This is a genomic window from Calidithermus chliarophilus DSM 9957 (assembly GCF_000430045.1).
Lineage (GTDB): Bacteria > Deinococcota > Deinococci > Deinococcales > Thermaceae > Calidithermus > Calidithermus chliarophilus.
The window spans coordinates 502,589-542,966 of the sequence record NZ_KE387027.1 but is presented as its reverse complement, the minus strand read 5'-3'; the positions used below and the strand labels follow the sequence as shown (position 1 = coordinate 542,966).

The 40,378-nt window shown below is 67.4% G+C and carries 43 protein-coding genes, 1 tRNA gene and 1 riboswitch; of the genes, 30 read left to right on the top strand and 14 right to left on the bottom strand.

Annotation, left to right across the window (positions count from 1 at the left end; translation table 11 throughout):
• Window positions 1–143: 143 nt before the first annotated feature.
• Both MEICH_RS0119635 and MEICH_RS0119630 read right to left on the bottom strand, forming a co-directional pair.
• A complete protein-coding gene (locus MEICH_RS0119635; RefSeq protein ID WP_027894007.1) occupies window positions 144–512 on the bottom strand; it encodes a prepilin-type N-terminal cleavage/methylation domain-containing protein in 369 nt (122 codons plus the stop codon).
• Between the two features lie 64 nt (window positions 513–576).
• On the bottom strand, window positions 577–930 hold the full coding sequence (locus MEICH_RS0119630) for a prepilin-type N-terminal cleavage/methylation domain-containing protein (protein WP_027894006.1): 354 nt from the start codon (window positions 928–930) through the stop codon (window positions 577–579).
• A gap of 413 nt (window positions 931–1,343) precedes the next feature.
• On the opposite strand from MEICH_RS0119630, the gene MEICH_RS28220 reads away from it, so the two are divergent.
• From MEICH_RS28220 to MEICH_RS26190, 13 genes are all read left to right on the top strand, one after another.
• Complete coding sequence (locus MEICH_RS28220; protein ID WP_084542439.1) at window positions 1,344–2,864, top strand: flippase; 1,521 nt, start codon at window positions 1,344–1,346, stop codon at window positions 2,862–2,864.
• 395 nt (window positions 2,865–3,259) lie between these two features.
• Window positions 3,260–3,931, top strand: coding sequence for a class I SAM-dependent methyltransferase (locus tag MEICH_RS30760; RefSeq protein WP_084542438.1), 672 nt, complete (start codon window positions 3,260–3,262; stop codon window positions 3,929–3,931).
• A 149-nt stretch (window positions 3,932–4,080) separates the two neighbouring features.
• Window positions 4,081–4,920: a glycosyltransferase family 2 protein gene (locus MEICH_RS28210; RefSeq protein ID WP_218916438.1), complete on the top strand. Its 840-nt coding sequence runs from the start codon at window positions 4,081–4,083 to the stop codon at window positions 4,918–4,920.
• Window positions 4,921–5,940 (top strand): glycosyltransferase, encoded by a 1,020-nt coding sequence (locus tag MEICH_RS30755; protein WP_084542436.1) that lies wholly within the window; start codon window positions 4,921–4,923, stop codon window positions 5,938–5,940.
• A gap of 9 nt (window positions 5,941–5,949) precedes the next feature.
• A complete protein-coding gene (locus MEICH_RS0119615; protein WP_027894004.1) occupies window positions 5,950–7,083 on the top strand; it encodes a glycosyltransferase family 4 protein in 1,134 nt (377 codons plus the stop codon).
• 2 nt (window positions 7,084–7,085) lie between these two features.
• The gene (gene wbaP / locus MEICH_RS0119610; protein ID WP_245587716.1) at window positions 7,086–8,525 is read left to right on the top strand and encodes an undecaprenyl-phosphate galactose phosphotransferase WbaP; all 1,440 of its coding nucleotides are present in this window, start codon (window positions 7,086–7,088) and stop codon (window positions 8,523–8,525) included.
• 226 nt (window positions 8,526–8,751) lie between these two features.
• Window positions 8,752–8,827, top strand: a tRNA-Ala gene (locus MEICH_RS0119605).
• A 373-nt stretch (window positions 8,828–9,200) separates the two neighbouring features.
• The gene (rplU, locus tag MEICH_RS0119600; protein WP_027894002.1) at window positions 9,201–9,506 is read left to right on the top strand and encodes a 50S ribosomal protein L21; all 306 of its coding nucleotides are present in this window, start codon (window positions 9,201–9,203) and stop codon (window positions 9,504–9,506) included.
• Window positions 9,507–9,587: 81 nt separating this feature from the next.
• On the top strand, window positions 9,588–9,866 hold the full coding sequence (rpmA, locus tag MEICH_RS0119595; protein WP_027894001.1) for a 50S ribosomal protein L27: 279 nt from the start codon (window positions 9,588–9,590) through the stop codon (window positions 9,864–9,866).
• Between the two features lie 70 nt (window positions 9,867–9,936).
• A complete protein-coding gene (gene obgE, locus MEICH_RS0119590; protein ID WP_027894000.1) occupies window positions 9,937–11,187 on the top strand; it encodes a GTPase ObgE in 1,251 nt (416 codons plus the stop codon).
• A 156-nt stretch (window positions 11,188–11,343) separates the two neighbouring features.
• Entirely contained in the window at window positions 11,344–11,919 is a 576-nt protein-coding gene (nadD, locus tag MEICH_RS0119585; protein WP_027893999.1) for a nicotinate-nucleotide adenylyltransferase, read from the top strand.
• A 4-nt stretch (window positions 11,920–11,923) separates the two neighbouring features.
• Window positions 11,924–12,460, top strand: coding sequence for a bis(5'-nucleosyl)-tetraphosphatase (symmetrical) YqeK (gene yqeK / locus MEICH_RS0119580; RefSeq protein ID WP_174422457.1), 537 nt, complete (start codon window positions 11,924–11,926; stop codon window positions 12,458–12,460).
• Between the two features lie 81 nt (window positions 12,461–12,541).
• Complete coding sequence (locus MEICH_RS26190; protein ID WP_051304372.1) at window positions 12,542–13,720, top strand: LCP family protein; 1,179 nt, start codon at window positions 12,542–12,544, stop codon at window positions 13,718–13,720.
• Between the two features lie 193 nt (window positions 13,721–13,913).
• Here MEICH_RS26190 and MEICH_RS0119570 read toward each other — a convergent pair whose 3' ends face one another.
• Complete coding sequence (locus MEICH_RS0119570; protein WP_027893997.1) at window positions 13,914–15,482, bottom strand: cation:proton antiporter family protein; 1,569 nt, start codon at window positions 15,480–15,482, stop codon at window positions 13,914–13,916.
• Between the two features lie 285 nt (window positions 15,483–15,767).
• Between MEICH_RS0119570 and rsfS the strand changes: the two genes are divergently transcribed.
• On the top strand, window positions 15,768–16,115 hold the full coding sequence (gene rsfS, locus MEICH_RS0119565; RefSeq protein ID WP_027893996.1) for a ribosome silencing factor: 348 nt from the start codon (window positions 15,768–15,770) through the stop codon (window positions 16,113–16,115).
• 66 nt (window positions 16,116–16,181) lie between these two features.
• Here rsfS and MEICH_RS0119560 read toward each other — a convergent pair whose 3' ends face one another.
• Both MEICH_RS0119560 and MEICH_RS0119555 read right to left on the bottom strand, forming a co-directional pair.
• On the bottom strand, window positions 16,182–16,922 hold the full coding sequence (locus MEICH_RS0119560) for a ZIP family metal transporter (RefSeq protein WP_027893995.1): 741 nt from the start codon (window positions 16,920–16,922) through the stop codon (window positions 16,182–16,184).
• Between the two features lie 90 nt (window positions 16,923–17,012).
• Window positions 17,013–17,717, bottom strand: coding sequence for an alpha/beta hydrolase (locus tag MEICH_RS0119555; protein ID WP_027893994.1), 705 nt, complete (start codon window positions 17,715–17,717; stop codon window positions 17,013–17,015).
• A 122-nt stretch (window positions 17,718–17,839) separates the two neighbouring features.
• On the opposite strand from MEICH_RS0119555, the gene MEICH_RS0119550 reads away from it, so the two are divergent.
• The 3 genes from MEICH_RS0119550 (at window position 17,840) to MEICH_RS0119540 (ending at window position 20,739) form a co-directional block, all read left to right on the top strand.
• Entirely contained in the window at window positions 17,840–18,631 is a 792-nt protein-coding gene (locus MEICH_RS0119550; protein ID WP_027893993.1) for a DUF4388 domain-containing protein, read from the top strand.
• Between the two features lie 115 nt (window positions 18,632–18,746).
• Window positions 18,747–20,126 (top strand): alanine/glycine:cation symporter family protein, encoded by a 1,380-nt coding sequence (locus tag MEICH_RS0119545; RefSeq protein ID WP_027893992.1) that lies wholly within the window; start codon window positions 18,747–18,749, stop codon window positions 20,124–20,126.
• Between the two features lie 40 nt (window positions 20,127–20,166).
• Window positions 20,167–20,739, top strand: coding sequence for a UbiX family flavin prenyltransferase (locus MEICH_RS0119540; protein ID WP_027893991.1), 573 nt, complete (start codon window positions 20,167–20,169; stop codon window positions 20,737–20,739).
• Between the two features lie 235 nt (window positions 20,740–20,974).
• Here MEICH_RS0119540 and MEICH_RS0119535 read toward each other — a convergent pair whose 3' ends face one another.
• Window positions 20,975–21,754 (bottom strand): undecaprenyl-diphosphate phosphatase, encoded by a 780-nt coding sequence (locus tag MEICH_RS0119535; protein WP_157202920.1) that lies wholly within the window; start codon window positions 21,752–21,754, stop codon window positions 20,975–20,977.
• Window positions 21,755–21,827: 73 nt separating this feature from the next.
• On the opposite strand from MEICH_RS0119535, the gene ispD reads away from it, so the two are divergent.
• The 4 genes from ispD (at window position 21,828) to MEICH_RS0119515 (ending at window position 26,083) form a co-directional block, all read left to right on the top strand.
• On the top strand, window positions 21,828–22,469 hold the full coding sequence (ispD, locus tag MEICH_RS0119530; RefSeq protein WP_027893989.1) for a 2-C-methyl-D-erythritol 4-phosphate cytidylyltransferase: 642 nt from the start codon (window positions 21,828–21,830) through the stop codon (window positions 22,467–22,469).
• Complete coding sequence (gene ispE / locus MEICH_RS0119525) at window positions 22,457–23,293, top strand: 4-(cytidine 5'-diphospho)-2-C-methyl-D-erythritol kinase (RefSeq protein WP_027893988.1); 837 nt, start codon at window positions 22,457–22,459, stop codon at window positions 23,291–23,293. Before ispD ends, ispE begins: the two co-directional genes overlap by 13 nt.
• Window positions 23,294–23,333: 40 nt before the next feature.
• Window positions 23,334–23,432: riboswitch (TPP riboswitch) on the top strand.
• A gap of 49 nt (window positions 23,433–23,481) precedes the next feature.
• Window positions 23,482–24,525, top strand: a complete 1,044-nt coding sequence (locus MEICH_RS0119520) for a thiamine ABC transporter substrate-binding protein (protein WP_027893987.1) — start codon at window positions 23,482–23,484, stop codon at window positions 24,523–24,525.
• A gap of 19 nt (window positions 24,526–24,544) precedes the next feature.
• Complete coding sequence (locus MEICH_RS0119515) at window positions 24,545–26,083, top strand: ABC transporter permease (protein WP_027893986.1); 1,539 nt, start codon at window positions 24,545–24,547, stop codon at window positions 26,081–26,083.
• Between the two features lie 120 nt (window positions 26,084–26,203).
• Here the strand turns inward: MEICH_RS0119515 and fba are convergent, their stop codons facing one another.
• From fba to MEICH_RS0119495, 4 genes are all read right to left on the bottom strand, one after another.
• Window positions 26,204–27,121, bottom strand: coding sequence for a class II fructose-1,6-bisphosphate aldolase (gene fba, locus MEICH_RS0119510; protein ID WP_027893985.1), 918 nt, complete (start codon window positions 27,119–27,121; stop codon window positions 26,204–26,206).
• A 286-nt stretch (window positions 27,122–27,407) separates the two neighbouring features.
• The gene (locus tag MEICH_RS0119505) at window positions 27,408–28,520 is read right to left on the bottom strand and encodes a type IV pilus twitching motility protein PilT (RefSeq protein ID WP_036219752.1); all 1,113 of its coding nucleotides are present in this window, start codon (window positions 28,518–28,520) and stop codon (window positions 27,408–27,410) included.
• Between the two features lie 88 nt (window positions 28,521–28,608).
• The gene (locus MEICH_RS27450; protein ID WP_051304371.1) at window positions 28,609–29,556 is read right to left on the bottom strand and encodes a GGDEF domain-containing protein; all 948 of its coding nucleotides are present in this window, start codon (window positions 29,554–29,556) and stop codon (window positions 28,609–28,611) included.
• A gap of 226 nt (window positions 29,557–29,782) precedes the next feature.
• Window positions 29,783–30,841, bottom strand: coding sequence for a M28 family peptidase (locus MEICH_RS0119495; protein WP_027893983.1), 1,059 nt, complete (start codon window positions 30,839–30,841; stop codon window positions 29,783–29,785).
• Between the two features lie 69 nt (window positions 30,842–30,910).
• Here MEICH_RS0119495 and MEICH_RS0119490 point away from each other — a divergent pair, with 69 nt between their 5' ends.
• Window positions 30,911–31,189: a hypothetical protein gene (locus MEICH_RS0119490; protein ID WP_027893982.1), complete on the top strand. Its 279-nt coding sequence runs from the start codon at window positions 30,911–30,913 to the stop codon at window positions 31,187–31,189.
• Between the two features lie 42 nt (window positions 31,190–31,231).
• Here MEICH_RS0119490 and MEICH_RS0119485 read toward each other — a convergent pair whose 3' ends face one another.
• The 4 genes from MEICH_RS0119485 to MEICH_RS0119470 all read right to left on the bottom strand — a co-directional run bounded on the left by MEICH_RS0119485 (window position 31,232) and on the right by MEICH_RS0119470 (window position 34,810).
• Entirely contained in the window at window positions 31,232–31,657 is a 426-nt protein-coding gene (locus tag MEICH_RS0119485) for a c-type cytochrome (protein WP_036219749.1), read from the bottom strand.
• A 37-nt stretch (window positions 31,658–31,694) separates the two neighbouring features.
• Entirely contained in the window at window positions 31,695–33,461 is a 1,767-nt protein-coding gene (locus tag MEICH_RS0119480) for a GMC family oxidoreductase (protein ID WP_027893980.1), read from the bottom strand.
• A 9-nt stretch (window positions 33,462–33,470) separates the two neighbouring features.
• Window positions 33,471–34,268: a gluconate 2-dehydrogenase subunit 3 family protein gene (locus MEICH_RS26180; RefSeq protein WP_084542433.1), complete on the bottom strand. Its 798-nt coding sequence runs from the start codon at window positions 34,266–34,268 to the stop codon at window positions 33,471–33,473.
• A 224-nt stretch (window positions 34,269–34,492) separates the two neighbouring features.
• Window positions 34,493–34,810 carry a hypothetical protein gene (locus tag MEICH_RS0119470; RefSeq protein ID WP_027893979.1) on the bottom strand — a complete coding sequence of 106 codons (318 nt, stop codon included), beginning with the start codon at window positions 34,808–34,810 and terminating at the stop codon, window positions 34,493–34,495.
• A gap of 192 nt (window positions 34,811–35,002) precedes the next feature.
• On the opposite strand from MEICH_RS0119470, the gene MEICH_RS0119465 reads away from it, so the two are divergent.
• The 8 genes from MEICH_RS0119465 to MEICH_RS29565 all read left to right on the top strand — a co-directional run.
• Window positions 35,003–35,674 carry an ArsR/SmtB family transcription factor gene (locus MEICH_RS0119465; protein ID WP_027893978.1) on the top strand — a complete coding sequence of 224 codons (672 nt, stop codon included), beginning with the start codon at window positions 35,003–35,005 and terminating at the stop codon, window positions 35,672–35,674.
• The gene (locus MEICH_RS0119460; protein WP_027893977.1) at window positions 35,671–36,399 is read left to right on the top strand and encodes an MBL fold metallo-hydrolase; all 729 of its coding nucleotides are present in this window, start codon (window positions 35,671–35,673) and stop codon (window positions 36,397–36,399) included. Before MEICH_RS0119465 ends, MEICH_RS0119460 begins: the two co-directional genes overlap by 4 nt.
• Window positions 36,399–37,631, top strand: coding sequence for an MFS transporter (locus MEICH_RS0119455; protein WP_027893976.1), 1,233 nt, complete (start codon window positions 36,399–36,401; stop codon window positions 37,629–37,631). The genes MEICH_RS0119460 and MEICH_RS0119455 overlap by 1 nt, the downstream gene beginning before the upstream one ends.
• Window positions 37,632–37,724: 93 nt before the next feature.
• Complete coding sequence (locus MEICH_RS0119450) at window positions 37,725–38,285, top strand: OsmC family protein (protein WP_027893975.1); 561 nt, start codon at window positions 37,725–37,727, stop codon at window positions 38,283–38,285.
• A gap of 148 nt (window positions 38,286–38,433) precedes the next feature.
• Window positions 38,434–38,691, top strand: coding sequence for a sulfurtransferase TusA family protein (locus MEICH_RS0119445; protein ID WP_027893974.1), 258 nt, complete (start codon window positions 38,434–38,436; stop codon window positions 38,689–38,691).
• A gap of 14 nt (window positions 38,692–38,705) precedes the next feature.
• Entirely contained in the window at window positions 38,706–39,068 is a 363-nt protein-coding gene (locus MEICH_RS0119440; protein WP_027893973.1) for a DsrE family protein, read from the top strand.
• 9 nt (window positions 39,069–39,077) lie between these two features.
• A complete protein-coding gene (locus MEICH_RS0119435; RefSeq protein WP_027893972.1) occupies window positions 39,078–39,845 on the top strand; it encodes a methyltransferase domain-containing protein in 768 nt (255 codons plus the stop codon).
• Between the two features lie 58 nt (window positions 39,846–39,903).
• Window positions 39,904–40,378 (top strand): AfsR/SARP family transcriptional regulator (locus MEICH_RS29565; protein ID WP_036219747.1); only part of this gene is annotated, 475 nt, incomplete at its 3' end.

Sequence of the window (40,378 nt, the reverse complement as noted above, 5' to 3'; positions counted from 1 at the left end):
AACGAAAAATGGGAAACTCCATATGAGTCCTAGAACAACGGCTAGCCAAATCTGGGGAAATTGATAGTCTCGTTTAAGCATCTTTCTCCAGAAACCTTAGGCGACCCCATTTTAGCTGGAGTCGCCCGAAAAGGTTCGATACCTTAGCGCAGCCAGTAAACCGCACTAAACACCCCGCTGGCTTGTGAGTTCACCGTGATGGTGTATTTATTATCTGCTGAGTCACGGGTGATCACACAGCTTCTCACAGCCCTGGGGTATTCCGCCGGAGCACCCTCATCTTGGAGGATAGTGCTTTTGCAGTTGTCCCCGTCCAGTGCACTAACATCGCTGCCTAGAGTGTCGGCCGAAGCAATCCACTGTACCACCTGCTTCAGGTACATCTGGCTAGCCATGTCTAATGCGCGCTTGCGGGCGGTCAACACGCTTGGGGTGAGCACGGCGGCCAGGATGGCGATGATCGCGATGACGATCAGGAGCTCGATGAGCGTGAAACCCCTTGCCCTGTGCATCCAGGCCCCCTTCTGGGAGCAAGGGCCGGGAATGACCCCGGCCCTGCGTCAGCTTAAGGGTGCCTCAGTACACCGCGGTTACGGTAACGTTGTTGACCGAGGTGACCGTGACGGTGCTCCGACCAGTGCTCGCGTTGTAGCTGATGGCGCAGTTGCTGACGGCCTTGGGGAAGGTGGCCGGGGCACCCTCGCTCTGCAGGACTCCGTCAGTACAGCTAGTAATGGTGCTGATCGGCGTGCCGGCGGTGTCGGCCGCGGCGAGCCAGGTGGCGACCTGGCGGGCGTAGGCGCCGGCGGCCTGGTCGTTGGCGCGCTTGCGGGCGTTGAGCACGTTGGGGATGAGCACGGCCGCCAGGATGGCGATGATCGCGATGACGATCAGGAGCTCGATCAGGGTGAAGCCTTTAGCGTTGCGCATGTTCTTCCTTCCTTCTCCCGGCCAAGCTGATGTATGGGTATTGGCGCGGGGCTTCCAGTAGTGCAGCTAGAGGGCCTATTGCCGATTTGCCGACGGTTGGTCTTGAGGTCGTGCCTCAATCCAAGCGTGATGCTAGCAAGGGGTGTAGAGGCAAGCAAGGGCAAATGAACAAGTTATAAGATCACACCATGCTAGCGCTATGTCTCACAGTCCTCATTTAACTCGTTTAATACGGCATAGACACAATTGGGCGTTACCTAAATATCATTAAGCTTTCGGGGTTGGACGCTTGCCGAGAGGCCCTTAAGGGGTATCTACCGGCTGAGGTGTGAAGCCTTCGGCCGAGGCTCTGTAGGGGATAAGCCCGGCTTAGCTGCTTGAGCTACCAAGTTGCATGGCCTATAAAGGAGCGGATGCCCAATAGTCCCAGGCCTGAGGGGCAACTCCTGGCGCGCAATACCTTGATCAACCTGCTGGGACAAGGGTTGCCTCTTGTCGTGGCATTTATCGCGATCCCGCCTACCGTACACGTATTAGGGATTGATCGCTTTGGCGTCCTCGGGCTGATCTGGGTAATCCTGGGCTACTTCGGTGTCTTTGACCTGGGTCTCGGCCGAGCAACTACCCGGTTCGTGGCAGAAGCTTTGGGGAGCCAAAAGCAGCACCGCATTCCCCTGATTCTCTGGAATGCGGTGTTCGCTCAAACCTTACTCGGCTTACTGGGTGGTTTAGCGTTACTGAGTCTAGCACCATTCCTTGTAGACCACACCCTCAACATCCCCGTAGAGTCCCAGAATGAGGTCCGTACGGCTTTTTATATTTTGGCCGCTGTACTTCCATTGGTACTGGTGGGTAGTTCATTTAGTGGTCTTCTCGAGGCCTCCCAGCGCTTCGACTTACTCAACGCAGTACGTGCCCCCTTTACAGCAGCCAACTACCTAATCCCACTCGTTGGCGGCTTAGCTGGGTTCGGCCTTCCTGGCATCGCTGGCTTTCTGCTGCTTTCCCGCCTGTTAATGCTGATTATTTTTTACAGAGTTTGCGTTAAGCTCTTTCCCTTCATCCGCTCGCCTGCCCGATTGTCACGCTCAGAGCTGCGCTTATTGCTCAGCTTTGGCGGGTGGATCAGTGTATCAGGTATTGTCGGGCCGGTACTGGTCTATTTTGACCGGTTCATCATCGGCACCCTGCTACCTATAAGTGCTGTAGCTTACTACACCATGCCCTATGAAATGGTTACTCGTTTATGGATTATCCCAGGTAGTTTTATCGCCACGTTATTTCCAGCCTTTAGCTACTTGACCACGACCGGAGGGAAGGCAGCCCTCGGACTTCTCACAGCCCGCTCGGTCAGGTATATCCTGGCTTCCCTAGGCGTAATCACGGTGTTCATCGTCATCTATGCCTCAGACCTCCTGAATCTCTGGGTTGGGGAGTCCATTGCCAGGGAAAGTACCTCGGTCCTGCAGATCCTGTGTTTAGGGGTTCTAGTCAATTCACTGGCCCAGATTGCCTACACCCTGATTCAGGCTCACGGTCGGCCCGACCTGACGGCTAAACTTCACTTGCTCGAGTTGCCGCTCTACCTGCTGCTCGTTTGGGAACTGGTTCGTCTTTGGGGAGTAGTGGGGGCAGCTCTGGCTTGGACCCTGCGGGTAACCGTTGACGCTTTAATATTATTTCTGCTTGCCCATCGGTTATCCCTGATTTCACCCCTAGCTCTGTGGAGAGAGAGCGTACCTCAGGTGGCTGGGGGAGTGCTCGCTTTTAGCGCTATAGCCTCCATAGTGGTTACTCGAGGAAACCTGCTTTGGGAGCAAGTGGCCCTCTTTTTCACTCTTCTTCTGATAGCGCTAGGAATGGTCTGGAAGGGGTTCCTGACTGAGAAGGAGCGCAGGCGGATTGTAGGCTGGTTGAAAAGGGAGACGCCGTGAAGGACCATTACGATAACGAGGGTATACGTGTTGTAGAAGCCCCAAACTGCTATCAGTGTGGCCGTCAGGGAAGTTCCCTGTACCGAGGCTTACGTGACCGGATATTCGCGGCTTCAGGGCTCTGGAATATCGCTTACTGCTCCCATTGCCAACTGGCCTGGCTCGATCCTCGCCCCGTACCGGAAGATATCGGGAAACTCTATGCAAACTACTATACCCACGTAGGATCGGAGAGGGCTACAAACAAACAATCCCTACTCCAGCGAATTAAGAACGGTATCCTGGCGGAAAGTTTTGGATATAGCTCTCTAGTTAATAAGAAAGGCAAAGATGCACTTTTAGGCCGTATTCTTTCGCGAGTACGGCTTCTATACGATTTTGCCGGATCCTCTGTCATGTGGCTCCCCTTACAAAAAGGGGGACGCTTGCTCGATGTGGGATGCGGAAGTGGTGATTTCATGGCGCGCATGCGCGACCTAGGGTGGCAGGTAGCGGGAATTGAGCCCGACCCTGTGGCAGCACAATTAGCTCAGCGACGGGGCCTTGAGGTACATCAGGGAACTTTGGAGGAGGCGGGCTGGGCGGAGGGGAGCTTCGATGTGGTAACCCTGAACCACGTAATTGAGCATCTGCCTGACCCAATCAGCGTTCTGCAGGCTTGTCGCAGACTCCTACGCGAGGGGGGGAAGGTAGTCATCGCAACGCCTAATAGCCGAAGCTTGGGAAGTCGATACTTCGGCCAGGCTTGGCTTGATTGGGATCCACCACGGCATCTTTACCTCTTCACTCAATACAGTTTGGGGGAGTGTGTTCGCAGGAGTGGGCTGTGCCCCATCGAGATACGTACAGTTGCCCACTCGGCATGGTGGCGCTTCGTAACCAGCAAGCTGATACGCCAGAATAGCGCGCTTCCTGGCGGGTCACCGATAGGCGAATTACTTCGAGCGAAGGGAGCCAACGCCGGTTCCAGGCTGCAAGGTCTGGTCTTTCAGTTGCTGGAGCAGAGTCTTTTACGAACTGGCGATCTTGGCGAGGAGTTGGTGTTGATCGCCGGAAAACAAAAGTGACTGGGCACCGTTAGTCCGTGTTCTGGGAGCACCATCTTGAAGTAGCGCTTGCCCTTACTCTCTGAGCAGATCTGTATGCACTCGGCGGCTCGAGTGTGGAGGTGGGACTGTGACCACGGTCGAGCGCTGCTGGGCTTATAGTGACATCAGTGTTCAACCCATCAGTTCATATCGTCATCTTGAATTGGAACGGCTGGCAGGACACCGTGGCCTGCATCTCTTCTCTCCAAGCGCTCGATTACCCCAACTACCGCATTCTTGTTGTAGATAATGGCTCGACGGACGGATCAGTGCATGAAATACGCAGAGCCGCACCGGACGTAACTGTTGTGTCAACGGGCGCAAACTTGGGTTTCGCCGGGGGCAACAACGTAGGGATTCGCTCCGCAGTGGAGCACGGAGCAGATTACGTCTGGTTGCTCAATAACGATACGGTGGTGGATAAAGGAGCGCTCTCTGCGCTGGTCGAGGTGGCAGAGAGCAACGGGGCGATTGGGGCGGTGGGGTCAGTGCTGTATTACATGGACCAGCCAGAGCGGATACAGGCGTACGGCGGGGGAAAGGTATCCTTGTGGATAGGGTATTCCCGCCACTACACCAATGTGGAGTCATCACGAATGGACTACCTGGTGGCCGCGAGTTTACTGGTGCGCCGGATAGCATTCGAGAAGGTAGGCCTTCTTGATGATGGGTACTTTATGTATTGGGAGGACACTGACTTCAGCTTTCGTTTGCGCAAGGCAGGCTGGAAATTAGCGGTGGCGACGAACTCCAAGGTTCTACACAAGGAGTCCGCAAGCATGGGCAAAAAAAGCCCAACGCTTGACCGGTACTTTAACAGGTCGGCACGACGCTTTTTCACGCGGCATGCGCCTTTGCCTCTCCTCCCAGTCGTTCTCGGGGTAGGGGGACGATTTATAAAGCGGGTACTGCAGAGGGATTGGGAGCGAGCGTTGGCTACTCTGCAGGGTGGCTTATCAAGGGGATAAATGCACGTAGCCTTTGTTAGTTCCGTCCCGCCCGCTGCTTGCGGTGTGGCCGACTATACCGCCCACCTAGTAGAGGCACTGGCTAGAAAGGGCATACTGACTTCTGTTATTCAGGGCGAGCATTGGGGCTTATGGAGTTTGGGCGAGCTATGGCGTCGGATAAACGACGTAAGGCCGGATATCCTACATATTCAGTACCCGACCGTGGCGTATGGGAGCGGCCTCGGCCCTCTTGCCCTGATCTGGAGAGCTGCGAGGACTGTTCCGGTTGCCGTGACCGTACACGAATTCAGCCAGGCTCACCCACTCCGGCGAATTGCGGTGATGGGACTGGCAAGCGGTGCCCACCACGTAGTGTTCACAAATCCCTTTGAACGAGGCGCGCTGACCAAGTGGCTCCCGCAGGTGTGGTCGCGATCTAGCGTCGTCCCTATAGGAAGCAACATTCCATTTACTGAGCCAACGCCCGGCCGCAACGTGTTTGAAGTCGCTTACTTCGGCCTTATTCGCCCAAACAAGGGCCTCGAGGCCTTTCTTGACCTGGCTCGAATGGCTGCTTCCAACCCACACCCCTTCCGATTTGTCATCATTGGCGCACTCCAGGCCGACCGCCACGCTTATCTTCAGTCGCTAAAAGAAAAATCTCAGGGACTCGACAATCTAGCCTGGGAATCGAGTCTGACTTCAGATCAAGTTGCTGCCCGGCTCGCCCGTTGCGGGTTTGCTTATCTCCCCTTTCCGGACGGGGCCTCTGAGCGGCGTGGCTCACTGTTGGCCGCACTCGGGAATGGCGCCGTAGTGGTAACTACCCGTGGCCCCCAAACTCCCGCTTCACTCGGCGAGGCGGTGGTGTATGCAGATAAGCCGGCCGAGGCCTTGAAGCACCTAGAGGAGTTGCTCGCTACGCCCGACCGTATGGAGCAACTCCGCGCCAGGGGAAGAGCCTGGGCTCAGATTTACTCCTGGGATGCGATTGCTGAGGCCCACCTTAGCTTGTACAAGGCGTTGTTGCACCACTAGTATGCCGCTATGCGTCTAGCGCTCGTGCATGATTGGCTCGTGACCCCAGGCGGGTCTGAGAAAGTCCTCGAAGCCATCATGCAGCTCTACCCCGAGGCCCCCCTCTATACGCTTGTACATGACCCCGAGCCTTTTCTTGCTCGTGAGGTGGCAAAACATCCGGTTTACACGTCCTTTCTACAGCGTCTACCTTGGGCTACACGCAAGTACCGGACGTACCTACCGCTAATGCCGCTGGCTATTGAGCAGTTCGACCTCTCCGCCTACGACGTGGTGATCTCGAGCTCCCACGCGGTGGCTAAAGGGGTGCTCACCGGGCCGGACCAGTTGCACCTGAGCTACGTTCACACCCCTATCCGCTACGCCTGGGACCTGCAGCCGCAGTACCTGCGCGAAGCCGGGTTGGAGCGGGGGGTAAAAGGCGCACTGGCTCGCGCTCTCCTACACTACATGCGGCTATGGGATCAACGCACGGCGGCCGGGGTTGACGTGTTCGTCGCCAATTCCCACTACATCGCCCGGCGCATCCGCAAGGCGTACCGCCGCGAGGCTGAAGTGATCTACCCCCCTGTGGACGTGGAATCTTTCACGCTGCACGAGCACAAGGAGGACTTTTACCTGGCGGCCTCGAGGATGGTGCCTTACAAGCGGATGGACCTCATCGTCGAGGCCTTCAGCCAGATGCCCGGGCGCAAGCTGGTAGTCATCGGGGATGGCCCCGACTTCGAGAAGGTCAAGGCGAAGGCGGCCCCCAACGTCCAAATGATGGGCTACCAGCCCTTCTCCTCCCTCAAGGAGCACATGCAGCGGGCGAAAGCGTTCGTGTTCGCGGCGGAGGAGGACTTCGGGATCATCCCGGTGGAGGCCCAGGCCTGCGGCACGCCCGTGATCGCCTACGGCAAAGGCGGAGCGCTCGAGACGGTACAGGAGGGGGTCGGCGGCGTTTTCTTCTCCGAACAGACGCCTCGAGCGATCATCGAGGCCGTCGAGCGCTTCGAGCAGCAGACCTGGACCCCCAGTGCCATACGCCAAACGGTCGAACGGTTCGGGGCGGAACGGTTCCGGCAGCAGTTCAGGAGCCTGGTGGAGAGGGAATGGTCAAAATTCGTAACTTCCAAAGCCGGCGGCCGTTACCCTGAGTAACGATGCTACGCCGCCCAGTGAGCACCTCGGTGCGCCTGCTGCACAACCCCTGCTTGCCCTGGCTCACCTCGGCGACCCTGCTCTTTTCCGACGTCCTGATGCTGGGGCTGGCCTCGGCCGTGACCATCTGGGTACGCTGGCTCCTGCCCGGCAGCCTCCCCTTGGAGCTCTACGCGGGGCTGTGGCCGGGTTTGGTGGTGTTCGCGGCGATCTATGGCCTGGTGGGGCTTTACCGGGTTGGGCTCACCCCGGTCGAGGAGTTGCGGCTGTTGTCGTACACCTCGAGCGGCCTTTTCCTGGTGTTCGGCGCCACCACCTTCTTGTTCAAGGGGGGCGAGCTCTACTCGCGCTCGGTGTTCCTGGTGGTCTGGCTGTTGAGCTTGCTGTTGGTGCCGCTGGGGCGGGCATTGGTGCGGCAGTTGTTCGCCGCCAAGCCCTGGTGGGGCGAGGCCGTGGTGATATTCGGGGCAGGGGCCACCCAGTGCCAGGTGGTTCGAACGCTCCAGGCTCAGCCCGGGCTGGGCTTTAAGCCCATCGCCATGCTCGACGACGACGCGAGCCGTCATGGCACGGCCTGCGCGGGGGTGCCGGTCGCGGGGGGCATGGACCTGGCCCCCGCGGTCGCCCGGCAGTTGGGGGTGCGCTACGCGGTGGTCGCCATGCCGGGGGTGCCTCGAGGGGAGTTGCTGAAGCTTCTGGAGCAGCAGGAGCGGGTCTTCCCGCACCTCCTGCTCATCCCCGACCTGCTGGGGTTCAGCAGCCTGTGGATCTCACCCCGCGACCTCGGCGGGATGCTCGCCCTCGAGCTGCGCCAACAACTCCTGCTGCCCGGGCCCCGCCTCCTCAAGCGGCTGATGGACCTCAGCCTGGTCGCGCTGGCCGCCCTGCCGCTGGCCTTGCTCACCGCGGTGATCGCGCTGCTGATCCGCCTCGAGACGAAAGGTCCCGTCTTCTACGGACACCCCCGCATCGGCCAGGGCGGCCGGATGTTCAGGGCCTGGAAATTCCGCTCGATGGTCCCGGACGCCGACCGGGTGCTCGAGCAGTACCTGGCGCAGCACCCGGAGCTGCGGGAGGAGTGGGAGCAGAACCAGAAGCTCAAAAACGACCCCCGGGTCACTCGAGTGGGCCGCTTCCTGCGGCGCACCAGCCTCGACGAGCTCCCCCAGCTTTGGAACGTGCTCAAGGGCGAGATGAGCCTCGTGGGGCCCCGCCCCATCGTGCAAGAGGAGGTCGGGCGCTACAGCCAAGAGCTGAGCCTGTACCTGAAGGTGCGGCCCGGGCTGTCGGGCATGTGGCAGGTCTCTGGGCGCAACGACACCTCCTACGCCCAGCGGGTGGCGCTGGATGCCTACTACGTGCGCAACTGGTCGGTATGGCTCGACCTGTACATCCTGGCCCGGACCACGATGGCCGTGCTGAGCAAAAACGGAGCCTACTGAGAGCGGTTCCCACGAATCCCCCTCGAGGCCCGGTTGACCTGCGGAATGAGACGCCTGCCGGCGGTCGTGAGGGCGTGCCGACAAGCCCCAGTCCCGGCAGCCTAGAGGGCAAACTCGAGGCGGCGCGCCTCGAGCTCCTCACCGATCTGGACGCGCTATGCAGGGGGACGGGCGGGCCCAGTATTGACAACCTCGAGGCACCCCGCTAACATAGCGGTTGCTGTTCGGGGCTGTGGCGCAGCTGGGAGCGCGTCTGAATGGCATTCAGAAGGTCAGGGGTTCGAATCCCCTCAGCTCCACCAAGACCGTGTAGGACAGGGAATTCCCTCTTTGACTCAGTACAAAGAGGGGATTCTTTTTTACCGTGTCAGGATAGCTCCCAGCTGCCTCGCGCCTGCGCGCTTCGCCCTCGGTCTTAACAGACCTTCGGGGCCACAGCCCGACGGGAAAAACCCCGGCTTTACTGGCGATCGGAAGGAAAAGTATGAGCGAAACGTTAGAACGGCTCAAACTGCGCTTTGTACGCCAGAAACAGAATGAGGTCACGTCTCGCTGGTACGAGTCGGGGTTTTCCTTTCGGGCTTGATATATCTGGCGCCAGCCGCTATAGTTGATCGTTGGCTGGGCCGAGAGCCCAAGGCTTGCCATTGTCAAGCCTGCGCGGAGGAACCCTAAATGTTCGCAATCATCGAGACCGGAGGAAAACAATACCGGGCCGAACCCGGCGCGAAACTGCGCGTGGAGAAGCTCGAGGCCGAAGCGGGTCAGACCGTCGAGTTCGACGCCCTGATGCTGGGCGGGGACAACCTGGTGGTGGGCAGCCCTACCGTGCCCGGCGCCAAGGTGGTGGCCGAGGTGGTGGGTCACGGCAAGGGCCGCAAGGTGCTGGTGATGAAGTTCAAGGCCAAGGTGCAGTACCGCCGCAAGCGGGGCCACCGCCAGCAGTACACCGAGATCGTGGTCAAGGAGATCCGCGCTTAAGTGCCCGTAGCCGGTAGCCCGTAGCCCGGAACCGCTGTCCGCTATCGGCTATCCGCTGTAGGCACTCCGAAGGAGCTTGTTATGGCACATAAGAAGGGTCTGGGTTCGACGAAGAACGGGCGCGACTCCCAAGCGAAGCGCCTGGGCGTGAAGAAATTCGGCGGCGAGGTGGTGCGGGCTGGCAACATCCTGGTGCGCCAGCGCGGCACCAAGTTCCAGCCCGGCGCCGGCGTGGGCATGGGCCGTGACTACACCCTCTTCGCCCTCGTGGACGGGGTGGTGGAGTTCGCCGACAAGGGCCGCAAGGGGCGCTTCATTTCCGTGAAGCCCGCCGCGGCCGGGGAAGTCAGCCAAGCGTAAGCTCAGTGAGGGCCGAAAGCTGAAGGCCACGAGCCTTTAGCCTTCGGCCTCGAGCTTTTAGTCTGGGACCATGTTCAGGGATACGCTCGAGATCACGGTGAGCGCCGGGCGCGGCGGCGACGGGGCCATCAGCTTCTGGCGGGAGAAGTACATCGCCAAGGGCGGGCCCGACGGCGGCGACGGCGGCGACGGCGGCTCGGTCATCCTGCGGGCGCTGGGCCAGGTGGACTCGCTGTCGACCCTCTCCAAGCGCGTCTACCGCGCCGAAGACGGCGAGCACGGGCTGGGCAAGGGCATGGACGGGCGCAGCGGCCGCGACCTGGTGGTGGAGGTGCCCCGGGGGACGCGGGTCTTCGACGCACAGACCGGCGAGCTGCTGGCCGACCTGGTCGAGGAAGGCCAGACGGTGGTGGCCGCGCAGGGCGGGCAGGGCGGGCGGGGCAACCGCCACTTCGTCACCCCCACCCGGCAGGCGCCGCGCTTCGCCGAGGGGGGGCTGCCCGGGGAGAAGCGGCGGCTGCGGCTCGAGCTGATGCTGCTGGCCGACGTGGGCCTGGTGGGCTACCCCAACGCCGGCAAGAGCAGCCTGCTCGACGACCTCACCGCCGCCTCCCCCAAGGTGGCGGCCTACCCCTTCACCACGCTGGCCCCCAACCTGGGCGTGATCGAGCGCGGCGAGGGCGAGCGCATCACCATGGCCGACATCCCTGGCATCATCGAGGGGGCGAGCCAGGGCAAGGGCCTGGGGCTCGACTTCCTGCGCCACATCGGGCGCACGCGGGTGCTGCTGTACGTGCTCGACGGCAGCGACCAGCCCGTGGAGACCCTGCGCACGCTGCAGGCCGAGCTGCGGGCCTACGACCCCGAGCTGCTCAAGCGCCCCTCGCTGGTCGCGCTCAACAAGATCGACCTGCTCTCGCCTGAGGAGGCCTCGAGGCTCGAGGGCGAACTCGCCGCCTTTGGCCTGCCCGTGCTGGGCATCTCGGCGCTGAGCGGGGAGAACCTCGAGCACCTCGTCGCCACCCTCTTCGCGCTGGTGCAGGCCGCGCCCAAGCCGGCCCTGGAGACGCCCCAGCCGCGCCCCCCGGCCGATAACCGCATCCGGGTCGAGGAGGTCGAGGAGGGGGTCTTCGAGGTCAGCGCGCCGCAGCTCGAGCGCCAGCTCGCGCGCATGAAGGGCGAGGTGAGCGAGATGGCGGGCTACCTCCAGGACTTGTTCAAACGCTATCGTGTAGAATCGGCGCTCGAGGCCCGCGGTGTCCGTGCGGGCGACACAGTGCGGCTCGCCGGGGTGGAATTCGAGTACATCCCGGAGGTGTGAACCGCGAAGCGTATGGCACATGGCGCATTGCATATAGCTAGTGGCCCGTGGCCCGTGGCCCGCGGCCGGAGGCTCTCCCTCGCAGGCGATCAGCCGCGGGCCACCGGCGGTCTTTGGGCGTTCGGCGTTTAGCGTTCGGCGTTCGGCATCGGTCTTATGCGCATCGGCATCTTCGGCGGCAGCTTCGACCCCATCCACCTGGGGCACCTCCTGGCGGCTTCGGAGGCCGCGTCGGCGCTGGGGCTCGAGCGAGTGCTGTTCGTGACGGCGGCCCGCCCGCCCCACAAGACGCCGGTGGCCCCGGCCGAGGCCCGCCACGAGATGGTGGTGCTGGCGACGGCGCAGGACCCGCGCTTCGAGGCCAGCCGCCTCGAGCTCGACCGCCCGGGCCCCAGCTACACCGTCGACACCCTCGCGGAGGCCCAGCAGCGCTACCCCACCGCCGAGCTTTTCTTCATCACCGGCGCCGACGCCTACAACGACGCCGACTCCTGGCACCAGGCCGAGCGCCTCGACGACCTCGCCCACCTGGTGGCGGTGACCCGCCCGGGCCACACGCCCCAGATCCATCCCTTCTTCCAGGGGCGCACCCGCCTGCTGGAGATCCCCGGCTACGACGTTTCCAGCAGCGAGATCCGCCGGCGGCTGCGCGAGGGCCGCTCGGTGCGCTACTTGCTGCCTTTGGAGGTGGAGGTTTTCCTTGGTAAACACGGCTTTTACCGAGTGGACTGAGCGGGTGCGGAGCCTGGTCAGCCCCGAGCGCTTCGCCCACATCCTGCGCGTGGCGGAGCTGGCGGCCCGCATCGCCGAGGCCAACGGCCTCGAGCCCGAGCGGGCCTACCTCGCCGGCATCCTGCACGACGCCGCCCGCGAGTTCAGCCCCGAGCGCCTGGCCGAGCTGGCCCCCCCGCAGCACGAGGTGGAGTGCAAGCACCCCAAGGCCCTGCACGGGCGGGCCGGGCGGCGGCTGGCCGAGTCGTGGGGTGTCGAGGACGAGGGGGTGCTCGAGGCCATCGAGGGCCACGTCTACGGGGTGCACCCCGGCCAGGGCATCGGCATGGCGGTCTACGTCGCCGACGTGTCGGAGCCGGGGCGGGGGGTCAACGAGGACATCCGCGAGATGGCCCTGCAGGGGCAACTGCTCGAGGCCTACCGCAAAGCCGTGAAGAGCAAGGTCGAGTACCTCCAGCACAAGGGCGTGCCCATCCACCCGCGCACCCTCGAGGCCTACCGCGAGTTGCTGGCTCAGCCGGGTCTAAGCTCCAACCCGTAGCTTCAGGCTGTCGGCCCGCGGCTGCTCTCGCCGATCGGGTATCTTTGTCAGGGTTCATTCATGCGCCGACCTCGAGCATCCTTGATCCTTCTCAGCCTGGCCTTCTTCGGCCTGGCGGCGGCCATCCATTTCGCCCCCGAGCCCGGCGACCTGCGCCACGGCGGCGGGGGCGGCGGTTTCCGGGTGGGCAAGCAGCCCGAGATGAGCCTGGTGATCGCCGCCCGCGACATCCAGTACTGCGGCTACCACACCCCCTGCGGGCCGGGCGACCGCACCGACACCATCTTCTACGCCGCCGCCCGGGGCAGCGAGGTGAGCCTGGTCGCCCTCCCGCGCGACCTCTACACCCCCCTCACCGGCGGCAAGATCAACGGCGCCTACGCCCGCGGCAAGGCCCAGGGCCTGGTGGACGCCGTCGAGGACGCGCTCGGGCTGCCGGTCGACCACTACGTGATCCTGACCATCGACGTCGTCAAGGTGCTCGTCGACGCGGTGGACGGGGTGGACGTGGTGCTGCCCGAGCCCATGCAGTACACCGACCGCGCCGCCGGGCTCTTCATCGACTTCCCCGCCGGGCCCAACCACTTCGACGGGGCCGACGCGGTGAAGTACATGCGCTTCCGTCACGGCTACGGCAGCGACTACAGCCGCCTCGACCGCATCAAGGACCTGCTGAGCCAGGTGGCCGAGAAGATCAAGCAGCCCAAGTACTGGAGCCGCCTGCCGGGGCTGGCCAACCAGCTCTGGGGCAAGCTCGAGACCGACCTCAGCGTCCAGGACGCCCTGGCCTGGCTCCCCTACCTGCGCGGGGTCTCGCTGCGCTCGGCCACGCTGCCCACCTACGAGGACGGCGTCTTCCTGCGCTACGACGAGGAGGAGCGCAACCGCTTCCTCAGCGAGTTCTTCTCCCTCGACCTCAACCTCCTCACCGGCATCGCGCCCGAAGGCAAGGTGGCGGTGCTACGGCCGGCCGCCGGCGAGCGCTCGGTTGAGAACACCCAAGCCCCAGCCGCCGACTTGCTCGAGGGCTTCCGCCGCCTGGGCCTACCCCTGCCCGACGTGGCCGAAAACACCTCCGGCCTGGGCCCCGGCGTCTACATCCGAACCGGCACCTCCGTCGAGGTGGCCCGCTACTACGCCGAGTTGCTGCACCTGCCGCTGTTCACGCGCTACACCGTGGATCCCCCCGGCTACGACGCGCTGATCGTGCTCCCGGACGCCGGGCCGGGGCCTAGGGCGTCGGTGGTCGAGGGCCGGTAGTCCAGCGCCGAACGCTGATAGCCCATAGCTGATAGCCGATAGCGGGTCGTACGTCCTACGTCGTACGCCGTACGCCGTACGCCAGACGCAAAACGCCTTGGCCCCCGGCCCTCGGCGCCGGCCGGGAGGGCCGGCGAGGGGTCAACTAGCCACAATCTGACGGCTGACGACTGATCGCTGACGGCTTCTCCCCTCACCCCTCCACGTTCGAGGCCGGCTGCCTGGCGGGCTCCCCCACCTCGCGCAGCTCGAGCGCGCGCTCGGCGAGGCGTTCGCCTGCTTCGGCGAAGGGGTGGAAGATGAAGCTCACCCCGGCGCGTTCGAAGATGGGGTCTTCCTCGCGGTGGTAGCTGGTGACGGCGATGAGGCCGGGGAAGCCGCGGCGGCGCAGGCCCTCGACGGCGCGGAGCTTGGCCTCGAGGTCGGGCATGGTCAGCAGGACGCCCTTGATCCCGGAGAGTTCCAGGCGTTCCCACAGCTCGGGGTCTTCGGCGTCGCCGTAGAGCACGCGGCGGCCCTTGGCGCGGTGGGCCTCCAGCTTGGAGGGGTCGGCGTCGAGGCCCACGACGCGCTCGCCCTCGCGCTCGAGCAGCTTGTAGGCCGCCCCGCCCGTGCGGCCCATGCCCACGACCAGCCAGCGGGCCTGCCCCAGCCGGGTGGGCTCGCGGTCGGGGTGGTAGCCGGAGCGCTCGAAGCGCAGGAGGTAGGGCTCCAGGCGCTGGTACAGCCGGTGCACCCGCCGGTTGAGGGGGGCCACCAGCACCAACGAGGCCGCCACCACCAAAGCCAGCAGCGCGCCCCAGGACTCCTCGAGCACGCCGCTGCGCACGGCGGCGCTCGAGGTGATGAGGGTGAACTCGCTGAAGGTGCCCAGCGCCACCGACGAGACGAACGCCGTGCGCGCGCGCAGGCCGAACAGCACGAACAGCGCGAAGAAGATCGCCAGTTGCAGCGGCAGCGAGAGCAGGATCAGCAGGCCCACACCCAGCAGGTCCAGGGGGGGGAAGCCGCCCAGGCCGATCTCGAGGAAGAAAGCCACCAGGAAGGCCTCTTTAAGGCCCCACAGGGTGCGCGAGAGCTCGGTGGTCTGGGCGTGGCCGGCCAGGACCGCGCCCAGCAGCAGCGCGCCCAGCTCGCCCGACAGGCCCACCGCCTCCGCCAGGCTCCCCCCGCCCAGGGCCAACCCCACCCCGAACAGCAGCAACAGCTCGTCGTGGCCGCTCTTCTCGAGCACCCACACCGCCAGCGGGCGCAGCAGGGGCAGGGCCAGCAGCAGCAGGGCCCAGGGGGTGGGGGTCTTGACCCCCGCCGCCGCCAGTAAGGCCACCGCCACCAGGTCCTGCAGGACCAGGATCCCCACCACCACCCGCCCGTGGTAGGTGGAGAGCTCGCGCTTCTCCTCCAGGAGCTTGATCGCCAGCACCGTGCTCGAGAAGCCCAGCCCCAGCCCCACGTACCAGGCTGAGCTGTCCAGCCAGGGCCACAGCAGCAGCGTGGTCAGGCCCCCCGCCAGCAGCAGGTGCAAGCTCCCCACCCCCAGCACCTCGGGCCGGAACAAGCTCGCCAGCCGCAGCTTGAGCCCCACGCTGAACAGCAGCAGCAGCACCCCGGCGTGGGCCAGCTCGTGCAGCAGGTCTCCCCCCCGCAACCCCAGCGCCCCCAGCCCAAACCCTGCCGCCAGATAGCCCACCAGGGGCGGCAAGCCCAGCGCACTCGCCCCCAGCCCCAGCACATAAGCTCCCAGCACCCACAGGGCTTCCATGAAAGGAGTTTATTGGGTCGGCAGGCGGTTGGAAAATGAGCGGCCCGGCAGGTAGGTATTAGCCGTCAGCGAAGGGCGGATGGCTCGTGGCTCGTGGCTACCCCTCCCCGCCGCCGTCGAGGGTCGAGGGCCGAGGTGTCTCGCGTCTTGCGTCTCGCGTACGACGCCGGGCGCGGCTATCAGCTATCGGCCATCGGCGCCCGGCGTTCAGCGTCCTGCACGCGACCCGCTCCCTTAGCCAATTGCACACATTCTTCCAACCCACTTGCGCTACACTATTGGCAGATGGTGAAAACACTGGATACTACCCGAAAGATCGAGCTGATCCGCCAATCCCTGGAAGACAAAAAGGCTGAAAACGTGGTGGCTCTGGACCTGCGACAAGCGTCCGAGAGCCTTGATTTCTTCGTCATCGCCACCGGCACCAGCCGCCCGCACCTCGAGGCGCTCGAGCGGGCGGTGCGCGAACGGCTGGAGGACGAAGGCCTGTCCCCGCTCCACGTCGAAGGCCCCAGCCAGCGGTGGATCCTGCTCGACTACGGCGAGGTGTTGGTGCACATCATGACCCCCGAGGCCCGTGAATACTACGACCTCGAGGGCTTCTGGACCGACGCCCGCCGCCTGAGCGCCTGAGCCCAGCCTTTTCAAAGGACAGGGACAGAGGCACCATGCCTCCCCTGTCCTTTCGCTTTGCCGCGGCTACCCGCCGATGAGGAACTGGAAGGCCACCATCGCGGCCACCGAGACGGTGAGGGCCGTAGCCACGCTGGACGCGGGGGCGTCCTCGAGGGCTTCCGACAGGATCTCCGCGACCGCGAGCCAGATCATGGCCCCGGCGGCGAAGCCCAGGCCGAAGGGCAGCACCGGCCGGAAGGCCTCGACGAACAGGAAGGCGGGGACGGCCATCAGGGGCTGGGGGAGCGAGGAGAACACGCTCCACCACGCGGCCCGGAGCACGGAAACCCCCTTGGGTACGAGCACCAGGCTGATCGCCAGACCTTCGGGGATGTTGTGCACGGCGATAGCTAGCGTGATGAACACGCCGAAGGCCTCTCCCCCGCCGAAGGCCACGCCCACCCCCACGCCTTCGGCGAAGGAGTGCACCGTCATGATGCCCACCAGCAGCAGGGCCTTGCGCGAGTCCAGCACGCCGAGGTTGCCCAGCCGGAAGTCCTCGTAACGGCCCAGCAGGCGGTGGGTGAGGACGATGAAGGCCAGGCCCACGAGGACCCCCAGCAGCACGCGGGGCAGGCTGTAGCCCACCCCCTCGTAGATCAGGCCGAAGCTCGCCGCCAGCATCAACCCCGCCGCGACCGCGTTGGCGACCCCCAGGGTCCGGCGGCTGAACCCGCGCCGCAGCAGGAAAGGCAGCGCCCCCAGCCCCGTGGCGACGGCGGTCAGCAGGGCGTAGAGGAATACGGTTAGGGTCGTCGGCTCCATCCCGGTCAGCTTATTGCAAGTGATTATCACTTGCAATAAAAGAAGCCCCTTTTGTCGGGCTCTTCCCCCAGGCGGCGCTCCGGCGAGGCTTCACGCCCGGTCTTGGGGCGGGAGGACCCGGAGCAGCCAGGCGGTCACGTCGGCCGCCACCTCGTCGGCCTTGGAGTCGAGGAGGAGGTCGTGCTCGCTGTCGTAGACTTTGTGCTCCTTGCTGGCGCTCCCCAAAAGTTCGTAGTAGCGGCGCACCGCGGCCTCGGCGACGGTGCTGTCGTGGCGGGCCTGGAGCACCAGGGCCGGGGCCTTGACCCGGGGCAGGTAGCCCGGCACCATCCGGGTGAGCTCGAGCACCTCCACGAAGGCCTTGGTGGGGAAGTAGGGGTAGTTGGGGTTGTTGCGCCGCCGCTCGGGGTCGAGCACCGAGTTGGTGCCCTTGCCCCGGCGGATCAGCCAGCTCAGGTAGGGGGCGAAGGGGGCCAGGCGGTCCACGAAGCCCAGGGCGGGCACCAGGGCAACGAGCGCCTCGGTGGGTTCTTCGGCCGCGAGCTTGGCCGCCAGCAGGCCGCCCATGGAGAGGCCGACCACCGCGCGGGGCTGGGACAGGGAGCGGTAGGCCTCGAGCGCCACCCGGTACCAGTCCTCCCAGCGCACCCCCTCCAGGTCTTCCGGGCGGGTGCCGTGACCGGGCAGCGCGGGCTGCAGCACGGTGTATCCCGACTGCCGCAGGGCTTCGGGGAGGGGGCCTAGAGTGAGGACGGGGTGCGAGGTAAAGCCGTGCAACACCAGGACGTTGCCCATGGATCAAGTGTAATACCGGCCCGGACCCGCCTCAAAAACCGGAGCGTAACGGGGGGTTCACGCGAATTCATAAAGCCCGGAAGCGGCGGGCGTGCGTAGAATGCAGGCGAAAGGGAGAGGCCGTGCTGCGTGGCGACTTGAAGGAGTTTCCGTTGCTCAACCTGCTGCAGACCCTGCAGGGGAGCAAGCGCGACGGCAGCCTCTACCTCGAGCACCCTCAGGCGCCGGCCTGCCTCTCCCTGCGGCAAGGACGCCTGGTGGGGGCCGAGGCCGGGGGGCTGGCGGGCGAGCACGCGCTGGAGCTGATCGCCGGGATGCGCGCCGTGCCCTTTCGCTTCGAGGAACGCCCGGCCCCCGTCGCCCACAACCTCGCGGGCGACCTGGCCGTGCAGCAGCGGCTGGCGCAACAGGTCGAGGACTGGCAGGCGCTCGAGCTCCTGCCGCGCGAGTGGGACGAGGTGCTGAGGCTGAAGCCCCGCAGCGGCGAGGTCGAGCTCTCCCTCGACATGGCGAAGCTCGTCACCCTGAGCGACGGGCAACCCGTCGCCGCCGTCTTGCTCGGCGCCGGGATACCGCCGCTGCAGGCCGCGCGGAAGCTCGACCGCCTGCTGGGGCTGGGGGTGCTCGAGGCCCGCCCCCAGGTGCCGCTGGTGCGCCACAAGCTGATGATCCTGCCGCTGTACGGCACGCCGCCGGGGGTGGCCTACGTGGACGAGGGGCTGTACCAGGAATGGGGCCCCAGGGTGCGCACCGGCGTGCGGCTCTCGCTGCAGGTGCGCCAGGGGCCCGTCCTGCACTTCCAGGTACGCCCCAGGCCCAGCCTGGCCGGGCGGGTGGGCCTGAGCGACGCCGACCTGCGCCGGCACCGGCTGGGGCGGGGGCTCGAGGCCGAGGCGTGGTTCGAGCCGGTCTAGCCGGGCAACGGGCCGGAAAGGGCGTCGGGGTCGGGACGGCTATATCCGGACGAGGGCATGCAGGTGAAGAGCGCGGCCCGGGGAGAACACGACAGGCGGGGGATGAGGAAACCCTATGAGTTTTGAAGCGATCAATCAGTGGCTCAACGGCCTGGTGTACGGCCCGGTGATGATGCTGGTGTTTCTGGCCGTCGGGCTCTACCTCTCGGGGCACACCCGCTTCTTGCAGCTCACCCGGTTCGGGGTGGCGCTGCGCGAGACGCTGGGGGCCGTTCGCGAGCGCTCGGAGAGCTTCGGCGGGACCATCACCCCCTTCCAGGCGGTGATGATCGCCCTCTCGGGCACGGTGGGCACCGGGCACGTGGTGGGGATGGTGGCTGCCATCCTGTCGGGCGGCCCCGGGGCGGTGCTGTGGATGTGGCTGGGCTACGCGGTGGGCACCGCCACCAAGTTCGCCGAGGCCACCCTGGCGGTGCACTTCCGCCGCCACTACGCCGACGGCTCGATCTCGGGCGGCGCGATGTACTACATCCGGCAGGCGCTGGGGCCACGCTGGGGCTGGGTGGCGGGGCTCTTCGCCGTCTTCGCGATGTTCTCGGCCTTCGGCGGGGGCAACCTGGTGCAGGCCAAGGCCCTGAGCGAGACGCTCCAGACGAGCTTCCAGGTGCCCCCGGCGATCACCGGGCTGTTGGTGGCGACGCTCGCCGGGGTGGTGCTGGGCGGCGGCATCGTCGGGGTGGCCCGCTTCGCCTCGGTGGTCTTCCCCCTCAAGCTCCTGCTCTTCGCGCTCGCCGTCGTGCCCCTGCTGGTCGTGTACGCGGAGAAGATCCCCGCGGCCTTCGGCCTGATCTTCTCCTCGGCGCTGAGCCTCGAGGCCGCCGCGGGCGGCGCGGCGGGCTACACGCTGGTGCAGATCTTCCAGGCCGGGATGGGCCGGGGCATCTTCGCCAACGAGGCGGGGCTGGGCTCCTCGGCCTTCGCCCACGCCCAGGCCCGGGTGGACCACCCCGTGCGGCAGGGCCTGTGGGGCGTCACCGAGATGCTGACGAGCTTCCTGGTCACCACCCTCACCGCCTTAGCCTTCCTGGCCTCGGGGGTGTGGGAGGGCTTCCTGGGGGGCTCGCCCACCGAGGCCGCGGTGCGGCTCTTCGAGGCCCACTTCCTGCACAGCAGTGTCCTGGCGGTGCTGCTGATCGTGTTCGCCATGGGCACCCTGATCACCTGGGGCTTTTACGGCGAGGAGGCCGCGGCCTACCTCTTCGGCGAGGGGGTCCGCTGGCCCTTCCGCCTGTGCTACTTGGTGCTGGCCTTCATGGGGCCGCTGGGGGGCCTGGGCACCTTCCTCAGCCTCAGCGACACCCTCAACGGCCTGATGGCGATCCCCAACCTGCTCGCGCTGGCGGTGCTGGCGGGGCTGGTGGGGCGGCTGGTGCGGGGCTTCTTCTCGGGCGAGGCCTGGGTCCCCCCGCGCGGCCGCGACGTCGACGGCCGCTGAGGCTGCCTATCCTCCCGGGCGCTTCTGGTAGAGTCAGGCCGTGAGTGAGAAACCCAAACGGGTCGTGGTGGGGCTCTCGGGGGCCTCGGGCATGGCGTATGCGACCGACCTGCTCCAGACCCTGCGGCGCCTTGAGGGCGTGGAGGTTCACCTGGTGATGAGCCAGGGGGCCAAGCGGGTGCTGGTGGAGGAGATGGGCAAGAACCCCGAGGAGGTGGAGGCCCTGGCCCACGCGGTGCACCGCTCCCAGGACATCGGCGCCCCCATCGCCTCAGGCTCCTTCCGCACCCTGGGCATGGTGGTCGTGCCCTGCAGCGCGACCTCGGTCGCCAAGATCGCCTACGGCCTGGCCGACAACCTGCTCACCCGCGCCGCCTACGTCCACCTCAAGGAGCGCCGCCCCCTCATCCTGGTGCCCCGCGAGGCCCCCCTCCCCATCCCCACCCTCGAGGCCCTCCTCAAAGCCGCCCAAGCCGGAGCCACCATCCTCCCCGCCGCCCCCGGCTTCTACACCAAGCCCCAGTCCATCGAAGACCTTCTGGCCTTCATGACCCAGCGAATCCTGGATTTGCTGGGGCTGGAATATCCCAGGGCACCGCGGTGGAAGGACTGAGGGGAGCGGGAAGCCGCCAGCAAAGGGCGGGAGGTTCGTGGCCCGTGGCTCGTGGCGACCCCTCCCCGACCCTCCCCGCCTGCGGGGAGGGGTATCCCCCCAGCCCCCCTTGCTAAGGGGGGGACAAGGCGTTTTGCGTTTGGCGTTTTGCGTTTTGCGTTTGGCGTTCGGCGTACGACGTACGCCGTAGGACGTACGACCCGCGCCAGGCTATCAGCTATCAACCATCGACCCCTCACCGCAGGAAAAACGCCGCGTAAACGCCCCCCAGCACGATGCGGTAGATGGCGAAGGGCACGAAGGTGTTGCGGCTGACGAAGGCCAGCAGCCAGCGCACGGTGAGCAGGGCGGTGACGAAGGCGGCGATGAAGCCGACGAGCATCAGGCCAAAGCCCTCGGTGGGGAAGGTGTCGGCGCTTTGCAGCAGGTCGTAGCCGGAGGCGGCGAGCATGGTGGGCACGGCGAGGATGAAGGAGAACTCGGCGGCGGCGCGGCGCGAGAGGCCGCTGAGCATGCCGCCGACGATGGTGGCGGCGCTGCGCGAGGTGCCGGGGAAGAGGGCGGCGAGGCCCTGGAACACGCCGATGAGGGCGGCCTGGGCCAGGGGCATCTCGTTGATGTCGTCGTACTTCTTGTGGCCCTGGAGCCAGCGGTCGACGAAGAGCAGCAGCACGCCCACCCCGATCAGGGCGCTCACCACGATCAGGTCGTTGCCGAGGATCTGGTCCTTGATCAGGCGGTAGAGCCCGAAGCCGATGACGCCGGTGGGGATGAAGGCCACGACGATGCGCTTCCAGACCTCGAGGTCGCGCAGAAAGCGCGGGAGGTAGAGCGCCAGCACCGCCAGGATGGCGCCGAGCTGGATCACGATGAGGAAGCTTTTGGCGAAGTTGTCGGTCTCGATGGGGATGCCCAGCAGGTGCGAGGCCAGGGTGAGGTGGCCCGTGGAGGAGATCGGCAAGAACTCGGTGAGGCCCTCGAGCACCCCCAGCAGGATGGCTTCCAAAACAGTCACGCCCATGAGCCTAACACGCGAGGGCTTGTGAGAGGGGGCCAACGCTGCGGCTTTTCTGGTAGCCTTTGGGCTGATGTCGGTGAGCGTGCTGCTTCCCGCTGCCGGTTCGGGCGAGCGCCTGGGGCGCGGCCCCAAGGCCTTCGTCGAGGTCGGCGGCAAGGCCTTGCTCGAGTACGCGCTCGAGGCCTTCGCCTGGGCCGACGAGGTGCTCGTGGCCCTGCCCCCGGGCCATGCCCTGCCCCCGCGCCCCGGCGTGCGTTTCCTGGAGGGGGGTAAAACCCGGCAGCAGAGCGTGTGGAAGCTGCTCCAGGCGGCGACCGGCGAGGTGGTGCTGGTGCACGACGTGGCCCGGCCCTTCGTGGTGCGGGCGGCGCTCGAGCGCCTGCTCAAAGCCGTCGCCGAGACGGGGGCGGCGACCCTGGCCGTCCCCGTGCCCGACACCCTGGTGGAGGACCGGGCCGGGGCCTACGGCGCGGTGATCCCGCGCGAGCGCCACCGCCTGGTGCAGACCCCGCAGGGCTTCCGGCGCGAGCTGCTGATGGAGGCCCACCTCGAGGCCCTGCGCGAGGAGCGAGACTTCAGCGACGACGCCCAGATGGTGCTGGCCCTGGGGCACCCGGTCGCGCTGGTGGAGGGCGACCGCCGGATGTTCAAGCTGACCTACCCCGAAGACCTCGACCTCGCCGAAGGGCTGGCCCGCACGTGGAACTGCTAGCCCCCGCCAAGGTGAACCTGGGCCTGTCGGTGCTGGGCAGGCTCGAGGGCGGCTACCACGAGCTCCACACCCTCTTCGCCGCGCTGGACCTGGGCGACCGGCTCGTCGTGGAGCCGCGCCCGGCGGGGATCGCGCTCGAGGTGATGGGCACCGACCTTTCCGCTGGCCCGGACAACCTCGTCCATAAGGCGGCGCAGGCCTACCTCGAGGCCGCCGGCTGGCCCGGCGGGGTGTGGGTGGGGCTGGAGAAGAGGCTGCCGCTGGCCGCCGGGTTGGGCGGGGGCTCCTCCGACGCGGCGGCGGTGCTGCGGGCGCTCTCTGGCCTCTACCCTGCCCCGCTCGACCTGCCCGCCATCGCCCGGAGGCTGGGGGCCGACGTGCCCTTCTTCCTGCTGGGCGGGATGGCCGAAGGGCGGGGGGTGGGGGAACGGCTGCGGCCCGTGGAGGGCGCGGAGGCCCACCTGGTGCTGGTCAACCCGGGCCTCGCGGTCTCGGCGGCCTCGGCCTACAAGGCCCTGCGGCCCGAGGAGTGGGGGCCGGAGTTGGACCTGGCGGGCATCCTCGAGGCCCTGCGCTCGGGGCACAACCCGCCCTACTGGAACAGCCTCGAGGCCCCGGTCTTCCGGCTCGAGCCCCAGGTGGCCGAGCTCAAGTTCTACCTGCAGGCCGTGGGGCTGCGCGGGGTGCTGATGTCGGGCTCGGGCTCGACCGTCTTCGGCCTGGCCCACGACGCCCAGGAGGCGCAGTTCTACGCCCGGCAGCTTCAGGCCCGCTTCCCCCAGTTCTGGGTGCGGGCCGCCCGAACGGTCCCGGCGCAATTGTAGGAGCGTTTGCGGCTGGCCCCGCTCCCTGGGTGTATATTCATGGGGTCATCGGGGGTGCTTGGCGATGAGCCAAGCTGAGAAATACCCTTGGAACCTGACCCGGTTAGGACCGGCGTAGGGAGCGTGACGGGAACGAAGCAAGGCCACCGCGCCTTGAACCCCCCTCCGGTGACAAGGGGGATTTTTTTATGCTCAAAAAGGTTCTTCTGGTGGCGCTGGCCCTCCTGGGGCTGGCCCAGGCGCAACCGCTCACGGTCCTGAGCCACGAGAGCTTCAACCTCGACAAGAAGCTCGTGGCCGAGTTCGAGCAGAAAAGCGGCGTCAAGCTGCGCTTCCTCAAGGCGGGCGACGCCGGGGAGATGCTGAACAAGGCCATCCTCAGCAAGGGGGCGCCCGTGGCCGACGTGATCTACGGCTTCGACAACTCCCAGCTCTCGCAGGCCCTGCAGGCCGACATCCTCCAGCCCTACGCCTCGCCCGCCCTCTCGGCGCTGCGCCCGGAGTTCGTGCTCGACAAGACCTACCGCGCCCTGCCCGTGGACTTCGGCTACGTGGCGCTCAACTACGACAAGGCCTACTTCAAGGACAAGCCCCTGCCCCAGAGCTTCGCCGACCTCGCCAAGCCCGAGTTCGCCAAGCTGCTCGTCGTCTCCAACCCCGCCACCTCCTCCCCCGGCCTGGCCTTCCTGCTGGCGACGGTCAAGACCTTCGGGGAGGAGGGCTACCTCGAGTTCTGGGCCAAGCTGCGCGAGGGCGGGGTGCGGGTCGAGAAAGGCTGGAGCGAGGCCTACTACACCGCCTTCTCCAAGTCGGGCGGCGACCGCCCGCTGGTGGTGAGCTACGCGACGAGCCCCGCCGCCGAGCTGTTCTACTCGGAGAAGAAGCTCGACGAGCCCCCCACGGGCAACCTGCTGCTGCCGGGCAGCTCTTTCCTGCAGGTGGAGTTCGTAGGCATCCTCAAGGGCACCAAGCAGCCCGCCGCCGCGCGCAAGTTCGTGGACTGGCTGCTCTCCAAGGCGGCGCAAGAGAGCATCCCCACCGAGATGTGGGTCTACCCCACCCGCAAGGACGCCAAGCTGCCCGAGGTGTTCCGGTGGGCCGAGGTGCCCAAGGCCCCCTCCGCCCTCGAGCCCCAGAGCATCGCCAAGAACCGCGAGCGCTGGGTGAGCGAGTGGACCAAGGTGGTGGTGCAGGGGCAGTCGCCGGAGGCGGTCAAGCGGGCGCGGAAGTAACGCGGAACGGGGTCATCCCATGCGGCTGAGCCCCCTGCTGGCCCTGCCGGTGCTGCTTTTCCTGGCGCTGGCGCTGGGCTACCCGCTGGCGCGGGTGCTGCTGCTGGGCCTGGGGGAGGGCTTGGGGGAAACCCTGCACAACCCTTACTACTGGGGGCGGCTGGGGTGGAGCCTGGGGTACGGGCTGGCCTCGAGCCTGCTGACCGTGCTGCTGGCGTTGCCGCTGGCCTACGCCTTCCGCTACCGCTTCCCGGGGCGGGAGGCCTTGCTCTCGCTCTCGACCGTGCCCTTCGTGCTGCCCACGCTGGTGGTGGCGCTGGGCTTTCTGGCGCTGGCGGGCCCGCGCGGCCTGCTGGGGCTCAACCTGCAGGGGACGCCCTGGATCCTGCTGTGGGCGGCGGTGTTCTACAACCTGGGCCTGGTGCTGCGCCTGCTGGTGGTGCTGCTGCCGAGCCTCGAGACCCCCCTGGCCGCCGCCCGCACCCTGGGTGCTTCGCCCTGGCGGGCCTACCTGCGGGTGGGCGTCCCGCTGCTGGCCCCGGGGCTGCTGGCCGGGGGCGGCCTGACCTTCCTCTACACCTTCAGCAGCTTCGGGCTGCCGCTGGTGTTGGGCGGGACCCGCTACGCGACGCTCGAGGTCGAGATCTACACCCTGCTCAGCTACCGCCTGGCCTTCCCCGAGGCCACCGCGCTCGCGCTGGCCCAGCTCGCGGTGAGCGCGGGGGTCACCCTGCTCTACCTGTGGGCGCAGGCCCGGCTGGCCCTGTCGCTGCAGAGTGGGGCAGGCCCCCGGACCCTCCCGCGCCCGAAGGCCTGGGCGCTCGCGCTGGCCCTGTGGCTGGGGTTCGCCCTGCTCTACGCCCCCTTGCTGGCCCTGCTGCTCCAGGCGCTGCAGCACCCCGCCGCCTTCACCTCCGTCTGGCGCGGCGACGGCTTCACCCCGGCCGGTGAGGCCCTTTGGAACACCCTGCGCTTCGCCGGGCTGACCCTGCTGCTGGCCTTCCCCATCGGCTTCCTCTACGCCTACGCCGTGTGGCGGGGCGAGAGGCAGGGCCGGGGCACCCGCTGGCTCGACCTGAGCGGGATGCTGCCCCTGCTGGTCTCGCCGGTGCTGGTGGGGCTGGGCTACCTGCTGGCCTACCCCCGGCTCAGCGGCTCGCTGGTGTTGCTGGTCGCGGCCTATACCCTGCTGAGCTACCCCCTGCTGAGCCGGGCGCTGCTCCCGGCACTGCGGGCCATGCCGCACAGCGTGCTCGAGGCCGCCCGCACCCTGGGCGCGGGCCCCTGGCGCCGGCTGTGGCGCGTGGAATGGCCCCTGCTCCAGCCCGCGCTGCGCTCAGGAGCGGCCCTGACCCTGGCCGCCGTGGTCGGGGAGTTCGGGGCCACGCTGGTCCTGCGCCGCCCCGAGTGGACCACCCTCTCCCTCGCCATCTACGAGCGCCTGGGCCGCCCCGGAGCCACCCCCTTCGCCGAAGCTTTGGCCCTCGCCGTACTGCTGGGGCTCTTGGCGGGCGGGGTGTTCTACCTGCTCGACCGAGGACGGGGCACGGTGGGCTAGGGCCGGAGGCTCGTGGCTAGAAAGAGCAAGGGCGGGCACGGGGCCCGCCCCTACGTCATGCGTTTAGCGTTTTGCGTTTGGCTATCGACTATCGGCGTTGGGCGTTCGACTACCGACCCTCTACGCCTTCCCCGCCGAGCCGAACAGCTCCATGCGGGTCTTGACGATCTTCTTCATCTCCTCGCGGGCCGGGCCTAAGATCTTGCGGGGGTCGAACTCCTTGGGGCTGCTGCCCAGCACCGCCCGCATCACCGCGACGAAGCCCAGGCGCAGGTCGGTGTCGGTGTTGATCTTGGCGATGCCGGCCTGGATGCCCTTCTGGATGTCCTCGGGGTGGATGCCTGCGGCGTCGCCGATCTCGCCCCCGGCGGCGCGGAAGCGCTCGACGAGTTCCTGGGGCACGCTGCTGGCCCCGTGCATCACCAGCGGGTTGGGGGTGGCGGCGGCGATGGCCTTGATGCGCTCGTGGTCGATGAAGGGGCGGCCCTTGCCCTTGTAGGCCCCGTGCGAGGTGCCGATGGCGACGGCCAGGTAGTCGGCGCCGGTGGCCTCCATGAACATCTTGGCCTCGTCGGGGTTGGTGAGGAAGGCGTCCTCGGCGCTCACCACCACGTGCTCCTCGACCCCGCCCAACCGGCCGATCTCGGCCTCCACGGTCACGCCCAGGGCGTGGGCGGCTTCCACCACGCGCTTGGTCTCGCGGATGTTGGTCTCGGTGTCCTCGTGGGACTTGTCGATCATCACGCTGGTGAAGCCCATCTGGATGGCCTTGAGGCAAGACTCGTAGGAGGAGCCGTGGTCGAGGTGGATGCACACCGGCACCCGCGCGTCGCGGCCGAGCTCGCGGGCCATGGTCACCAGGGCTTTGCCGCCGTACTTCATGGCGCCTTCGGAGAGGGCGAGCAGCACCGGGCTGCGGGCCTCCTCGGCCGCCTCGAGCACCGCCTGCACGAACTCCATGTTGTTGATGTTGAAGGCCCCTACCCCGTAGCCCTCTTTGCGGGCCTTGCTCAGGATCTCCATTCCGGTTACGAGCATCTTTGTCCTCCGGGGCATAGTCTAACGTACGCTCAACGGTGAACGCCGGGTGCTGTCGATAGCCGATAGCCGATAGCCGATAGCCGGATGCCCAACGCCGGGCGCGGGTCGTACGGCGTACGTCGTACGTCCTACGCCGTACGCAAAACGCAATACGCAAAACTCAAGACGCCCTAGACCCTCGCCCTCGACGCCGGCGGGGAGGGGTTCCCACGGGCCACACGCCACGAGCCCTCAGCCTTTGGCTGACCGCTGAAAGCTGACCGCTGAGGGCCAATAGCTCTCTTCAGTACGCCCTTCCCGTCGCCTTGGTGAGCAGCAGCTTGAGTTCGTGGGGGCTGGTGGCGGTGAGTTCGGCGTCCTCGAGGGTGATGAGGCCTTCCATGTAGAGCTTGGCGAGGTGCTGCTCGAAGGTTTGCATGCCGCGCAGGTTGTCCTGGCCCATGAATTCGCGGATCTGGGGGGTTTTGTGCTCGTCTTTGACGAGTTCGCGGATGAGGGGGGTTGCCAGCAGCACCTCCAGCGCCAGCACCCGGCCCTGGCCGTCGACGCGGGGCACGAGGCGCTGGGAGAGGATGCCCAGCAGCGACTCGGCCAGCAGGATGCGGATCTGGGTGTGGTCCTGGGGGGGGAAGAAGTCGATGATGCGGTTGATGGTGCGGATGGCGTCGAGGGTGTGGAGCGTCGAGAAGACCAGGTGGCCGGTCTGGGCAGCCATGATCGCGGCCTCCACGGTCTCGCGGTCGCGCATCTCCCCGATGAGGATGACGTCGGGGTCCTGGCGCATGGCGTACTTGAGGCCGGTGAGGAAGGAGTCGGTGTCGACGCCGACCTCGCGCTGAACGACCAGGCTCTTCTTGTGCTTGTGCAGGTACTCGATGGGGTCTTCGATGGTGATGACGTTCTTGGCCGAGTGCAGGTTGATGTAGTCGACCATGGCGGCCAGGGTGGTGGTCTTGCCCGAGCCGGTGGGGCCGGTGACGAGCACCAGCCCGCGCTCCTGGTTGGCCAGGTTCTCCATCACCTCTTTGGGCAGGCCCAGCGCCTCGAAGCCGGGGATGGCCTCGGAGACCACGCGGATCACCATGCCCATGCTGCCGCGCTGGTGCATGAGGTTGCAGCGGAAGCGGGCCAGGCCGGGGAGGGTGAAGGCGAAGTCGAGCTCTTTGCGGTACTCGAGCTCCTCTTGCTGTTCGGGGGTCATGAGCGCCTTGGCCACGGTCTCGATGTCGCCGGGGTTGAGCACCTTGTTGTTGAACGGTTTGAGTTTGCCGTACACCCGCATGGTGGGCGGGGCTCCGGCTTGCAGGTGAATGTCCGAGGCCTGGGCTTGCACCATGGCCTTGAGCATGTCGAGGATGGAAGTGGATTTAGAGCTCATCAGGGCTACCTCGGCCATAGGCCAATGCTAGTTCAGGCTACCGTGGGCCCCTGCGGTTCTTCACAAGCGGGGGAGTGACCTTAATTTTGGATTAAGGAAGCAGGCCTCAGTTGGCGTTCTCACCGCGCATATCCAAATTTCCAGTGTATTTCATTCGGTACATGGCGGCGTCCGATTTGACCAACAGCGCCTCGAGGCTATCCCCCTCCTGCGGCCGCACGCAGCCCACGTCGCCCTGCACCTCGACCACGCCCACCGAGGTCTGGAAGGGGTGGCCGAAAACGCCCATCAGCCGCTCGAGCAGGTCCGGGGAGGCGCTCGCCACAACGAACTCGTCCCCGCCGTAGCGCACGACCAGGTCGGTGCTGCGCACCACCCCCTTGAGGCGCTCGGCCACGCTGCGCAGCACCTCGTCCCCGACGGTGTGGCCGTAGGTGTCGTTGATGGCCTTGAAGTTCTTGAGGTCCACGAAGGCCAGCACGAAGGGCTTGCTGCCGCGCAGCCAGTCGCTCAGCCGGCCCAGCCCGGCCCCCCGGTTGAGCGCCCCGGTGAGCGGGTCGCGCTCGCCGATGTAGCGCTCGAGGTGCAGCCCGTGGGAGTTGAGCGCGAAGATGAGCAGCCCCATGGCGTGGGCCAGCAGGTAAGGCACGTAGCCCGGGTAGCCGTAGCCGACCACCGCCAGCACCGCGGCCGCGCCCAGGTAAGGCGCGGCCTCCCAGCGGCGCACCCCCCGGTCGGTGCCCGCGACGACCGAGCTATAAAGCCAGATGTAGACCATGAACACCATCGGGCTCTGGCTGCCGCCCACTAAGCGCAGCGCCCAAGCCAGCAGCAGCAGGTCGCCGAAGAACACCAGGTCATCGAGGAAGACCCCTTTGCGCCGGTAATGCCAGTAGTTAAGCGCCTGCTGGGCGAAGGAGAGCATGAGAATAGGCAGCAAATCCGGCAGGCCGACGGGAACCCCCCCAATTGCACCGAGGAATACCAATCCCGCCGCGAGCACCATCCGTGCCCACACCCCGTTGAGCCAGCCCTGGAAAATCAGGGAACGCATTTCGCCTATTCTAGTCGGCTTCACGGAATCTTTGCACGCGACGTAGACCTTTCGCCAGGCCCCGCCCGCAGGCCGAGCCGGGGCGGCGTGTGGCTAGCGGTCTGTCGAGGGTCGAGGGTCCAGGGCCAAAGCGTCTCGCGTTTTGCGTCTTGCGTTCGGCGTTCGGCGTAAGACGTACGACGTACGCCGTAGGACGCACGACGCACAACCTGCGCCCGGCGTTCGTCTACCCTCGACCCCCCAGCAAACTATGGACCAACTTCAAAGCGTACTCCCAGGTCTGCTCCACGTCCTCCCAGCGTACGTGCGCCGCGACGTCGCTGGGCCAGTGCCAGTTGGGGATGACGCCCTCCTCGAGCCGGATCAGGGTGAGGCAGGGGTTCTTGGGGAAAGCCCGGGTGTCGAAGTAGGCCAGGCGGTACTCGAGGGGCTGGGCACCGGGCAGGGCGCGGGCGGCCTCGAGCAACTCCCCCGCGTAGGGCCGGTAGCCCAGCATCCCCTCCCCTACCGCGTAGAACAGCGTGCCCCGGCCCACGTTGTCGAGGTTGAGGATGAGCGCGTCGGCGGGGATTTCGCCGCTGCGGGCCAGGGCCAGCGCCCCCTTGGTCCCGACCTCCTCGCAGCCGGTGAGGGCCAGGACCACCCGCCACCCGGGGGGCGCCTGCCGGGCCAGCTCGTCGAAGAGCGCGGCCGCCACCGCCACGCCCGAGGCGTTGTCGTTGGCGCCGTTGACGTACGGGGCGGTGAGCTCGCGCCACAGCAGCAGGGCGGCCTGCGCCAGGAAGTATAGCCCTACCGCCTGCCCCAGCCAGGGCACCAGCACGGCGGGCGGCAGGGCGAAGGCCAGCACCGCGTTGAGCAGGAAGTTGGCCCGGAAGCCGCGCACCCGGCGGGGGTCGTAGATGAACCAGGTCTTGGCGCTGTCGTAGTGGGCCATCAGCACCAGCGTCCGGCCGCCGGCCCCGGCCTCGGCCAGGAGGTTTTGTGAGGGGTGGCGGTCGAAGAGCGCGGCCCAGGGGGTCCACACGCCCCGGAAGTGGGCCCAGAAGGCGAGGGCGCCCAGCAGGGCCAGCCAGAACAGCTCGAGCAGGCCGCCCGCCGCCAGCGCCAGGCTCACCGCCAGCAGTTCCCAGCCGTAGGTGCGGGGCGCCCGGAAGGGCTGGGTCCGCACCGCGTGACCGCGGGCCTCGAGCCACCCCCGCAGCAGCCCCGCCGCGCGGGCCTCCATCCCGGTGGCGCTGCCGCGGTGGGGCAGGGCGCACAACGCTTCCCAGAGTTCGCGCACCGCTCCAGTGTATCGGGCAATCCGCCGCGGCCGACAGTGAGGGGCCAGGCGGTGCGGTAAACTGCCGCCATGGGCAAGAAGCGCCGCGAAGAGAAGCTCCGCCGCAAGACCAACCAGCGCCCCCCGCTGACCCTCAAGGAGGCTTTCAAGTTCTTCCCTGGTCTGTTCCTGCGCACCTTCCTGGTGCTGACCCCTGTCACCCTGGCGATGGTGCTGCTGGCGAGCCTGGGGCTCACCTTCTTCAATAACTTCTTCGTGCAGATCGCGGTTTACCTGGGCGTCTACTTCGCGTTCCAGCGCTTCATCATGGGGCCGCTGTACCGCCGCCCCACGCCGCGGTCGAAATAGCCGGAGGCGGGCTTTGCGCCCGCCTCCGCACTTCGGGGCGGCCTACTTGAGGCCCAGCTTCTGGCGCTCGGCGGCGACCTGGGCGGGCGTCAGCTTCTTGGCGCGCTGGGCCTTGACCTCGGCGGCGGTGAAGGCCTTCTGGCCCTTGGGCAGCTTGTTGCCCCAGCTCGTGCTGACGTGGTTGAGCACGGCCGCGGCCTGGTTGTCGGAGAGCTGGGCGAAGCCCGGCATGGCCCCGTTGTAGGTCTGGCCCTTGACCTTGATCGGGCCCTGAACGCCGTACAGCACGACGTGGATCAGGTAGGCGCGGCCGCCCTTGGCGGTGAGGATGGTCTGGACGTTGCCGGCCAGGGGCGGGAAGGCGCCGGGGATGCCCTGCCCGGTGGGCTGGTGGCAGCCCTGGCACTGCTGGTACACCGTAGCCCCGGTGGGGGCGCTGTTCTGAGCCACTACACCGATGATCACCATGAATACAAGCAGCGGTAAGAGTCGCACGTTTCACCTCCTAACTCACGAGCGGTCCCGGGTTCTTGAGGTAGCGGTTCTTGATGGCGTCGGCGGCCCAGTAGGCCAGGGCCCCGACGGTGCCGGTGGGGTTGTAGCCCGCGTTCTGCGGGAAAGCGCTGGCCCCGACTACGAAGACGTTGGGCACGTCCCAGCTCTGCAGGTAGCGGTTGACGGCGCTGGTCTTGGGGTCGGCGCCCATGACCGCCCCGCCGGTGTTGTGGGTGGACTGGTAGGTGACGATGCCGTAGCGCTCGGGCAACGGGCTGACGTTGGACTTGCTGGGCTTGAGGGCCTCCACGATGCGCCGGAGCACCCCCGCCAGGTACTGCGAGGCCTTGATCTCGTTGGGCCCCCAGTCGAAGGTCAGGCGCAGCAGGGGGAGGCCGTAGGCGTCCTTGTAGGTAGGGTCGAGGTCGAGGTAGTGGCCGCGGTAGCTGAGGACGCCGCCCTGGGCGCCGATGTTGAAGAAACGGTTGTAGTAGCGGGCGGTGGCCTGCTTCCACTGGGGCCCCCAGCGCGGGGTGCCGGGCGGCACGGGGCGCGAGAGGATGGGCCGGGCGCCGGTCTGGTAGACGGCGATGTTGGCCCCGCCGATGAAGCCCAGGCTCGAGTGGTCGAAGTTGTCGCCGTTGAAGTCGTCGATGGACATGCCCAGCGCCCCGGCCCCCATGAAGGAGTTCATGATCTTGTCGTCGAAGAACACCCCGGCGTTGGTGAAGCCCTGGTAGGCGTAGTTGCGCCCCACCACGCCCTCGTTCTTCACCGGGTCGTAGGGCTGCCCGATGCCCGAGAGCAGCATCAGCTTGACGTTGTTGAAGACGTAGGAGGTCAGGCAGATGAGCTCGGCGGGCTGGACGTACTCCAGCCCCGTGCGCAGGTCCACGTAGGTCACGCTCACCGCGCGCTTCTTGTCGGGGCTGAGGTTGACGCGCACCACGTTGCAGTGGGTGCGCAGCTCGAAGTTGCCGGTCTTGGCCGCCACCGGCAGCACCGTGACCTGCGGGCTCGACTTGGCCGCGACCTCGCAGCCGAAGCGCTCGCAGAAGCCGCAGTACACGCAGGGGTTGAGCTGCACCCCGTCGGGGTTGGTGTAGGGCCGGGTCATGTTGGCGGAGGGCTGGACGAAGGGGTGGAAGCCCAGCCCCGCGGTCGCGCGGCGGAAGAGCTCCATCGCGCGGGTCACCTTCATGGGCGGGTTGGGGTACTCGCGGCTGCGCGGGCCCTCGAAGGGGTTGCCCCCGGGCTGGACCTGCCCCTTGAGGTTGCCCGCCTTGCCCCCGATGCCGCAGGTGTACTCGAAGCGGTCGTAGTAGGGCTCGAGCTCCTCGTAGGTCACGCCCCAGTCCTGCACGGTGGCGTCCTCGGGGAGGATGCCGCGGCCGTAGCGCTCGAGGGTGGCCGAGAGGGCGCGGAAGTCCCAGGGCAGGAAGCGCCAGGTCACGCCGTTCCAGTGCACCCCCGAGCCCCCGACCCCCTCCCCGAGCAGGAAGGAGCCCTGCTGGCGCATGGGCAGCGCCCGCTGCTGGAGGTTGTTGCGGAAGGAGATGGTCTCGCGCGAGAGGTCCTGCATCAGCTCGTGGTACACCGCGTAGCGCAGCTCGTCGTGGATGCGCGGGGGCTGGAAGTCGGGGTTGGTGTCGCGGGGTTCGCCCCGCTCGAGGCCCACCACCTTCAGCCCGGCCTGGGCCAGCTCCTTCGCCAGGATGCCCCCGGTCCAGCCCACGCCCACCAGCACCACGTCCGCCGGCTTGAGTTCGGTCGCCATCGCAGCCTCCTACCGCCGGGCCACCGGCCGGTGGATGGGGTGCCCGTGCTCGTCCACCTGGGCCTGCCCGCCCAGCAGGTCGGGGATGCTCACGGGGTCGACCTCATAGGGCTTGCCCCACTGCTCGATGAAGCCCACGTAGGCCGCGGCCACGCCGGGGAAGCCCACCAGCCTCCAGCCCACCTTGCCGCGGTTGCCGCCGTAGGCGGGGTCGGCGAAGTAGCCCTTCATGGTGTCGGAGAGCATCATGTTGAAGAAGGTGCGCGCGGGCAGGTCGCCCAGCTCGACACTGCCCTCCTCGAGGCCCTTGAGCACGGTGTCCTTCTGCTGGGCGCTGAGCCGGTCGAAGGTGCGCGAGTAGGTGCGGGCGCAGTAGCGGTTGGTCGCGGCGATGCCCAGCCGGTAGATCTCGCGCGGCTTGAGCGGGAGCTGGTAGCCCTGCTCGGGCTGGCCCGGCTCCCAAGGGCCCTGCATGTACCAGCGCCCGCCGTGGCCGTACATCGAGTTGAGCTGCTGGTCGATGAAGTAGGCGCAGCCGGCCTCGAGGCCCCCCGGCCCCAGCGCGTCGGAGGGGATGAGCCGCGCCACCACCGCCTCCATGAAGGCCGCCTCGGCCGAGTTGAAGAAGGTGTAGCCCTGCGGGTGCGCCGCCAGGGCCCGCTGCAGGACCTGCTGGGCCTGGGGGTGTTGATGGGTCATGGGCGGAGGGGGATAGCCCTGGGCCTTACCCCCTCCGCCGACCAGAGCGCCCAGCGACGCCCCACCGACCACCTTCAAGAAACTGCGCCGGTCGAATTTCACTGCCATAGTGCTCCCTCATTCGGGGGGATAATTCGTCCAGAATGGCGGCGCCGGATAGGGGTAGCTCCTGGACTCGATGGGGCCGAACCGCTGGGCCAGGACGTCTCACGCTCCTTTCGACACCGGAAAGCTACCGGCCCAAGCTGATGCCCGACTGACCCGGGCCTAAGCCGAGGCTGAAACGGCGGTGCGGGAGGCCCCGGGAAAGGGAAAGCCGTGCTCCGTGGCCTTCATGGGGCGGTGCCCAGCCCGCGCAAAACCTCCTCGGCCCACTCGCGCCCCGCGTCGCCGCCCCACAGCAGCCAGCCGATGTAGGCGTCGCTGGGCTCCTGCCCCGCCCCGGGCGGCTCGGGGGGGTCCTTGGCATAGCGGGAGAAGAACTGGGCGAGGAGCCGCACCTCGTTGAGGCTCATGGGGCGGCCCATCGTCAGCCGGCGGGCCACCTCGAGCCCCGCCTCGCTGCCGCCGCGCCCGTACCTCCTGCGCAGCTCGAGGCCCTTGCGGGCCGCGTCGCGCACGGCCTGGGGAGCTCTATAGTCGTGTGCCACGGTCGCTTCCCTCCCACTTCGCCATCATGGGAAGCGTGCCTGACCTCAGGCTTCTTGGGGTCTGAGCCCCGGCTGAGCCGGAGCCCGCAGCCCGCGACCGGGGGCATGGGCGCTGGGCAGGTCCGGGACCCTCGGGGGGATCTGGTCCGGCGGCGCTTGACAATATTCAAGCACTCAATAAATTTATTGAATATGGACCCGACCCGGAAGCGCCGGTTCAAGCAGCAGCTCTTCGACCAGTTCGCCCGCCTGGGCAAAGCCCTGGCCAACAACCACCGCCTCGAGCTCATCGAGCTGCTCGCCCAGGGCGAGCGCAGCGTCGAGAGCCTCGCCCGCGAGGCCGACCTCTCCGTCGCCAACGCCAGCCAGCACCTGCAGGTGCTGCACGCGGCGGGGCTGGTGGAGCAGCGGCGCGAGGGCGTGTTCGCCTACTACTCCCTGACGCCGGGGGCGTTCCCGCTCTGGCAGGCCCTGCGCGACCTCGCCCGGCAGCGCCTCGCCGAAGTCGAGCGCCTCGTGGAGAGCACCCTCGAGCGCGAGGGCGAGCCCGTCGGGCTCGAGGAGCTCGCCCGCAGGCTCGAGCACGGCGACGCCGTGCTGCTCGACGTGCGCCCGCTGAGGGAGTTCGAGGCCGGGCACATCCCCGGCGCGATCCCCGCACCCGTCGCGGAGCTCGAGGCGCTGCTGCCGTCCCTGCCCCGGGGGGTGGAGGTCATCGCGTACTGCCGGGGGCCGTACTGCACCTTCGCCGATGAGGCCGTCGAATTGCTGCGTGCGCGGGGCTTCAACGCCCGCCGCCTGGAGCTGGGCCTGCCCGATTGGCGGGCCGCCGGTTACCCGGTGCGGCAGGGGGTGGGCGCGTGATCCTGCGCCAGTACCTCCACACCGAGCCCGCCGTCGGCGCGTCCTACCTGCTGGGCTGCGGCGGCAAGGCCAGCGGCGCGGTGGTCGACCCGATGGGCCCCGTCGCGCCCTACCTCGAGGACGCCGAGCGCCTGGGCCTGAAGCTCCGCTACGTCATCGACACCCACGTCCACGCCGACCACCGCTCCAGCGCCCTCGAGCTCGCCCGAGCCGCCGGCGCGCGGTACGTGCTGCACGAGAGCGTCGCCGCGAAGTTCGACTTCCACCCGGTCAGCGACGGCGACCGGCTCGAGCTGGGCAACGTCGGGCTCACCTTCTGGCACACCCCCGGCCACACCCCCGAACACCTGTGCGTGCTGGTCACGGACCGCACCCGCAGCGACGAGCCCTGGATGGTCCTCACCGGGCACACCCTGATGGTGGGCGACCTCGGGCGCACCGAGCTCGCCGGCAGCGCCGAGGAAGGTGCCCGCGACCTCTTCCGCAGCGCCCGGCGCCTGAAGGGCCTGCCGGACCACCTCGAGGTGTTGCCCGGCGCCTTCCTCGGCTCGGTGTGCGGGCGCGGCCTGTCGGGCAAGGCCTGGAGCACCATCGGCTTCGAGCGCCGCTTCAACCGGGCCTTCCGCGTGGAGGACGAGGCCGAGTTCGTCGCGTTGATGCTCCGGGACATCCCCCCGCGCCCCGAAGGCTTCGAGCAGGTTCGCGCCCATAACCTCGAGGGCTGATGGAGCGGCCCGCCGTCCCCCCCGGCCCGCGGCTCGGGCTGCGCGAGAACGCCGCGCAGTTCGCGCTGCTGATGCTGGTCAACGCGATGGTCGGCGGCATGGTCGGGCTCGAGCGCACCGTGCTGCCGCTGGTGGCGAGCGAGGAGTTCGGGCTGGCCTCGAGCAGCGCCGCCACCAGCTTCATCGTCAGCTTCGGCCTGACCAAGGCGCTGCTCAACCTCGCCAGCGGGGTGTTGGCCGACCGGCTGGGCCGCAAGCCGCTGCTGGTGCTGGGCTGGCTCTTCGGCCTGCCCGTGCCCTTCGTGCTGATGTTCGCGCCGCACTGGGGCTGGGTCGTCTTCGCCAACGTGCTGCTGGGGGTCAACCAGGGGCTCGCCTGGTCGGCGGCGGTGGTCATGAAGATCGACCTGGTGGGGCCGAAGGCGCGGGGGCTGGCGGTGGGGCTCAACGAGTTCGCCGGATACCTGGCGGTGGGGGTGACGGCGTGGCTCACCGGCTACCTCGCCGGCATCTACGGCCTGCGCCCCGCCCCCTTCGTCCCCGGCGTGGCCTACGCGGTGCTCGGGCTGGGGCTGTCGGCCTTCCTCGTGCGGGACACCCGCGCCCACGTGCGGCTCGAGCACGAAAGCCGCCCCCCGGGCCCGGCGGCCCTCCCCTTCCGTGCGGTCTTCGCGCGCACCTCCTGGCGCGACCCGCGCCTCTTCGCGGCGTGCCAGGCCGGGCTGGTCAACAACCTCAACGACGGCCTGTCGTGGGGCATCTTCCCGCTGTTCTTCGCCGCCAAGGGGCTGCCGCTGGAGGAGATCGGGCTGCTCAAGCTCGTCTACCCGCTGGTGTGGAGCGTGCTGCAGGTGCTCACGGGGCCGCTTTCCGACCGGGTCAGTCGCTACGGCCTGATCGCATGGGGCATGGGCGTGCAGGCAGCAGGCATCGCCCTCACGCTCCTGACGAACGGCCTGGCGGGGTGGCTGGCGGCGATGGTGCTGCTGGGGGCCGGCACGGCGATGGTCTACCCGACGCTGATCGCGGTGGTGGGCGACGCGAGCGAGCCGGCGTGGCGGGCGCGGGCGCTGGGCGTGTACCGCTTCTGGCGGGACGTCGGCTACGCGGCGGGGGCCCTGCTGGCGGGCCGGGTCGCCGACTGGCTGGGCTTCGACTGGGCCATCGGGCTGGTCGCCGGGCTGACCTTCGCCTCGGGGCTGATCGTGGCGAGCCGGCGGGCCGCGCCCTGAGGCCCCTGCGGGATGACCGCGGGAAGGTCCTGGGAAGGGGGGCCGCTCCAGACTGAGGCCGGTGGGTGGAACCCCACCCCGAAGGAGGAGCACATGGTCACGCAGAACCGGATCAACGGCGTGGACGTAGACAGGCTCGTCGCCACCGTGCAGGCCATCCAGGCCGACCCCAACCTGGCCCGCTTCCGCTTCCGCGCGCACACCGACTGGGTCTCGGGGGGCAACGCCAAGACCCGCATCCAGGGCTTCTACGGCGCGGGGCAGGAGGACACCTCGAGGGCCGCCCCCTTCACCCTCGAGGGCGACGAACCCCCCGTGCTGCTGGGGACCAACAAGGGCCCCAACGCGGTGGAGGCGGTGCTGCACGCCCTGGCCTCCTGCCTGGCGGTGGGCTTCGTCTACAACGCCGCCGCGCGGGGGATCAGGGTGGAGGCGCTGGAGTTCGACCTCGAGGGCGACCTCGACCTGCAGGGCTTCCTGGGGCTCTCCGACAAGGTGCGCCCCGGTTACGAGGGCCTCACGGTGCGCTACCGGGTCAAGGCCGACGCCCCCAGGGAGAAGGTCGTCGAGCTGTGCGACTACGTGCAGAAGACCTCGCCGGTGCTCGACATCATCCGCAACCCGGTGCCGGTGAAGGTGGTGCTCGAGGGTTGAATGGGACTTGCGCGAACGGCAGGAACCGGGTTGACGGGCCCGGGCTGCGCGGCGGTACACGGGTGCAGCCCGGTTCCGGTCAGGGTTAGCGAGCTGTGCGCCGGAAAGGGTATACTGCATCTCTCAGTCAATTGTCGGGGAGGTAATCATGGCGAACGTTCCGACGCCTGACGCGGTCCTCGAGGCCACCGAAGCCGCCGGCTACGAGGGCGCGATCTGCGCCACGCTGACCCCGCTGATCAAGCGGAGGCTGGATGACCTCGCCAGCGGCCAGGTCCTGGAGATCCGCACCGACGACCAGAGCGCCAGGCTCGACGTGCCTTCCTGGTGCCGGCTCTCCGGTAACCCCCTGGTAGCCACGCTCGAGGAAGGCCCCCTGATCAGGTTCCTGATCCGCAAGAAGTAGAGGAGGTGTGGATTATGGCGAAGATTCTGGCGCACTGTACCCACGGCAAGGACGACCCCGAGCGGGCCATGCTGCCTTTCATCGTGGCTAACGTGGCCGCTTCGGCGGGGCAGGAGGCGGTGGTGCTGCTGACCATCGAGGGGGTCTGGCTGGCCACTAAGGGCTACGCCGACGGCATCGAGAAGCCGGGCTTCCCGCCACTGCGGGACACCTTGAACTCCCTCCTGCAGAACGGCGGGCAGGTGTGGGCCTGCGGGACCTGCACCAAGCCCCGTGGCATCACCGAGGCCGACCTGATCGAGGGGGCCAAGATCGTGACCGCGGCCTACGTGGTGGAGTACCTGGCCCAGGGCGGGGTTTCGACCCTGGATTTCTGAGGAGGGCCCATGATCGAGGTTGACCGTGAGGAATTGCGGGCCAAGGTGCAGGCGGTGTACCAGAAGGTGGCCGAAGAGCCCCGAGGGGAGTTCCACTTCGAGCTGGGCCGGGGGCTGGCCCTGAAGCTGGGCTACCCGGGGGAGTTGCTCGAGCAGATCCCGCCGGAGGCGCTCGAGTCCTTCGCCGGGGTGGGCTACCACCTCGACCTCGCCGCCCTAAAGCCCGGCGAGGCGGTGCTGGACCTGGGCAGCGGCTCGGGCACCGACACCTTCGGCGCGGCCGTGCGGGTGGGGCCGCGCGGCCGGGCGGTGGGGCTCGACATGACCGAGGCCCAGCGGCAGAAGGCCCACGCGCTCAAGGAGCGCGCCGGCTTCGCCCAGGTGGAGTTCTGCCCCGGCCACATCGAGGAGCTGCCCTTCGCCGACGGCTCCTTCGACGCGGTGATCAGCAACGGGGTGATCAACCTGGCGCCGGACAAGGCGCGGGTGTTCAGCGAGGCCGCCCGCGTGCTCCGGCCGGGAGGGAGGCTGGCGATCTCCGACATCGTCAGCGAGCTCGAGATGCCCCCCTCCATCACCTGCAACAGCAGCCTGTGGGCCAGTTGCATCGGCGGGGCCATGCAGCAGGACGCGTACCGCCGCGCGGTCGAGGAGGCGGGGTTGAAGGTCGTGGCCTGGCGCGAGAACCCGCAGTACGCCTTCCTCTCCAAAAGCGCCCAGGGGGCCAGCCGCACCTACGGGGTGAGGTCGGTATCGCTGCTGGCGGTCAAAAGCTAGGCCTCCCCCTGCGCCCCCGGCGCCTCGAGGTGTAGCCTGAAAGGGCGGAGGTACGCCGATGTCCACCCCTCTCGAGGCGGTCGAGCTGCGCGTCTTGGGGGGCTTCGCGGTCCGGGTGGGCGGCCTCGAGGTGGCCGAGGAGGCCTTCGAGCGCCGCAAGGCCCGGAGCCTGCTGAAGCTGCTGGCCCTGCGGGAGGGCTACCGCCTGCGCCGCGACGAGGCGCTGGAGGCGCTGTGGCCCGCGCTCTCGCCCCCGGCCGCGCTGAGCCAGCTTTACAAGGCGGTGCACCAGGCCAGGGCAGCCCTGGCCTCCGTGAGCCCCGCGGTCTCCCCCGAGGGGCTCCTGACGCTCAAGGACGAGGTGCTCGCGCTCCAGGCCCCGGGCGGGGTGCGCAGCGACCTCGAGGCCTTCTTTTTGAACTGGGTTATCCCGCTCGCAACCTCGAGGGTTGATACCGAGGGCTTAGAAACGTTTTTGTTAACGAAAAATGGGAAACTCCATATGAGTCCTAGAACAACGGCTAGCCAAATCT

Excerpts from the sequence above, each read along its gene's own strand:
- MEICH_RS0119635 (WP_027894007.1), bottom strand. The coding sequence starts at position 512 with ATGCACAGGGCAAGGGGTTTCACGCTCATCGAGCTCCTGATCGTCATC.
- MEICH_RS0119630 (WP_027894006.1), bottom strand. The coding sequence starts at position 930 with ATGCGCAACGCTAAAGGCTTCACCCTGATCGAGCTCCTGATCGTCATC.
- MEICH_RS28220 (WP_084542439.1), top strand. The coding sequence starts at position 1,344 with ATGCCCAATAGTCCCAGGCCTGAGGGGCAACTCCTGGCGCGCAATACC.
- MEICH_RS30760 (WP_084542438.1), top strand. The coding sequence starts at position 3,260 with ATGTGGCTCCCCTTACAAAAAGGGGGACGCTTGCTCGATGTGGGATGC.
- MEICH_RS30755 (WP_084542436.1), top strand. The coding sequence starts at position 4,921 with ATGCACGTAGCCTTTGTTAGTTCCGTCCCGCCCGCTGCTTGCGGTGTG.
- MEICH_RS0119615 (WP_027894004.1), top strand. The coding sequence starts at position 5,950 with ATGCGTCTAGCGCTCGTGCATGATTGGCTCGTGACCCCAGGCGGGTCT.
- wbaP (WP_245587716.1), top strand. The coding sequence starts at position 7,086 with ATGCTACGCCGCCCAGTGAGCACCTCGGTGCGCCTGCTGCACAACCCC.
- rplU (WP_027894002.1), top strand. The coding sequence starts at position 9,201 with ATGTTCGCAATCATCGAGACCGGAGGAAAACAATACCGGGCCGAACCC.
- rpmA (WP_027894001.1), top strand. The coding sequence starts at position 9,588 with ATGGCACATAAGAAGGGTCTGGGTTCGACGAAGAACGGGCGCGACTCC.
- obgE (WP_027894000.1), top strand. The coding sequence starts at position 9,937 with ATGTTCAGGGATACGCTCGAGATCACGGTGAGCGCCGGGCGCGGCGGC.
- nadD (WP_027893999.1), top strand. The coding sequence starts at position 11,344 with ATGCGCATCGGCATCTTCGGCGGCAGCTTCGACCCCATCCACCTGGGG.
- MEICH_RS0119570 (WP_027893997.1), bottom strand. The coding sequence starts at position 15,482 with ATGGAAGCCCTGTGGGTGCTGGGAGCTTATGTGCTGGGGCTGGGGGCG.
- rsfS (WP_027893996.1), top strand. The coding sequence starts at position 15,768 with ATGGTGAAAACACTGGATACTACCCGAAAGATCGAGCTGATCCGCCAA.
- MEICH_RS0119560 (WP_027893995.1), bottom strand. The coding sequence starts at position 16,922 with ATGGAGCCGACGACCCTAACCGTATTCCTCTACGCCCTGCTGACCGCC.
- MEICH_RS0119555 (WP_027893994.1), bottom strand. The coding sequence starts at position 17,717 with ATGGGCAACGTCCTGGTGTTGCACGGCTTTACCTCGCACCCCGTCCTC.
- MEICH_RS0119545 (WP_027893992.1), top strand. The coding sequence starts at position 18,747 with ATGAGTTTTGAAGCGATCAATCAGTGGCTCAACGGCCTGGTGTACGGC.
- ispD (WP_027893989.1), top strand. The coding sequence starts at position 21,828 with ATGTCGGTGAGCGTGCTGCTTCCCGCTGCCGGTTCGGGCGAGCGCCTG.
- MEICH_RS0119520 (WP_027893987.1), top strand. The coding sequence starts at position 23,482 with ATGCTCAAAAAGGTTCTTCTGGTGGCGCTGGCCCTCCTGGGGCTGGCC.
- MEICH_RS0119515 (WP_027893986.1), top strand. The coding sequence starts at position 24,545 with ATGCGGCTGAGCCCCCTGCTGGCCCTGCCGGTGCTGCTTTTCCTGGCG.
- fba (WP_027893985.1), bottom strand. The coding sequence starts at position 27,121 with ATGCTCGTAACCGGAATGGAGATCCTGAGCAAGGCCCGCAAAGAGGGC.
- MEICH_RS0119505 (WP_036219752.1), bottom strand. The coding sequence starts at position 28,520 with ATGGCCGAGGTAGCCCTGATGAGCTCTAAATCCACTTCCATCCTCGAC.
- MEICH_RS27450 (WP_051304371.1), bottom strand. The coding sequence starts at position 29,556 with ATGCGTTCCCTGATTTTCCAGGGCTGGCTCAACGGGGTGTGGGCACGG.
- MEICH_RS0119490 (WP_027893982.1), top strand. The coding sequence starts at position 30,911 with ATGGGCAAGAAGCGCCGCGAAGAGAAGCTCCGCCGCAAGACCAACCAG.
- MEICH_RS0119485 (WP_036219749.1), bottom strand. The coding sequence starts at position 31,657 with ATGGTGATCATCGGTGTAGTGGCTCAGAACAGCGCCCCCACCGGGGCT.
- MEICH_RS0119480 (WP_027893980.1), bottom strand. The coding sequence starts at position 33,461 with ATGGCGACCGAACTCAAGCCGGCGGACGTGGTGCTGGTGGGCGTGGGC.
- MEICH_RS26180 (WP_084542433.1), bottom strand. The coding sequence starts at position 34,268 with ATGGCAGTGAAATTCGACCGGCGCAGTTTCTTGAAGGTGGTCGGTGGG.
- MEICH_RS0119465 (WP_027893978.1), top strand. The coding sequence starts at position 35,003 with ATGGACCCGACCCGGAAGCGCCGGTTCAAGCAGCAGCTCTTCGACCAG.
- MEICH_RS0119455 (WP_027893976.1), top strand. The coding sequence starts at position 36,399 with ATGGAGCGGCCCGCCGTCCCCCCCGGCCCGCGGCTCGGGCTGCGCGAG.
- MEICH_RS0119450 (WP_027893975.1), top strand. The coding sequence starts at position 37,725 with ATGGTCACGCAGAACCGGATCAACGGCGTGGACGTAGACAGGCTCGTC.
- MEICH_RS0119445 (WP_027893974.1), top strand. The coding sequence starts at position 38,434 with ATGGCGAACGTTCCGACGCCTGACGCGGTCCTCGAGGCCACCGAAGCC.
- MEICH_RS0119440 (WP_027893973.1), top strand. The coding sequence starts at position 38,706 with ATGGCGAAGATTCTGGCGCACTGTACCCACGGCAAGGACGACCCCGAG.
- MEICH_RS0119435 (WP_027893972.1), top strand. The coding sequence starts at position 39,078 with ATGATCGAGGTTGACCGTGAGGAATTGCGGGCCAAGGTGCAGGCGGTG.